Raw genomic sequence first — 57,671 nt, 5'->3', positions numbered from 1 at the left:
GCGGTAGGTCTGACAAAGGTTAACGGTATTGTCCAGCACTTTAACGATTACGGTTTCCAAACTAAGGGAGATTTCGTCACCGGTAAAGATGGTAAGGTTCGATACTTTGATGAGCATTCTGGCAATCTTATCACCAATAGATTTGTCAGCAACGCTAAAGGACAGTGGTTCTATTTTGGTAATGATGGTATTGCTGTGACCGGCAGCCAGACCATCAATGGTCAGTCACTTTACTTCAATGCCAATGGTGTTCAAGTTAAGGGCGATTTTGTTAAAAACAGCTATGGAACACTCCGTTATTATGATGCTGATTCTGGCGACTTGGTTCGCAACCGTTTTGTCATGAATACCGCTGGACAATGGTTCTACTTTAACCGCTACGGTTATGCTGTGACAGGTGCGCAGACCATTAATGGACAACGACTGTACTTTAATAATGATGGCAGTCAGGTTAAAGGTCAGTTTGTTGTAGATTCTTATAGACGCATTCGTTACTACGACCCTAACTCTGGCGAACAGGCTTTTAATAAGTATGTTCGAGCAGCTAATGGCGACTTATATTATTTCGATCAGACGGGCTATGGCCGCTTGGTAAGCAGTTCTTATTATTCTTACGATAGAAATGACCGCAGAACAAGAAATTCTTATCAAACTCAAAGATGGGATGGCCGTGGCAGAACTGCCTATAGGCATCATCGTCGTCATCACTAATTAGTCAATCTAGTGATACTCACTAAAAATAAAGAGCCTGCACACGCAGGCTCTTTATTTTTTAAACTTGAGACGCTTGATAGGCTTGGACAGAGTAGCACCAATCCTCTTATTGCGCCGGCGTGTTTGCATCACTTGCTCTTGAAAACGTCGCTGACTTTCTAATAGAGTCGCCTGATCAATCACATATAGCTTCACAATGGATCCGGGTCTTAATTTACCCGTTTTTGGAACCATATCAACAACCTCATCTGCACGTCGGTCATGATATTTTTTAAGTGGTTTAGCCAAAAGAGGTACAACCTTCAATCCTTGTGATTCTAAATGTTGCTTGGCTGTGAAAAAATCTAATTGGACCAAATTCTGAATCGGAATCAAATCTCGTTTGTTATCATAATGTCTGTCAATTGCTTTATCAATTAGATGAGCAGCATTGGCGGAGACTTTTTCAATAACTTTAACAGCCTCTGCTAAAGACAAAAGACTTCCTAGACCACCCACCATTTTGCTTATTTTTAATTTTTTCGCCATCATTCTTCCCTCTTTATTATTACTTATACTATTATAGCAGAGAGAAAGTGTAATCGTCTTCTAAAACATTTTTGCAACAATAAAATTTCGACAGTCTGTTTAAAATACAGTTTAATTATGTTAAAATGGAATAAGATTATAATAGATTTATAAACTATGGAGGCTTTTAGAAATGGGAAAAAGATTTAGGTATTTACATAAAGAACAGTTCGGTATTAGAAAACTAACTATTGGGATTTGCTCCTGTTTAATAGGCTTGGGTCTCGTCTACTCAAGTCCAGCAACAGTAGAAGCAGAGGCTGTTCAGCCAACACAAGCCACGGAAAGTTTTTTGACAACTGCAGATACCACACTTAGTACGGATGTTGCTGTAGAAACAGTTTCTACAGCAGATGCATCAACTTCTATACCAGCAAGTGACACATCTAATTCTAACAACAATCCTTCTTTATCAGCGCCAATAGCTGCAGTTGTCTCTTCAGATACTAAACCAGCTGCAACGACCAACCAAGACCAACAGGCAGGTGGTCAGGTGACGGCTATATATCTTGATGTTGATGGAAATAGTATTCAAGATGATGTCATTGTCCAACCCGCAGGAACGCCAGTTGGAACACCCTATACAGCTGAAAAGCCTGATCCGCTAAGGAATGATGCAGGCTTGCTCTATAAATTAGTTGGCGTCCCTGAGCATGCATCAGGACTGGTTGATGAATACGATAGCATTATTGCCTTTTTCTACGAGCCGATTTTAGGAGGAGCTGTTAATCTGCGTTATGTAACAGATACCGGCATCGTCTTGCATGAGGAGACTTTACTCCCTGAAAATACTCAGGTTGGAACTGCTTATACCAGTCAACAGGATGACCTAACAGATGCCGATGGTTTCGTATGGACCTATTCACAGCTAGAAGCTTCTTCGGCTCCAGCCAGTGGCAGAGTGACACCAGAAATGCAACAGATTATCTACTTATATACTGCTAAAGCAGGGGAACAAGTGACTGTTAACTATCGGGATGACAAAGGCAATATGGTATTAGAAGACGCCGTTGTCCAACCCGCAGGTGTTCAAGTTGGAACACCTTATAATGCCAGTCAGCTGCAAAGAGATGTCATTGAACGTGACGGCAAAAAATACCAACTTATCACCACACCAAATAACGTAACAGGTTATGTGTCAGCTCAGGAAATAGTTGTAACCTATGTTTATCAGTTGCTTTCTGAGCAAAAGACAGCTGCCAAACAGGCAGATTCCCAAACGATAGAAGAAAACACACCTTCTACAACAGCCCTTCTTGGCTATCAAAAATATCAAGAAGAGTCACTAGCAAATCCGATTTCTAAAGCAAAAACTGCCACCATGTCCGCAGAACGTCTCCCAGAAACCGGAAGCGACTCTTTTGGCTGGCTATCATGTTTAGGATTAGTCTGGATCTCAGGAATCGTTTTCTTTAAGAAAAAAGAAAACTCTTAATTCTAATTTTTCTTTCTAGTTAGCTACGGATTCCCTAATCATTAAAGGTTAGGGATTTTTCTTACAATCTTGTAAGATAGGAAGAAAAAGCTGTAAGGTAGTTGTGTCCTTCTTAACGCTATAATAAAGTCAGAAAAGGAAAGACCTTATTCAGAATTTATTTTTAATAAGGTATAATAAATATTATCCCAAAGGAGATCGTTATGTTTTTAGAAATCAATCATTTGGAGAAAATTTTTAGGACACGTTTTTCAAAAGAAGAGACACGCGCCCTTCAGGATGTTGACTTCAACGTAGAAGAAGGGGAGTTTATTGCCATTATGGGAGAATCTGGATCAGGAAAGACCACTCTTCTAAATATCATTGCGACTCTGGAAAAGCCGACTAAGGGGTCTGTCATTCTCGATCAGCAGGATATTACTAAAATCAAAGAGTCTAAATTAGCAGACTACCGTCTCAAAAATCTAGGTTTTGTCTTCCAAGATTTTAACCTTTTAGACACCTTATCTGTTCGAGACAATATTTTTCTACCTCTGGTTTTGGCCAGAAAAAGCTACAATGAAATGGAATCTCGTCTGCAGCAAATTGCTCCCAAACTGAGAATCCAAGACCTATTGGATAAAAGACCGTTTGAAATATCCGGCGGACAAAAGCAAAGAGTCGCCATTGCTCGAAGCCTCATTACCAGACCAGCTCTAATCTTAGCCGATGAACCAACAGCAGCTTTAGACTATAAGAATTCCGAAGACCTTTTAAATTTATTTGAAGCCATCAACCAAGACGGACAGACTATCCTGATGGTGACCCATTCGGCCAATGCGGCTAGTCATGCCAAACGTGTCCTTTTTATCAAGGACGGGCGTATTTTCCATCAGCTTTATAAGGCCAACAAGTCTAACCAAGAATTTAGCAAGGAAATTTCGCTATCAATGACTGCTCTTTTAGGAGGTGAGTAAGATGTTCTACCTCAAATTAGCCTGGAATAATCTCCGAAATTCAGCCAAGTTCTTTGCCCCCTTTGTCCTATCGACGCTCGTTCTGTTTATCTTGGTTTGTTCAACTTTTCTGATTTCTCTTAGTCCTGTGTCAGACTCTATGCAGCTGGGAAAAATAACGCTGGGACTGGCAATTATTGTTCTGACCATTTTCTCAACCATAATGAGTATCTATTCTTATAATTTCCTTTTAAAACAAAGAAGCCGTGAATTTGGCCTTTATAATGTTTTAGGGATGAATAAAAGCCAGGTATCTCTGATTGCAACCATTGAGCTGTCTATTATCTTTATTATCACAGTGATAATCGGCTCCGTTCTCAGCAGTGTCTTTTCAAATGTCTTATACCTCATTTTTGTTAACCTAATGAATTATGGCAAATTGAGTTTTACGATTATGCCACTGGCCTTTATTTTAACAGGAATCATCTTTGCCGCTATCTTTTTCCTGCTGGAGTTAATTGGCTTAAGAAAGATTGGAGCCACATCTCCCTTGATTCTCTTTAGAAGTCAGGAACAGGCTGAAAAAGAGCCGAAGGGAAATGTCATTTTGGCTTTTGTTGGTATTATCGCTCTGGGCGTTGGTTACTATCTTTCCTTAAGTTCTTCTAAAATCGCTGCTTTAGTTGTCTTATTACGTTTCTTTGTCGCAGTCGTATTCGTTATTATAGGAACTTATCTCTTCTATATTAGCTTCACAACTTGGTACCTCAAAAAACGCCGACAAAACAAAACATACTTTTATCAGCCCAATCATTTTATTACGACTTCCCAAATGATTTTTCGAATGAAGCAAAATGCTGTTGGTCTAGCTAATATCACATTACTGGCAATCATGGCTTTTGTGACGATTGCAACAACAGCTTCGCTGTACAGTGGTTCTAATGAATTAGCCAAGCAAACGTTTCCTAAAAATACACGTATTGACTTTCAAGTGCAAGACCGTTCTCAGGGAGAACAAGCGATTCAGGAAATTACTGAAAACTCTTTGGGTCACCCTAAAACAGATGTCAATTCCTATTTATCTGTTCTGATGCAGCTGAACCTCCCTAAGAGGCAAAAATGGACCATTACGGAACAGGCGATCCAAAATCCTAATCCTACCTCAACTGGTTATAACTATGTCATAACTCAGGAAGACTTTAGAAAACTGGGCAACAAGCTTCAGCATTTGGAGGATAATCAGACTGCCTTGTTCGTGCAAAAGGGAGATAGTAAGGTCACACATATTGATTTTTTTGGAAAAACCTTTGAAAATGTGAAAAACTTTAAGTCCGTCAAGATGCCTGACAGCATCAATACTTACAATTCTTCCGTCCTTATCGTCAGTAATGATGAAGTGATGCGAGAAATGGTTGGTCTTTATCAAAGTGTTAGCAAGAATCAGTTTAAAACGACTTATCTGTATTCGACCTTTGTTAATCTCAATGACAAGGAAAGTGCAGCTTTGAAACAACTAATCAATGATTATAGTGACAAAAATCAGATCTCAGGCTATTATCAAACCAAGAAGAATCTTGAGCAAGAGTTAATGGCTATGAGCGGCGGTTTCCTCTTTACAGGTTTCTTATTAGGAATCAGCTTCTTATTGGGTGCAGCTTTGATTATCTATTACAAGCAGTACTCCGAAGGAAATGAGGATAAGAAATCTTACAAGATTTTACAAGAGGTGGGCATGAGCAAAGCTTCTGTCCGAAAAACCATCAACTCTCAAACAATCTTTGTATTCTTCATGCCTCTTTTGATGGCTGTCCTCCATTTTGTTGTAGCATTAACCATGATTAAACAAATGCTTTTGCTCTTTGGAGTGACCAGCACCAACCTTATCTATACTGTCAGCGGTGTCACCATTATCGGAATTACCCTCATTTACTTCTTTATTTACCGCCTGACTAGCCGAACTTATTATAAAATCATTGAAAGGTAGGAGAAGTGGCGATTTTTCGCCACTTTTTTGATAGAATAAAGCTATGAAAAGTAAGGATAGAATTTATATCGTTGAAGATGATTCAACCATCGTTAAGCTCTTAAAAGGGCATCTCTCCGAAAAGTATACCGTTAAAGGAGTGGATAATTTTAGAGCCATTCTTCAGGAAATACAGGAATTTCAGCCGGATTTAATCCTAATGGACATCACTCTGCCTTATTTTAATGGTTTTTATTGGACGACGGAGATTCGTAAAACAATGACTCAGCCCATCATTTTCATCTCTAGCTCTGATGATGAAATGAATGCTGTCATGGCTATGGATATGGGAGGAGACGACTTTATTAACAAACCCTTTTCTCTGGCTATTTTAGATGCCAAAATCGCTGCCTTTCTGCGACGTGCTAACGCTTTTGCCAAAACGGAACTGATCTTCGAAGAATTTCAGTTAGGCCTTGACGGCCTGCTTCGCAATAAAGAAAGCGGCGAGAATATCCAATTAACGCCAACCGAAACGAAACTTCTGTCCTTGCTGCTGGAAAAAAGAGGAGAAGTAGTCACCAAAGAACAGCTCCTTGATAAACTCTGGGAAGGAGAGGAGTTCATTGAACAAAACACACTTAGTGTTAATATGACACGACTACGTAAAAAAGCAGGAACGATTCATTTTAATCATATTTACACGGTAAGAGGGGTAGGATACGTCATCAAATGATTAAAGCATTTTTCAAAGAGTACGGAGCTTGGTACCTTTTATATGGACTCTTAAGTCTGCTTTTTTTCCTGACTTTTTACCTTTATCGCCTGCCCTTGGTTTATTTCCAAACAAGTTTTATCTTCGTCTCAACCATTTTAATCTTACTTTCTTTAGGCTTGTATTATCGTTTTTACCAAAAAATGACGTCACTCCATTTCTTTTTGGCGGTAACCAATTTGGATAATCTAAACCAACTGGAACAACCTAGCGATAAAGCCTACCAAAAAATCATCGCTGCCTTGATTCAAAAAGAAGCAGAAGCTGCTCTAGTGTATCAGTCTGATCAGGATAAGATACAACAAATGATCAAACTTTGGTCTCATCAGATGAAAATCCCCTTGGCTACCTTATCCCTGATGGAACAGACGAATCAGCTAGAAAAGGAGTCCGTCAGACAGCAAATCCTGCGCTTGGAAAACAATCTTTCACGGCTGATGAATTATATCAAGTTCAATCAAAACCAAAGTGACTTTCGCTTTGAATCCGTTTCAATGAGAGATATTTTGGTTGATTTGGTTAAGAAAAATCAGGTTCTCTATCGACAAAAAGACCTATCCCTGACTATTGAAGGTGACTGGATTCTGAAAAGCGATAAAAAATGGCTGAGCTTCAGCCTAGCACAAATTCTGGACAATGCTATCAAATATAACAAGCCCGGCGGGAAAGTCAGCATCCGTATCCAAGATAAGTCTGTCTGTATTCAAGATACTGGCATAGGCATTCTTGCTGAAGACATTCCCAGAATCTTTGAAGAAGGGTTTACCGGCTATAACGGTCATGAGCACCAAAAAGCAACGGGACTGGGACTTTATATGACCAAACAGATTTTAAATCATCTGGAATTTGACATCAGCATCCAAAGCCAAGTTGATCAGGGAACCAAAGTACTGATTAGAAAACGCTGATTTATTGAACAGCATTTATGTATGCTAGCAAAACACCCTAGAGCTTATCTAGGGCGTTTTTTTGTTCATCATTCACGATATGAGTATAAAGATCCGTTACTTGCGTATTGGCGTGGCCAAGCTGGTGACTGACTAACACCTGGGATTTGGTGGCTTCGTAGAGCCTCGTAGCTAGCGTATGCCTTAATTTATGGGGAGTAACACGAATTTTAAAATGCTCAGAATATTTTGCAACCATCTTTTCAATACTGGAAGCATCGATGCGATTGGGAAGACCTCTATACTCTGTCAGGAAGAAAGCAGTGTCTGTCTTTTCTGCCTTATAACGGCCTTGGCGAATTTTAAGATAGTTTTCCAGATAAGGTTTGGCAAAGGCAGCAACATTGACGGAATCACGCTTGCCACCCTTACGCGTCACCTCGATAACCATCATTCTCAGATTAAGGTCTTTAAGGTCGAGATTAACAGCTTCAGACAAACGAACGCCTGAAGCAAGGAGCAGGGCGATAATGGCTAAATCACGTTCCTTGTTTTTTTGGAAAGAGGACAAAGCACGCTTGGATAGATTGTGCTCATATTCACAATCTACATACTCCAGGAACTCCATGGTTTCATCCCCTAAGAAAAGTTTTTGTTTAATGTTTTCAGCCCGTGCCGCCAAAGTTTCTTTTTTCTTTTTGGTCGAGACTTTTTTCATGACGTTTCGGTAGAAATAAGGTTCCCCATCAGCATTTTCAACCTCCTCGGTCAAATACTTATATAGACTTGACAGAGCTGAAAGCGTCCGATTAATGGTCGTCTGTGAAACGCCTTGACGCTTGGAATGAGAATTAAGGAGGGTCCGTTCACGTAGATAGAGAATAAAGAATTCCATATCTTTTTTGGTCAAATGTTCCAGGACATCGATAGGAATGTCAGCAATTTGATCAACCTGGGCAATATCAGCGTCAATCAGCCATTCAAAAAAACGGCGATATTCTTTCAAATATTCGTACAAAGTTGTAAAACTATAAGGAACTGCCAGTTTAGACTGGTAGTAATCCAAAACATACCAGGGCATGACTTTTTTCAAGTCATCAATTTTTTCAAGTAAAAGTTCACGTCTCATCCATTTTCTCCTAGATTGCTATAATAGAAGTATAGCACACCCTTATATATTTTTCAAGAAAATTATAGTTTTTCGGAAAGATGTATAGACAAAAAGAACAGCTAACGGATTAAGATTAACGGTTAGCTGTTCTTTTCATCGTTTGAGAAAATCATTCTTTTTACCGCAGCAACCCAAAGTCGTCATTCCTATCAATCACCTTTAACCGTTTGTTTTTTAAGCATGCATCTTACTGTCACCTGTTTTTGGACATCCCTTTAGGTTCAAGCCAATGCTGAACAAATCCCAGAATAAGATCAGAGAAAATGGCCATCAGGGCTGTTGGCAGTGAGCCCGCCAAAATAATCGCACCGCCATTAGTGGCATTTGTCCCTCGGACAATAATATCACCTAGGCCACCACCCCCAACAAAGGCTCCTATCGCCGTTATCCCCACAGCAACAACTAGAGCATTTCGGACACCAGCCATGATAACGGAGAGGGATAAAGGGAGTTCAACCATCAATAATTGCTGACTTTCAGTCATTCCCATACCCTTAGCGGCATCCACTAAGTCCTCTCCAACGTTTCTGATTCCTGCATAAGTATTGCCGATAATTGGCAGCAAGGAATAGAGAAAGACTGTTGCGATAACTGTTTTAGTGCCCAGACCCAACCCCAGCATTAAAATAGAAATCATAGCCAAAGAGGGAATGGTTTGCAGGACATTAGCAATCCCCATCACCACACTTTTGAGCTTTCCCCGTCTTGCAATCAGAATTCCGAGAGGTATCCCAACCAGAGCAGCAAGTAAGACTCCATAAACGGAAATCAGAAAATGCCTTAAAAACTGGGATAAAATATAATTGCTGTTATGACTGAGATAATAGAAAAATTGCTGGGCAGTAGTCATATCACTCATTGCTCATCTTCCTCTCTAAAATAATGATTTTCTTTCAAGAATTGCTTGGCCACTACGGAGGGTTCTAATAGGGTATCGTCTACCTGATAATTTAATCGCTGCATGGTTTGCAGGCTGATTTTCCCGTCAAGACGGTGCAAGAGCTTCTTCAATTTGGGATATTTTTTTAAAAGACTGTTGTTAACCACCATTGACGCTTCATAAGGTGGAAAGAACTGTTTATCATCCTCTAACAGTGTCAGATCATAACTTGGAATACGACCATCAGTCGAATAGCCCAAAACAACCTGCATTTTATCGCTGGCAACTGCATCATAGACAAGACCGATTTGCATTGGGTAGATATTTTTAAAGGCAAACCCATAGGTTTTGGTGAAATCACTATAACCATCTCCCTGACGGTTCATCCAAGTGCTGTCAACACCTGCTTTAGCTGTCTGAGCATATTGGCCTAAATCAGATATGGTCTTAATCTTGTTTTGCTCAGCAAAATCAGTTGTTACCATAAAGGCGTAGGTATCTGAGAAACCATAACTTGGAAACCAAGTTTGATCAAAGCGTTCAGAAAACTCTTTCTTAACAATCTCTGCCGCCTTTGTCGGATCTTTGACCGCTTTTAACCCTAAGGTTCCTGTGATATCCGTCCCGGTATAACGGGTAGCTGCAATATCAGCATCTTTTCGCAACAAAGCCTGATGGGCAACACTGGACGAACCAAGATTAGAAATCAAAGTTGTTTTATAGGAGGTCTCATGCTCAATTAGCTCCGCAATCATATTCGCCATGATACTGGATTCCGTGGTATTCATCGAAGCAATCTTGATGGTAGAGAACTGATTACTTTGAAGAAGATTGCAGCCCGACAGCGTCAATAAAGACAAAACTGCAGATAGCATCAGCCAATAAATCTTTTTCTTCATCTCATACCTCCCTCTTCTGCTTAGGCGTGATGTGTTTCTCTAAAAGCCCCAGCAAATAGTCTGATACTAGAGAAAGTAAGATAACCGGAATAGTCCCTCCGATAATCAGCTCAGGCTGAAAAAGACTTAAACCGCTGAAAATCAAATCACCTAACCCTCCAGCGCCAATATAAGAAGCTAAGGTAGCCCAGGCAATCACATAGATGGCAGATAATCTGATACCCGTCATGATTACGGGCATGGCCAGAGGAAGCTCAACTTGAAAAATAGACTGGACAGGCTCCATGCCCATTCCTTTCGCGCTGTCTTTTAAAACAGGATCGACATTGTCCAAACCAATATAGGTATTGCGTAAAATAGGGAGGAGAGAATAAACAAACAAGGCGAGAATAGCCGGAAGTTTGCCGATACCAAAAAATGGAATCATCATGGCCAAAAGAGCCAGACTTGGAATGGTTTGAAGCATGCTGGTCAGTCCAATAACCAGTTTAGCTGTTTTAGGAAATCTTGTTAAGATAATACCTGCTGGAACAGCGACAAGGACACCAAGGATAAGGGCTATCGCAGAGATATAGATTTGTTCCCATGTTTTCAGCAGCAGCTGGCTGCCATACTGTTCTAAAAAAGCGTTCATCACTCTTCCTCCTCAGCTTCTTGAGAACCCCAGATGATATCGTACAGCATATCAACTAAGGAGGAGCGGGTCACAATACCTGTTAAGTGCTTATTTTTATCTACTACTGGAGCATATTTCAGTCCTCTTTTTAGGATCCGTTCGGCAGTATCGCGTAGCAAATCGTCTTCTTTCACATAGAAGCTAACCTTGGTCATGATATCCCTTACCAGAAGGTCTTTTTGATAGCGATGGCTCAAGGCTGATAAGTCAACCAGGCCAATCAAGGTCTTGTCATTTTCCGTCACTAAAAGAGAATCGACCCGTTTTTCTCGCATCAAACCAATCACTTCTGTCAAGGACTTGTCCGGAGTAATGGAGACTGGATTTTTTAACATGATGGATTTAACAGGCGTAACATCCGCTTTGGCATGAATAAGCCTTTCTTCCCCGATCATTTTTTCAACAAAAGGGGTTGCAGGATGACGCAACAAATCCGTTGGCGTACCTTCTTGAACCATGCGTCCCTTATCCATAACGATAATCTTAGTCGCCAACTTCAAGGCCTCATCCATATCATGCGTTACTAGGATAATGGTTTTGCCCATTTTTTCCTGAAGGGATTTGACCAAGTCCTGGATACCTTCGCGCGTGATGGGGTCCAATGCGCCGAAAGGCTCGTCCATTAAGATAACATCCTGATCTGCGGCAAGCGCCCTGATGACCCCGATGCGTTGCTGCTGACCGCCTGATAATTCTGACGGATAGCGGTCAAGAAAGTCTTCTGGCAGCTCCACGAGATGAATCAATTCCTTCGCCTTAGCTCGCTTCTTCTCCTCCGACCATTTTAATAACTTAGGCACAAGAGTAATGTTTTCATAAATCGTCATGTGTGGCATTAGGCCGATATTCTGGATAACATAGCCGATTTTTCGTCTTAGTTTGACAGGATTAAATTGCGCAATGTTTTGCCCCTTAAAGAAAACATCTCCCTTACTGGGTTTTAGCATCCGATTAATCATCCGCATTAAGGTTGTTTTTCCCGATCCACTTGTCCCAATGAAACAGACAAAATCTCCAGGGTTAATCGTTAAATTAATTTTATCCACGGCAGCATTATCGCCATAGATTTTACTCACATTTTTAAACTCAATCATCGGTTGATCTTCCATCTGCCATCTCCTCTTTAAACCAAATAAAACCTCTATCTAACGGATTAAAATAGTCACTTTTATTAATTGTATCACTTTCCTATGTCAAATAGGTTTTAAAAATGCTATTTTATGACGAAAAACCTCTCTTTAAATACATAAAGAGAGGTTCTGAGATAATTGAAAAAAACTAACCCAAACAGAGCGCATAAGCCATTAAAACGCTAATAATGCTAAACAAGGAACCAATGAGGTAGTATTCCGCAAAGGCCTGACTTTTGGAAATCCGATCAAAGCGGGCAATGGATTTGGCTGTGAACACTAGGCCAATGGCAGCATACTGGCCAAAAAGAAGAAAGATGCCCATAATAAGACGCTCCAGCTGTCCAATTAAAGCACCAGCCCCCTCAACAGTCCCTGCCGCTTCTTCTCCGACTGGCTGGTATTTACGAAAGAAAAGTTTAAAAAGAATATTGACAGGCTTACTGATAATCAACAGAAAGAGAAAAACATTGAGAACAGGGTAGGTTGGATAGTCAGACAGAGGGATATCGGTAATGACCATGAGACCTCTATAAGCTCCAAAAAGGCAGAAAATAGCCGTTAAATGCAATACCTGATCTAAGATGAAGATATATTTTTCCCAGCTCTCTCTCACCAAGCCTCTCTTAGTGATCAGGTATTTGATAAAATCGATAAGCACATGGGCTAGCCAAACCTTGAAAAAATAGCCTCTTAGTTCCGAATGCAGAAAACAGGCGGTCAGCAGTAAGGGGAGACCAACCCAAAATAGATGGATAGCCAAGGCTTTGAATTTTTGCTTCTTTTGGTCAGCTAGTTTCTGACTTTGCAAATGAAAATCCCCCAAGAAATGACAGATCAGAGCCAATGTCAAAGGAGCATTGACAGAAAGGTAGAAGGACACCGATTTGAATTGGGTTAAAAAAGACAGATCAGGCATGGTTTTCCTCCTTTCTGACGGCTTCTAAAAATAAGTCGCTCGCCAACGCCTTGTTTCTCAGATAAATTTTAAGTCCGCTGGCTTTTAAACGCTTGTTAAAGGCGCTGGGGCTGATTCCCAGCAAGGCAGCTACTTGTTTATGTTCAAAATCTTCCTGATAAAGCTCATTTTCCAACAAAACTTTTAAAATAGCTATTTGATTAGCTGTCCAACGAGATTTAATAAACTCGCAGGCGGCTGTTAAGGTATTTAGCCGAACGGAAGCCTCTTCATTCTCAAGACAAACTGCAATTTGAGTTGTTCCATAGTCATTTTTACGGTGAACCTCGTTAATCGCTTTCCTGGCATTCCAAAAAACAGGACCATCAGAGCCAATGCTTTGCTGGCGATTGATTTCTGTAATAACTTGCCCGGCACCAATTCCAAAACGGATGGTATGCGGCAAAAATCTCAGACTAATATCATCAATCAATTGGAAAATCCGTCCATCAACTTTCAACAGTGCCTGAAATTCATCACCAGTTGTCACTGTGAAAGGGGAAACGATTATCTCTTGATAGTTTTGATTGATATCTTCCATTAAGCTCAATAGAGCTTCCTGTATTTGTGAGCGATTGACTAACTTTTTAGAGGAAACTAAATCTCCAATAAGTGCTAGATACATAGCGACACCTCCTGTAATTTCCATTATAAAGGAAATTAACTAAAATGTCCATTATAAAGGAAATTTTTAGAAATATCTGTTTTTGGGGAATTTTCTTGGTGTTATCCAAAATAAGTTTACATAATAATTATTATGTAAACTTATTTTTTACTTACGCTTCTTCTTAGCTTTTTTCATTTTTTTAGCCATCCGTTTCATGGACTGTTTCATGGCAAATTCGCCGACTTTCCCCTTCAAACCGCCACCTAACATTTGGCTCATGTCAGCAGGCATCCCAGCTCCGCCACCAAGCGCAGACAAATCTGGCATGCCGCTGCCCTGTCCCATCATCCCTTCTAAAGCGGATGTATCCATATTTTTAGGCATGTTATTAGGGGTGAGCCCCATCTGACGCATCATCTTAGTCATATCGCCAGACATAACGCCCTGCATCATTGATTTCGCTTGATTGAAATCTTTGATGAATTTATTGACCTCAATAAAGGTATTACCTGAACCGGATGCAATACGACGGCGGCGACTCGGTGTCAAAAGTTCTGGATTTTCACGTTCAGCAGGTGTCATGGAAGAGACAATCGCACGTTTACGGGCAACTTCTTTTTCGTCAATCTTAACATTCTTAAGGGCTGGATTATTAGCCATTCCAGGAATCATCTTCAGAATATCTTCCATCGGCCCCATATTCTGAACTTGATCTAACTGGTCGATGAAATCATTGAAATCAAAAGTGTTTTCACGCATTTTCTCAGCTAATTCAGCTGATTTTTGCTCATCATAATCTTGACTGGCCTTCTCTATCAGGGTCAGCAAATCACCCATCCCCAAGATACGTGACGACATTCTATCTGGGTGGAAGGTTTCGATGTCTGTGATCTTCTCACCCGTACCTGTGAATTTAATTGGTTTTCCAGTAATCTGGCGAACCGAAAGGGCTGCTCCTCCACGCGTATCCCCATCAATCTTGGTCAGAACAACGCCAGTAATTTCCAGCTGCTTGTTAAATTCAGCAGCGACATTAGCAGCTTCCTGACCAATCATGCTGTCGACAACCAAGAGAATGTCATGAGGTTGAGCCAGTGCTTTGACATCACGCAACTCCATCATCAATTTTTCATCAATCTGCAGACGACCGGCTGTATCAATCAAAACATAGTCATTACGATTAGCTTTGGCCTGAGCCAAACCCTGACTGACAATTTCAACTGCAGAATGTTCCGTTCCCATCTCAAAAACAGGAACATCAATCTGCTCTCCCAGTGTTTTTAATTGGTCAATAGCTGCAGGACGATAAATATCAGCCGCAATCATCAAAGGACGAGCCTTGTTTTCTTTGACTAATTTATTAGCCAGTTTCCCAGCAAAGGTGGTTTTACCCGCCCCTTGCAGACCTACCATCATGATAATGGTTGGAATTTTAGGAGATTTTTCGATTTCTGCTGTTTCAGATCCTAAAATAGCCGTCAGCTCTTCATTGACAATTTTAACAATTTGCTGTGATGGATCGAGCGTGTCAATGACTTCATGACCGACTGCCCGCTCACGGACGCGCTTGATAAAATCCTTGACAACTGGCAAGGCAACATCTGCTTCCAAGAGAGCCAGACGAATTTCTTTGGTGACTTCCTGAACATCTTTTTCAGATAATTTACGCTTGCCTCGTAAATTTTTAAAGACGCCCTGCAGGCGTTCTGTCAAACTTTCAAATGCCATAATCATTCTTCTCCTATTGTAAATTAATCGTTAGTCTCGATTATCGATATTGCTTAAAATGGAAATTTGCTCTTGCAGATAGGGATCTTTCGGGTATTGTGCTGCTATTGCATCAAAAATCTCACTGCGGACGATGTAATCTGAGTACATGTGCAGCTTCATCTCATAATCTTCGAGTATTTTTTCAGTCCGCTTGATATTATCGTAGACAGCCTGACGACTGACACCAAATTCCTCAGCGATTTCAGCCAAACTGTAATCATCTGCATAGTAGAGTTCAATATAGTTCATCTGTTTATCCGTCAGAAGGGCTGCATAGAATTCAAACAGAGCATTCATGCGATTGGTTTTTTCAATTTCCATAACCATTATTCTACCATATTTACAAAGCTTTTAATAGTCAAAACAAACCAAAAAGCCGTCCCCAAGTGACAGCTTTTTAGACTTACTCGCTCCAAGAATTTACTTTTTTGCTATTTTTATCAACCCATTTCTGGGCGGCTTTTTCTGGTGATGTGCCGTTATTGATGTCTAGCATAACCGACTGCATGTCATCCTGAGTCCAGTTGAAGTTATCGATAATCTTGTAAACTTCTGGCATATCTGATTTCAAGCCCTTACGCGCGATGGAATTGATATTCTCAGACGTTCCAAAATCTTCCTTGGAATCTTTAAGGTATTTCAAATCGTATTTGGCAAAGATCCAATGCGGAGACCAAGCTGTAATGACGATGTCTTCTTTATTCTTAATCGCTTTGCCTAAAGAAGTTGTCATCGCACCCGTGGAAGATGACACTAGCTGCCAGTCCGAAAGATTACTATAATCCTTAAGGGCGTTTTCAGCAGCCTTCATGATCCCTGCACCAGGCTCAATACCTGTTATTTTTTTATCTGCCTGGTTACTTAAGTCATCAATGCTGTCAACTGACATATAAGATGGAACAGCCAGACCTAATTTGACACCTTTGAGATTAGGTCCCAGATTAACCAAGTCTTGTTTGTACTTCTTATATTGGTCAGCGTGTGTATTGGGCAGCCAGGCACTGACTGTCGCATCAGCCTCACCATCAGCTACTGTTTGCCACATAATGGCGTTATCTAGTGGAATCATTTCTACCTTATACCCTTTTTGTTTTAGGACTTGAGCTAAAACATTCGTTGAGGCCACTTCAGAATCCCACTCAACATAGGCTAATTTAACCGTTTTTCCGCCAGCAGCTGACTGATTGTTAAGCAAAAGACGCCCTAGGCCGGCAAAGACAAACAAGGCAACAGCGACTAAACCGATTATTTTATTAACCTTGCCCCCTTTTTGCTGGCTTGTTCCCTGCTTGTTAATGGCTGTTGTAAATCGGTCCATAACAATGGCCAGAATAACCAAAGCCAAACCATTAACAAAACCTGACCCAATATCGGCATGCTGAAGCGCTGATAAAACGCCGCGCCCCAGTCCTGGTGCTCCAATCATAGAACCGGTAACTACCATAGACAGAGCCAACATGATGGTCTGATTAACCCCAGCCATAATGGTATTCTTAGCGAGAGGCAGCTCGACTTTAAAGAGCTTTTGACTTCCGGTACTTCCGAAGGCATCAGATGCCTCGATTAACTCCGTCGGAATTTCGCGAATCGCAAGATTGGTAAACCGAACCGTTGGCGGTAATGCAAAGATAACCGATGCGAAAACACCCGGCACAATTCCGATACCAAAAAAGGCGACCGCAGGAATCAGGTAGACAAAGGCAGGCATGGTCTGCATGAAGTCTAAGATAGGGTTGATTATCTGCTTAACCACATCGTTTTTGGCCATCCAGATTCCCAAGGGAATTCCGATAATGATAGAAATCAGACTAGACACCAGCACCAAGGTGAAGGTGTTCATCAAATCATCCCATAATCCCTGATTATAGATAAAGAGAAGCCCTAGCAAGGTAAAGGTCGGCAAGCCCCACTTCTTTTTCCCTAAAAAGTAGGCCGCAACTGTCACCAGCACAATCAGTAAGAAAGGACTGATGAATAGGAGGGTATCTGTTATACCGTTCATCGCAAAATTTCCAATTGACTGAATAACATTGAATAAAACGGCAAAAGTATCCGTCAGCCAATCGGTGGCTTTTTCAACCAATTCCGCTACAGGTAATTTTCTTTGTAATATAGTTTCCAAAACGTTTTTCTAACCCCTTTCCTGTTCTTCTTCTGCATCATCTCTTGTATTGGCCAAGGCTTCAATGACTCGACCGCGAATAATAACTCCCAGAAGTCTATTATTGTCATCCGTTACAGCAATAGGAGCCGATGAATCGTAAATCAATGGCATGATGTCTGTAATAACGGTATCTTTAGACACCGTCCTGACATCTCGATCAATCACTTCTGACAAAGGCAGCTTTTTCTTACGTGCCTCAATGGCAGCATCTGCGGTCAACGATCCTAGTAGCTGGCGGCGACGGTTGGTTGCCATCAGCATACTGACCTCCTCATTATGCATACGTGTCAGCGCAACCTGAGGACCATCAATTTCAATGGTCGTTGTCAAAGGCTTAATCATGATATTTTGAGCGGTCAATACCTTAGAACGGTCAACATCTTCAACGAATTCACGGACAAAATCATTGGCAGGTTTGGTCAAAATTTCTTCTCCTGTTCCAATCTGCATGATCTGTCCATCCTTCATTAAGGCAATACGATCTCCTATGCGCAGGGCTTCATTGAGGTCATGAGTGATAAAAACGATGGTTTTTTGCACACGATCCTGCAAGTCTAACAGTTCATCCTGCATTTCTTTGCGAATCAGAGGATCTAGAGCTGAGAAGGCTTCATCCATCAGAAGGATTTCAGGATCATTAGCCAAAGCTCTGGCTAAGCCGACCCGCTGCTGCATCCCTCCAGAGAGTTGGCTAGGATACTGGTCTTTAAAGGCGAGTAAGTTAGAATTTTCGAGTGCCTGCTCAGCCAGTTTAAGGCGCTCCTCTTTCGGTACCCCTCTAAGCTCCAGACCAAACTCGGTATTCTCCAGGATAGTCTTATGAGGGAACAAACCAAAATTCTGAAAAACCATATTGACACTGTGGCGGCGGACATGACGAAGCTCCTCAGCATTCATCTTAGAAATATCCTTACCATCCAGATAAATATCACCTGATGAAGGCTCTATCAGGCGGTTTAGCAAACGCACCAAAGTTGATTTACCGCTGCCTGACAGTCCCATTATGACAAATATCTCTCCTTCATTGACATCGAAACTGGCATCATAAACCCCGACAGTAGCTCCTGTTTTCTCTAAAATCTCTGTTTTGGATTTCTGCTGCTTAATCATTTCAAGGGCAACTTTTTGCTTTTTACCAAAAATCTTGGTTAAATGTTTTACTTCAAGCTTTTTCAAAACAAGCCTCTTTCCAATTTATTTTAATAAAGACAAACAAAATGCCTTTTCATCAGTATTCTTATACAGACCACACCATTATAACAATATGTGGTCGGTTTTGTCAAAAATAAAACAGACTAATCTGTCTGCTTAATGTTGTATTTAATCATTTTATGGGCTCTCAAAGAAGTTTTTGACCCTCGAAAAAGCCAACTCATCTCCAATAAAATAAATGGTGTCCCCACTCTGGAGAGTGGCGTATGGTCCTGGAGAAAGCAAGAGCTCTTCTTGATGTTTCAGAGCAATAATGGTTGCCCCTGTCTGATGCCAAAAATTCAATTCTGAGATACTTTTATTGATGTTAGGACTTCTTTGATCTAAGACCAGCTCGAAAGGCTCAAAGGGAAATTTTTTATGCATCAGGGAAGACTGAGAAAGAAATTGATCCAAGAGCTTGGACATTTTTTCCAACTCCTGCTTCTGCCGACTGATGCTCTGATTGAGGTCATTTTTCGTTGATTTCAAAACAGTGGTTGTTTCAAACTGCTCCAAGAACTCTTGCGCCTTTTCCCTGGAGGTGACAACCACACCACTGCCGGGCTTGACCCTGACAATGTCTAGATCATCCAGCACATTGATGGCTTTGCGGGCCGTTTCAGGAGATACATTGAAATTGCTGGCAAGAGTGGAACGCGATTTGATCTTTTCACCGACCTGATATTTCCCATCCGCAATCCGCTGAGCAATTCCGATAGCAACTCTCTGATAGCGAGGATTGCTGATCATTCTTTCTTTTGCTTCCATGCTATCGCCTTTCTTCTAATTATTTTCGAGATAAAATTCAAATCGACCGCCGACGTACTGGCTGCGAACGTACTCAAAAGGAGTTCCGTCATCTAGATAAGAAACTTGGGTCAAGGCTAAAATTGCCTGCCCTTTGGAAATATCCAGATAATCCGCTGTCGCCTGATCGGCAACCTTAGCGGAAATCGTCTGCTGACTTTTTCCAATGGTAAAGCCATTATCCATTAAAGTTTGAAAGAAATGCTCAGTAATATCCTTTTTAGCAAAGGGCTTGATAATACGTTCAGGAACAGCCGCAACCTCAAAAACGACAGGAATGTCATCCGCAAAGCGGACACGTTCCATTCGAATAACATAGGAATTAGGCTGGATATCAAGGTGCTTGACTTCTCGATCATTGGGGTGGACGCGGTGATAGGAAATAAGTTTACTGGAGGGCTTTTTCCCCTGGGATTTGACAATCTCCGTAAAACTCGTCGTTCCACGCATTTTTTCCTGAACACGACTACTAGCGATATAGGTCCCGCTCCCAACACGCCGCTCCAAGATACCCTCTTCAACCAAAAGGGTCACCGCCTGTCGAAGCGTCATCCGACTAACAGCAAAATGATCAGACAAGTCCCGCTCACTAGGCAGACGATCCCCGATTTTCCATAGGCCATCATCAATTTCTTTTTTAATTTGGTCGTGAATACGTATGTAGGCTGGTAGCATGCATTCTCCTAAGCTAAAGGCTTATTTTGCTCTCATCTTATCAAATTTTTGGCAATATTGCAAAAGTTGATTTAAGAGATGCTCAAAGCAGCTTTTGCTAAAAGCTGCTTTCAATTTCCCTAAAATATGCTAAAATAAAAGAGTTAGGTCTTGTCCACAGCAACCTAAAAAGAAAGGGAAACGATGACTGACATAAAAGACATTCAAAAAATTATTGTATTAGACTACGGCAGCCAGTACAATCAGCTGATTACCCGCCGCATCCGTGAATTTGGCGTTTTTTCTGAACTGCACAGCCATAAGATTTCCGCTAAAGATCTGAAAAATCTGAACCCAATAGGGATTATCCTCTCCGGTGGTCCAAACTCTGTTTACGATGAGAACTCTTTTGGGATTGATCCAGAAATTTTCGAGTTAGGCATTCCCATTTTAGGAATTTGTTATGGGATGCAGCTTTTGACCCATCAGTTAGGAGGGAAAGTCCTCCCTGCAGGCGATGCTGGTAATCGTGAATACGGTCAGTCTCTGCTGACACAGACAGGCAAATCCCCTCTTTTTGCCAATACACCTGAGAAACAGATTATCCTCATGAGTCATGGTGATGCCGTTACAGAAATTCCTCAGGGATTCACTAAAATTGGCGACTCCGAAGACTGTCCTTTTGCTGCTATCGAAAACAGTGAAAAGCATTTCTACGGCATTCAGTTTCACCCAGAAGTTCGTCATTCAGAGTATGGAAATGATATTCTGCGCAATTTTGCCCTCAATATCTGCGGTGCTAAAGCCGACTGGTCGATGGGAAATTTCATCGACCTTGAAATCTCTAAAATTCGTCAGACTGTCGGCAATAAAAAAGTTCTCCTAGGTCTTTCCGGCGGTGTTGACTCCTCTGTTGTCGGTGTCCTGTTACAAAAAGCTATCGGTGACCAGCTGACTTGTATTTTCGTTGACCACGGACTGCTTCGCAAAGGAGAAGGCGATCAGGTCATGCAAATGCTGGGAGGTAAATTCGGGCTTAACATTATCCGTGTGGATGCCGCTAAGCGTTTCCTGGATTTATTAGCTGGTGTTTCTGATCCAGAGAAAAAACGCAAGATTATCGGAAATGAATTCGTCTATGTCTTCGATGACGAAGCCAGCAAGCTCAAAGACGTTGATTTTCTGGCTCAAGGCACTCTCTACACTGATGTGATTGAATCTGGTACCGAAACGGCACAAACCATCAAGTCTCATCACAATGTGGGCGGATTACCTGAGGATATGCAGTTTGAATTGATTGAACCGCTCAACACCCTCTTCAAGGACGAAGTCCGTGCTCTTGGTACTGCTCTTGGTATGCCTGATGAAATTGTTTGGCGTCAGCCTTTCCCTGGCCCTGGTCTTGCTATCCGTGTTATGGGCGAAATTACCGATGAAAAATTAGAAACCGTCCGTGAATCCGATGCTATTCTCCGTGAGGAAATCGCTAAAGCCGGCCTAGACCGCGACGTCTGGCAATACTTCACCGTCAATACCGGTGTGCGTTCCGTTGGCGTTATGGGCGACGGTCGTACATACGACTACACTATCGCTATCCGTGCGATCACTTCCATTGATGGTATGACGGCTGACTTTGCCAAGCTCCCATGGGAAGTCCTCCAAAAGATCTCTGTCCGCATCGTCAATGAAGTTGAGCATGTCAACCGCATCGTCTACGACATCACCAGCAAACCACCAGCAACAGTGGAGTGGGAATAGATTTTATTACTTCATAAACCGCATGAGACCAGTTGTTTCAGAGGTTTTCTTTTACCGATAGCACCAATTTAGCACCAATAAAGAAAAACTACCACGATATATGGTAGTTCATTTTAATTTAAATGACATATTTCCCGCATTTCACTTTCTGTTAAATCATGTTCGCAAGGGATATAATTCAAGTCTTCTTTACTCTTTAAATCACTAGAATACAGTATCCAATTTCCAAATCGGAACATTGTTAAATCATTTGGCTTAGCTCCTGTTTCTGCTTTTCCCGACATTAAATAATCATAATCAATAAACACAACTGGATATTCAGACAAAGCGTTCTCTAGTATATCCCACTCTTTTAATAATATTATATTGTCTGATTGAATAGCAATACGAACCACTTTATCTTTTCTTTCATGTGTAAGTGGATGTGTATATTCTCCATATAAATAAACTTTGACGAAGTTCAACGACTTAGCTAAATCAAAAACAATAGACCGAATGTTATCTATATCATTCAACCAATCATCATAATACAAAAAATCTTCATCATCCCATAAATCTTCAATTTTACCTGATTCTATCATGTACTATTCTCCATTTATAAATTTGTGAAAATATTATATCACTGTCAAAATAAAAAATACAGTAAACTTTCGCAGTTCACTGTAACAGCCCACATTTTTAAAAACAGACTTTGCTAGTTTTTAAAAATTTAGGACTATAATTTCAAAGTATGCTGATTACCATTAAACTTACTTTTTCTAACATTGTTGTTGTCTGCCACTACTTGTCCTGTCATACGATTAGCAACTTCTTTCATAGCATTAGGGTGAAGATGAGAGTATGTCCCAAGCGTTGTCTTAATATCAGCATGACCTAGACGATTTTGCATTTCTAAGTCATTCATACCAAGCGAAAGCATAAAACTAGCATGAGAGTGCCTTAAATCATGAATACGAATCGTTTTTATGCCTATAAACTCACTATGTACTTGTAGAACACGTTTCAATGTTGATTTTACAAGTGGAGCGTCTGCCAGAGAAAATACAAATCTGCATTTTCCTATTTAAGCTTGTGCATGTTTCCAGTACTTCAAATGCTCTAAAGTATCGTCATCAAGATACAACAACCTAATACCTGATATAGACTTTGTATCTGTAATGTACCACTCTTTTTGATTTTTATAATACATTGAGCAATCAATCAAACAGCCTTTTCAACATTTCCAGTAAATGGGATAAACTGCCATTCTCAGCCAAAATATAAAAACCTAAGGAGATAAAGACCAAGGGAACAATTATTTTTTCATAGCGCTCAATGATTTCCGAAATCTTGGGCGCCTTTGCCAGATGATAACTGATTTGGCAAAGAAAAAAAGTACCAATCCCAAAGACAAGCAGGACCGCAGCGACTTCTAGAGAGGAAAGGCTTGCAAAATAAGGAATATAAACGCCCAGATTATCTCCACCAGATGCTAAGGTTAGCAAGGTCACAACCAGACTCATCTCCAAGAATTTCTTCCCTGCCACCTTCTCTTCAACGGCTTCCTCCTCAATCTCTTCATCTCTGAAGATAGCTCTGATTCCAATGTAAATAGGAACGACACCCAGCAGCCCAATTAGCCATTCTTCAGGAACCAGAACAATGACAAAACGTACTGCCAAACTAAGACAGACTAGAAGAGCTGTCCCTAAATACTGTCCCAAAAGGATACTCTTTTTCAGATGATCTGAAGACAATGTTCCGAAAAGAATTGTCAACAGAACGATATAGTCAATACTAGTAGAAACAAAGATCACAAGGGACGACAGTAAGATTTGCCACACGTCTTTTTCTCCTTCTCTTTTTATACCTAATCCTCAGAGCAACTGCACAGCTCCCAGTTGTAATGGTTCAGCTAAAATATCAGCAAATTGTCCAGCAAGACTTCTAAATCGGAACGCTTTTTAGAGGTCTCAACGGCTTTCTGAACATCCTTCACATAATCAGTGATGACTCCATCGGCCTGAGAATGGATAAAGGTGTTGATGGACTCTTCGGTATTGACTGTCCAAACGATAGCCTTCTTGCCTGCCGCCTGAACTTCTTCTATCTTTTCTGGGGTTGCTTCGCGCTCTTCCATAATAAGATAATCGCCCTCTAAGTCTTTTAGATTACCAGTTGTAAAATAGTACAGATAGCCTGTTTTCATTTCCGGATAAGCCTTCGTCATATACTGAATAAGCGAGTAGTCCAACGATAAAAGGACCGTCTCCTTCACCATATCACGCGCTTTAATCATTTTAACGACATCATCTACCATCTGCTTATCGGCCGTTTCACCTTTAAGTTCTACCAATAAATTGATTTTCCCTTTAGCCGTATCTAAGGTCTCCTCCAAACTGGCTACAGGCTGAGGCGATTTTCGAGAATCAAAAGCATTTGTTACCCGAAGTTTTTTAATCTCACTATAGGTCATCTCTTGCGCTTTCTTATCGACACCCGTCAGTCTTTTAAATGTTGTATCATGATTGAGAATATAATGATTATCTCTCGTCCTCTGAACATCGATTTCTACACCGGCAACCTTTTCCTGGATCGCACGTTCAAGCCCCTCTATCGTATTTTCCGCTCCTAAATCACCTCCACCTCTATGGGCAATAATCTCGACTTGATGCGACTGCGCAAAAATAGCCTTAAAATGTGGTGCCGTTATTACTGCGAAGCCAGCATTCACTAGAATAATCAATCCAAGAGAGAGTGTGACTAACAACATCTTCCCCCATGTTTGCAGCCGACTGCCGGCCGCATCCTTCCCCTTGCCTAGGCCTCGGTTCCCAAATAGCAGACGGACCTCGATTCCTTCCTCCTTCTGATAGTGATAAAAAAGTCTGGTAATCATTCCTACCATCAGCGGAACACCCAAAAAGAGCAGATAAGCCAGTAACTCTGCAACAATCAAGACGGAAAAAATCAACCATGACTTTTGGGAGAAAACCCCAGAGACAGCAGATCGACTAAGAAGCCATAACAATCCGACTGTAAGAGCTAAAAGCAAAGCTCCAGACGATAAAAACTTGAGAATAGCAAGGAGATAGTCCTTCACAAAGGACTTCCAATGCTTAGCCATCAAGAGCCTTGAAGCTTTAAGCGCTTCTCCTACCCCCTTGTCCATGATAATGATATAGTGCAGCGTAAAGATATAGAGACAACTAAGGATAGTCAGCAGAAAAAGCGTTACCAGGTAAATTGTCAAGTAAAGCGGTGTGTTGAAGATGACTGAGCTGATAAAATTAGGAATGGCTAGATTCTGAAAAGGTGCCAAACTGATTCCTATCCCAAGCAAAGGCAGAACCAAGGCAACATAAAGTGCCAGCAGCAAGCCTCTCGGCGTGAAAAAGTAGCGGACAGATTTAAGGCCTACCACCAACATATCTCTGACCCTGATAGGGGTTCTCCCTTCTTCAAGAAGAGCAGACATGGCGATAAAGGCATTGATGTCTATCCCCAGAATCAGGATAACCACCAAAAGGCCCAAAACCAAAACAGCTACCCCCTGCCAACTCAGCAGAAAAGGCATAAAATCACCGCTGGAAATATTGGTTCTTCCTGTACTGCGAATCAGATAGTTGCTGAGAGCTGAAAAAACTGGAAAAACCAGCAGCCCCATAATCAGCTTAGACACCAGCTGATAGTGAGTATAAAGCCAAATAACCTTTCCTTGCAAGGCCATTCTCTCTTTAAGTTTTTTAAACATCCTTCATTGACTTTCTCATGTTTATTCTAACATTTTTAATAAATGCCTCTCTTATTATAGCAGATAATAGTATCGGCTACTAGGGGGATCAAATAACCAGGGAAAATAGATCATCCATTAGAAAAAGCCTTATCCTGACCTCCCTAAAAAGATACATTTAGACGCATGACCAAAACTGTTTTACATTACTGTTATATAGAAAAAGAGCCTCGGACAAAATAATCCCAAGCTCATCATACGCTTTAGTTTTTTATGGTCAGGCTCAAACTTTCAAATCTCGTCTGCTGTTAATTGTCAAAGCTAGTAGATAGCTGATAACCGTCACTAAAACAGCTACGCCCATGCCGATAAACTCTAAATCAGCATGAGAAAAGATATCAGCAACATTGCTAAAGTAAAAAGGTGTCAGGTACTTGATAAATTCGATATCAGGCACGATACGGCACATAATATCAGCTAAATAAGCTATAATAGCAATCCCCATAGCTAACCCTACCTGTCTGCGTTTATTAAAAGCTGACAGCAGGAAACAGAAACTTGCGATTTCAATTTCCATCAGCAAGGTTAAAGCATGGTAAACAGCAAAATCTTCCATGTCAATCTTGCCATTGACAAAGAAGAAACTCACTACCTCTGCGCCAGTCGTGATAAGATTAAAGAAAAGCAAGAGGACAAGGAGGCTCATGTATTTCCAAACCAAGATATAAGAACGACGACGCGGAAAAGTGTAGAGGAATTCTGCAGTATGCTCTTCCTCTTCTTTGGATAGGATACTGATTCCGATAAGCGCCGCATACATGGCACCACCGATTGTAATAATTCGGGCAACCTCTGTTGCGTAATAGCCGTTAAGGGTGGAAATATTCAGTTTATCCATCCCAAAGGCCTTAGAAAAATCTCCCATCTGAGAAAAAGAGGCAGCAACGTCTTTCATCCCATCCGCCACACTCTCAAACATGAGAACAAGACCTGCCGAACAAACCGCTATGGTCAGGGACCAAATCAAGAGACTTTTTACATTGGCTTTTAATTCATGTCCTAGTAAGATCATGCCTTCTCCTCCTGATAAAAATTCATAAACAAGGATTCCAAAGATGGCTCCTCAATCAAGACATCATCCGGCTGCACTTCTTCTAATTGTTTGAGCAGATCCTTAGTTGAACCGGTATAGTCATAGGTCTTCTGTAGGCCGTCCTTCCAAACCGTCACCTTGCGTAAGAGGGTATGGGTAAGATGTTCAACATTATCAACCGTAACCATCTCACCTTCTTTAATAACGGCCACACGATCACAATAGTTTTTGACTTCCGAGAGATTATGGGAAGATAATAGACAAGTTGCGCCATTGGCACAGGCTTCTTTGATGAGTCCAAAGAAACGCTCCTGCATCAGCGGATCAAGCCCCGAAGTCGGCTCATCTAGGATAATCAATTCCGGCTGGTGTTGCAGGGCACAGATAATCGCCACTTTCTTACGGTTTCCTGTTGACAGATCTTCAATTTTCTTATGAACAGGAACATCCAAGAGTTTAATCAAGCGTTCTGCTTCTTCACGACAGTCCTTTCCTCGCATTTTAGCAGCCAGCTTAATAACATTTTTCACCTTCATAGCAGGATAAAACATCGCTTCCGAAGGCATATAACCAATATGATCCAACTCCTCAACCAAGTCATCATACTCATCTTCAAAAAGTGTAATTTCACCTTTTTGGTAGCCAATCAACCCTAAGAGGCAACGAATTGTCGTGGATTTACCGGCACCATTAGATCCTAAAAAGCCAAAGATTTCGCCTTTTTTAACATCAAAACTCACGTCTTTGACTCCAAAATGCTTGCCGTATTTCTTCTCTAGGTGTCTGATTTGAATGACATATTCATCATACTTCAGTTTTTCAACCATATTTATCTCCTTACTACTTACTGCAGTCCTTCATGATATTCTTCTGCCCTAAGTATAACAGAACTTTTTAGGAAAACAAGGTCAATTGAGTTAAGTTCATGAAAAATGACTTAACCCATTATGACCTTTCCTTATCTTTAATCTAATCCAAACAAAAGACGCAGCTCTGTTTCATGTCCTGGTAAGACTTTATGTGTAGCAAAAAAAGATTCTAGCTCTTCAGGTTTTACCCAGATGTGACCATCTGTTTCTCCTTCTTGGTAGACGATCGAATGCTTAGGGCAATCAGTTCTTGCCAAATACCGATCATAATGGCCATGGTGCTCAGGATTACTGTATTGATAAAGCAAGTCCAAACGATAAAGATCAAGCCCTGTCTCTTCTTTAACTTCCCTAATTGCTGCCTCTTGGGAATTTTCCCCTTTCAAAACAGAGCCGCCAGCGCTCGCTTCATAAAGGTTCGGATTGGACTCCTTATCAGCTGAACGGTGCATAAAGAGCAAAGAGCTGTCTTGATGAATGACCAATACGTCTACCACTAAATGAAAAGCATCCATTGTCGAAAAATTTTCCCTGATAATAAACTTATCAGGAATTAATTTCCTATTCTCATCATAAGCATCCCAAACTTCTGTCATTAATAGCTCCTCCATTCCATTTTAGTGGTTCACTCTAAGTTTACCACTTTTCTGCTAGAGAAAACATTAATTTCCGAATAACTTGTAATTACAAGTTATTCGGAAAACCTTCAACTTCCTTTCTAAAAAACACTTGTAATTACAAGTTTGTAGTGCTATACTTGATTTATGGAACAACAGAGCCTCTCAGAACTCATACGACACATCGCTATTTATCAGGAAGCCTTTATCTATCAAAGAATAAAGGAGAGCGGACTAACCACTGCCCAATCCCATGTGATCCACTTTTTGACTACGCAACCTCATGCACCTCAAAAGGAAATCGCTAGCTACTTAGGAAAGTCTGAAGCCACTACTGCTAACGTCCTGAAGCAACTGGAAAGAAAACAGCTTATTTTACGTTTCTCCCCCAAGCGTGATGAGCGTCTGAAACAGATCCTCCTAACGCCCAAAGGGAAGGATTTGGCTGAAAATGTGACAGAGGCTTTTAATCAACTAGATCATGTCAGCCCTCGCTTATACCGTCCTGAATTGGATAGCAAATTAGCAGAACTCTTGACAGAACTACTGGAGCATTATCAAAAGAGTTAGGATTCAACATCCTAACTCTTTTGATTGATTATTGCCCAAAGAGACTCTTGAAGAAATCAACTATCTGTTGCCAGATTCCTTTCGCTGTCTCTGTTGCTTTTGAAGCGTCAAAATTAAGATTAATATCGCTGAAAGTTGATTTTGCTTTTGATACAATACTATCTTTCAGATCATTTAGGGTAGACTGGAAACCTGAGTTCTTAATCACGTTACTATTAGACAGGTTGAAAGCAAAATTGACAATGATGTTAATCTGGCTGCTTGTCATCGATGATTTTAGGCCGTAATTGTCCAAAGTATCTTCAACAATCTTTTTAACATCATCCTTACTGAGACTGCTTCCTTTTTCGGCAACAGCAGATTTGATATCAGTCATCGCAACATTGAGTTTATCAGCATCATAGCCTTCTTTCCCTTGGTTGGCTGCGTTAATCTCAGAAAGAGCATTCAATTCCTCCTGAGCCAATTCCTTGCTCTCATCCGAAACGGTTGCTCCATTTTCCTCCAAGGAATAATAAATTCCTGCCAAGGCTGATTCTCCGGTAACGGCAATAGGAGCTGCTACTGAGATTTTAGCATGCTCGATTCCTAGGGTAACAGCTGCATTTCGATACATATCCTGTGTGACCTTGGTAATATTATCTGGTGTTACAATCTCAACGGTCAGCGTTTCTTTACTGCCTAATTTTTGAATTCTAACAGAAGAGTACAGCTGCAAGCTGCTATCATCTGCCACATTCATGATGGAAGCATAACTAGAGGTTGTCAGGGTTTTAATACTGGTATCTTTAGCCGAGTCATAGCCCAGAAGGTTCAGGGTCTCTGTCCGCTGACTGTCACTCAAAGAATAGCCTAGGACATAATCCGGCTGAACATAGGATTCATCGATGACATTCTGTACTGAATTGGAACTGCTGGCTTTCGCTGTCGTGACCAACAGCAAAGAAGCTGCTAATAGAGCTCCCCCTGCAAGTATTTTTTTGAATTTCATTTTTAAATTCCTTTCTTAAATAAAACACTTTTTCATCTCCTAGACTTCCATTATATCATAAGGTAAGTTGTTAAAAACACTAAAAACTGTAGACAGTGTTTAAAAGGCTTTGTTATAATCTTACTAACTTAAGGAGCTTGCTATGACCAAACGATTATCTGCTTTTCCTCTTAAAATAATTGCCATTATGGCCATGCTTATCAATCATATTGGGCATACGTTTGAGATTTACCATTATTCCTATCCGACTTTCTTTCTGACCGAGGTGATTGGCAAACTCACTTTTCCCATCATGGCTTATTTATTAGTTCAAGGCTTTCAATACAGCCAAAATCGCATCAAGTATGCCTTGAGATTGGGGCTATTTGGTCTTATCTCTGCCCTTCCCTTTCACTGTCTTTTTATGTATGATCAGCCTTTCTATCTTTTTAATAATATTTTTTTCACGCTGTTTATAGGCTTTGGCCTGCTTTGCTGCTTAGAAAAGTTCCCTGCCCATTTTTTCCCCCTAGTTATCGTTGCCGCTTTATTAACTGTTCATTCAGATTGGAATAGTTTAGGGGTCGTGATAATTGCTTTATTCTATCGAAATCGACAGGAAGAGCGGGGTTATGTTCGGCCTATTCTGATCATCTCTCTTGCCTTTCTAGGCTTAGCCGTCCTAACCTACATTTCGGAGAGGGACCTATACACTTTAATCAGTGATTCCTCCATGATAGGTATGCTGCTTGTCATCCCCTTATTGGATGCTTATAATGGTCATCGAGGCTATTCCCCAACTTGGGTTAAATGGTCCTTCTATATCTTCTACCCGTTGCATCTAAGCCTCTTATGGCTGCTTCGTTTTCTTATTTGGGGATTTTAAAAGCCGCTGAATGCGGCTTTTCTCTTATTCGTGTAATTCCAAAGGAAGATTGTCCGGATCAAAAAAGAAAGCCATCTTTTTACCTGTATAGTCATCATAGCGAAGCTCCTCTACAGGGATTCCCAGATTCATTAGTTCTTTTCGAACAGCTTCAACATCATCCACCTGAAAGGCAAGATGTCGAAGACCACAGGCTTCTCTAGGCCAAGAAACGCGTTCTGGAGGGGCACTGTAACTAGGATCTGAGGTCTTGCTACCAAAGATCTCTAATTCAATACTGCCACACTTGAGATCTAGCTTATAATCCTGACGCTCAGGCCTGTAATTCTCACGAATAACCTCAAAACCCAGCTTATGGACATAAAAATCATAAGATTTATCATAGTCTGAAACAATGAAGGCAATATGGTGAATCTGATCTAATTTCATCTACTTCTCCTTTAAATGTTTAAAAACTCGCTAGAAGCGAGCTTTTAAAGTTGCATCTGATTGTAGGTCTGACGGAAGGCTTTTTTAACTGTCTTTGAAGCCTTGCTGAAACTAACCTCACCTTCGTAAGTACCATGAACAATTGTTCGAGCTGTTGCTTCAGCATCCGTACAGGTAACGAGAGTAATTTCCGTCTTTCCTGGCTCGTCATCAATCACTTCAACATGCTCTGGCTCAACCGTCTGAACTTGGGTGATGACATAAGTGTATATCTTATTTTTATCGGTGAGGTAGATTTTCATCCCTGCTTTAGCCCTCTCCAAAGGCGAAAAGAGCATCTGTGAAGATCCTGTCATCCCAAAAACATGGTGACTGGCCAAGGCATAGTTATTCTCTCCCATGACTTGGTTTTCCTTCATCGTGCCGGCTCCGTAATACAGACCAGCATTGTCCAGTCCCTTGAAAATAGGCAGATTCACTTTTAAATCAGGGATGGCAATTCCACCGATAACAGGTAATTTTTGAGCTGCCATCTGAGCCGCTAAGACTTTTTCGGTACTGATAGATTCGACCTTGTCAAAATCATAGCTCGTTTTGGCTGACTTATTCTTATCAATATCTTTCTTACTGACATTGGAAACTTGATAACGATTTGTATTCCAAGCAATAATGGCATTTCGGATAGGTTTATTAAAGATTAGCGCCAGACCAAGAACAACCAGGAGGAGAAAGAAGCTATTGGCAATCCATCTTCTCTTTTTCACATTTTTTTGACTTCTTTTCATTGCATTCTTACTCATTTTCTTCTGTAATCTCATCTTCTTGGTGATCTTCAGGTTTGACAAGCGCAAAGGTCACGATTTTAGCATTCTGATCCAGACGCATCACACGAACTCCCATAGCTGCACGCCCAGTTTGGGAGATATTGGCAACGTTTGTCCGAATAATAACACCCGTATTCGTAATCACCATAATGTCTTCATCACCAGCTACCGTAACAAGACCTGCCAGAGGACCATTTTTAGCGGTGATATTAGCAGTTTTAATCCCTTTACCGCCCCGTCCTTTTTGCGGATATTCTGAAGCCGGTGTTTGCTTGCCATAGCCTTTTTCGGTGAGAGTCAAGACGTCTTGATGGTCTGTGATGACAGCTGCTCCGATGACCAGGTCATTTTCACGAAGATTCACACCTCTAACGCCTGTCGCGGTACGCCCCATATTACGAACTAAGTCCTCTTTAAAGCGTACTGAATAGCCCAGCTTGGTTCCAATGATGACATCTTCTTGTCCATTTGTCAGAAGCACATTAATCAATTCATCGCCATCTTTGAGGTTAAGGGCACGCAGACCATTTTGTCGAATATTTGCAAATGCTGAGACATCCGTCCGCTTAACGATTCCTTGTTTTGTGGTAAAGAAGAGGTATCTGTCCTTACTATCTTCCTTATTGACATTGATAATCGTCTGGATGGTTTCTCCTTCATCTAAACGCAGTAAGTTGACAATCGGCAGTCCCTTGGCTGTACGGCCGTACTCTGGGACTTCATATCCCTTCAACGAGTAGACCTTTCCTTGGTTAGTGAAGAAAAGCATGCTGTCATGTGTACTTGTTGACACCAACTCACGGACAAAATCGTCATCATTAACACCTGTTCCCTGAACACCACGGCCACCACGTTTTTGTGAACGAAACTCATCCTGAGCCAAGCGTTTGATATAACCCTTATTCGATAAAGTAATCAGAACATCCTCTTCTTCGATTAAATCTTCATCTTCAAGAGAAAGCACCTCTCCGACCATGAGTTCTGTCCGGCGATCATCATTAAACTTGCGCTTAACCTCATCCAGTTCTTCTTTTATAATTGTAATCACACGTTCTGGTTTGGCTAAAATATCAGCCAAATCAGCAATCAAGGCGATTAAATCATCATATTCAGACTGAATTTTGTCCCGTTCCAAGCCAGTCAAACGACGCAAGCGCATATCTAAGATGGCCTGACTTTGACGTTCAGATAGATTAAAACGCTGCATCAATTCTGTCTGAGCGATTGTATCCGTCTCGCTGTTTCGGATGATGGTGATTACCTCATCCAGATGATCCAGAGCAATCAGCAGACCTTCCAAGATGTGAGCGCGACTTTCTGCTTTTTCCTTGTCAAACTGCGTCCGTCGAACAATAACTTCTTTCTGATGGGCGATATAATTGGCTAAGATTTCCTTGAGTGACAGTATCTTAGGGACACCATTTTCAATCGCCAGCATATTAAAGCTAAAGTTGGTCTGAAGGCTGGTCAATTTGAAAAGATTGTTTAAGATGACGGTGGCACTGGCATCACGACGAACTTCAATGACAAAACGAACCCCTTCACGGCTTGACTCGTCACGAACCGCTGTAATCCCTTCAATCCGTTTCTCCTGTGCCAAACGAACGATATGCTCATGCACCTTCGTTTTATTGACCATATAAGGAAACTCAGTAACAACAATACGTTCTCGACCTGATTTGGTCTCCTCGATCTCAGTACGAGCTCTTAGAACAATTGATCCTTTACCTGTCTCATAGGCACGGTGAATACCGCTTCTCCCCATAACAAGCGCACCTGTCGGGAAATCTGGTCCCGGAAGAACCTCCATCAATTCTCTGGTGGAAACCTCCTCATTATCAATGAGCATCTTGACAGCATCAATGGTTTCTCCCAAATTATGTGGCGGGATATTGGTCGCCATCCCCACAGCGATACCGGTTGCTCCGTTAACTAAAAGATTAGGAAAACGCGCAGGCAAGACAAGAGGTTCACGTTCGCTGCCATCGTAGTTATCCGCAAAATCGACCGTATTTTTATTGATGTCACGCAGCATTTCCAGAGCAATTTTACTCATCCGAGCTTCTGTATAACGCTGAGCGGCCGCTCCGTCACCGTCCATAGAACCAAAGTTCCCGTGACCATCAACAAGCATATAGCGATAGGACCACCATTGGGCCATCCTCACCATAGCTTCATAAATTGATGAATCCCCATGAGGGTGATATTTACCCATAACATCCCCAGTAATACGGGCTGATTTTTTATGAGGTTTATCTGGAGTTACCCCCAGTTCGTTCATTCCATATAAGATACGGCGATGAACAGGTTTTAAGCCATCACGTACATCTGGCAGGGCCCTTGCCACAATAACACTCATGGCATAATCGATGAAACTAGTTTTCATCTCGCTTGTCAGATTAACATCAACTAAATGTCTGTCTTGCATTAAAAAATGCCCCTTTTCTAGTTTAAAACTCCCCTATATTATACCATAAAAAGCCAGTTTTTTCAGCACTTTCAGTCTGTTTTCATTGACTTTCCTAATTTCCTAGTGACATCAGAATTAAAAAGTGATAGAATATAGGCGTATAGGGTTTTTCCCAAAAAATATTAAGGAGATGTTTAGACATGACTGCAACTAAACAACATAAAAAAGTCATCCTTGTCGGTGACGGAGCTGTCGGTTCTTCATATGCTTTTGCCCTTGTCACTCAAGGAATTGCGCAAGAACTTGGTATTATTGAGATTCCTCAATTATTTGAAAAAGCTGTCGGTGATGCTGAAGACCTCAGCCACGCACTTGCTTTTACATCACCCAAAAAAATCTACGCTGCTAAGTACGAAGACTGCGCTGATGCCGATCTTGTTGTCATCACAGCTGGTGCTCCTCAAAAACCAGGTGAAACTCGCCTTGATCTTGTTGGTAAAAACCTTGCAATCAATAAATCAATTGTCACACAGGTTGTTGAGTCTGGTTTCAATGGTATTTTTCTTGTTGCAGCCAATCCAGTTGATATCCTGACCTATTCAACATGGAAGTTCTCTGGATTCCCTAAAGAACGTGTCATCGGTTCAGGTACTTCCCTTGACTCTGCTCGATTCCGTCAAGCTTTAGCTGATAAGATTGGTATCGATGCCCGTTCTGTCCATGCCTACATTATGGGTGAACATGGTGACTCTGAATTTGCTGTTTGGTCACATGCCAACGTTGCAGGTGTCAAACTTGAGCAATGGCTTCAGGATAATCGCGATGTTGATGAGCAAGGCCTTGTTGATCTCTTCGTTTCTGTCCGTGATGCTGCTTACTCTATTATCAACAAGAAAGGTGCTACTTTCTACGGTATCGCCGTTGCGCTTGCCCGCATCACCAAAGCCATTCTGGATGATGAAAATGCTGTTCTTCCACTTTCTGTTTTCCAGGAAGGCCAATACCAAGGCGTTGAAGGCGTGTTTATCGGTCAGCCTGCCATCGTTGGCGCTCACGGAATTGTCCGTCCAGTAAACATTCCTTTAAACGATGCAGAACTTCAAAAAATGCAAGCTTCTGCAGATCAGCTTAAGGATATTATTAACGAAGCTTGGCAAAACCCAGAGTTTCAAGAAGCATCTAAAAATTAAAATAAGCAAAACAACACCCACTCCTATTGAGGAGTGGGTGTTTTCTATAAACTAATGACTACTCTTCAGTGACTTGCTATAGAGTTATTAGAATCATCGTTATTTTGCAGCGATGGCTGCTTTAGCAATATAACTTAGCGGTTGGTTGAAATGCGGTAAGAAGAAGAGATCAAGCAAAGCAAGACGATCAATGGTGATATGTTCTTGAATTGCCAATGAGAACATGTGGATAGCCATTGAAATATCACCCAACGATGCCATTTGAGCTCCAAGAACTTCCCGTGAATCTTTATCATAAACAATTTTCAGAGTAACATCATAGTTACCATGCTCCATAAAGGCAGCTTTTTGCTGATCCGTAATCTCTGCTGTTACAGGATTGAAACCAAAGCGTTTTGCTTTTTCTTCAGTCAGACCAGTTGATACCATGTTCAACCCAAAGATGGAGATTCCGTTAGAACCCTGAACACCCAGTGACTCGATGTCATGACCCGCTGCATTATGACCCGCAACCATTCCAGAGCGCAAAGCATTAGACGCCAGAGCGATATAATTGGTATCATTGATGGCATTGTCATAAACCGTTGCACAATCACCAACAGCATACACATCAGGAAGACTGGTCTCTTGTTTTTTATTGACTAGGAAGGCACCATTACGGAAAGTTTCCAGCTTACCTGCTCCGAGGCTGGTATTAGGACGGAAACCAACAGCCAACACAACCATGTCAACATCACGGCTCGTTTTATCTGTGACGATGCGTTCAACCTTGCCATCACCTTCGATTGCTTTGACCGTTTCACCAAAAGCAAGTTCAATACCATTGTCTGCCATTTGCTTGCTCATCATGTCTGAAAGATCACGATCATAATAGCCAGCAAGACAGGTATCGACCACGTCAATCAAGACAACTTCCCGACCGTTCCGTTTGAAGGCTTCTGCCAGCTCAACACCGATATAACCAGCCCCTACGACAGCCACTTTCTTGATGTCTTCATTTTGATCTTCTAATTTATCAATAACCTGCTGAGCATTTTGGAAAAGCTTAACAAATTGAAGATTTTTGAGAGTTGCTTCAAATTCAAGACTACCTTCTTTAATAGCTGCCCCTTCAATCGGAGGTAAAATAGGCTGTGAACCAGTTGCTAAAATGAGTTTGTCGTAAGACTCTGTACGCTCTTGTCCATCAACTAAGGCCGTAACTGTTTTCGCATCATAGTCAATTGATTGAACAGGTGCATTCATGTAGACTTTAGCACCTTTTGATTCAAGAAGCTCTTTGTTAGCATAGAAAAGACCATCACCGTTTGAAATCTGGTGTCCAATCCAAAGGGCCATCCCACATCCTAAGAAAGAAATATTAGAGTTTTGGTCAAATACCACGACTTCATTTTCCGAACCATAGTTATCAAGAATGGTATTGATACTTGATGTTCCTGCATGGTTTGCACCAACAACAACGATTTTACTCATAAGAAAATCCTCTTTTCACAATATAATCATATTTTTACCTATCTAGTATATCACAGGAATAAAACGCTTCCAAGGAATTTGCTCATTGCTGCACAAGAAAGTCTAAAAGCGTTAGAATGCCTGTCAAAATAAAAATAAGCAGCTCTTAAGCCGCTTATTTTATTCAATAATCTGAAAATATCTCTCGATGATTATTTTGACTTAATATAGTTGACCCCGTCTGCTTTTGGTGCAACAGACTGTCCAAAGAAAGCAGCCAATACCACTATGGTTAGGACGTAAGGTGCAATCTGGAGATAAACGGTCGGAATTTTTGACAAGACAGGGAGCTGATTGCCAATAACGGCCAAACTCTGAGACAAACCAAAGAAAAGACTAGATAACATGGCACCAATTGGATTCCATTTACCAAAAATCATAGCGGCTAGAGCAATGAAGCCTGGTCCCAAAATTGTGCTGGCCGCAAAGTTAACTGAGATTGACTGAGCATAGACAGCTCCGCCAATACCACCAAGGAAACCTGAAATCATCACACCAAAATATTTCATCAGATAAACATTGATCCCCAGTGTATCAGCTGCTTGAGGATGTTCACCAACAGATCTTAAACGCAGACCAAATCTTGTCTTATTTAAAATAAACCAAGCCACAAATGAGAACAATACCGCAAGATAGGCAATAGAGCTTGTTCCACTGAAGAAAATTGGGCCAATAATCGGAATATCTGCTAAAATCGGAAAATCAAATTTACCAAAAGACTGCTGGATATTATCTGTCTGACCTTTACCGTATATAGCTTTACAGAGAAAGACAGCTAAGGCAGGTGCCAGAAGATTAAGTACTGTCCCTGATACAATATGATCTGCACGAAAATTGATTGTCGCTAAAGCATGAATCAGTGAGAAAATCAAACCGACCACACCCCCTGCGATAATAGCAACCCAAGGTGTTGACTTGCCAAAAACATCTGCAAATTCTAGGTTAAAGACAATACCTGCAAAAGCCCCCATAACCATGATTCCTTCAAGGCCGACATTGACAACCCCTGAACGCTCTGAGAAAACACCGCCAATACTCGTAAAGATCAGAGGGGCAGCGTAAACTAACATGGAAGAGACTAAAAGCGCGAAAATACTTTCTAAACTCATTTTGCAGCACCTCCTTTCGCTTCTTTTCTTGGCTTAATATAACGGTCAATAACATAATGACTTCCGACAAAGAAGATGATAAGTGCCGTTACCACCTTGATGAGTTCAGGTGGGATAGTTGCAGCATTCATACCAGGCGCCCCTACACTTAAGACACCAAAGAGGAAAGCTGCAAACAGAATACCTATCGGTGAATTTGTGGCTAACAGGCTGACAGCCATCCCGTCAAACCCAATAGCCAGAGAACTTGTCTGGACATAAACATTTTCAAAAGTTCCCAGCCCCTCAACAACTCCTCCTAAACCTGCTAGTGCTCCTGACAGAATCATAGAAAGAACAATTGTTCGTTTGGCAGACATACCGGCGTATTCACTGGCATTAGGGTTTAAACCAACCGCTCGAATTTCAAATCCAAGAGTTGTTTTATTGAGCAGGTACCAAACAAGAAGAATCGCCACAAGAGCAATGAAGAAACCGATGTTCATCCGTGAATTATCGGTTAGGGCTTTAAGCCACTCCGCCTGATAAGAGGCATTTGAACTCACATAGATACTGGAATCTGATGTCCTCATGATTGATTTAGAGAAAACATTTTGAATAATATTATTACCTACGTACAATACGATATAGTTCATCATAATGGTAACAATGACTTCACTTGTTCCCAAATAGGCACGCAAAAGACCTGGAATGGCCCCAACCAAACCTCCTGCTATTGCTGCGATAAGGATGGTCGAAGCAATCATCAGCGGGCGAGGCATCTCGGGATGAGACAAAGCAAACCATCCTGCCGCAATCCAACCGGCATAAGCCTGACCTGGTAATCCGATATTGAAAAATCCAGCACGACTGGCTATGGAAAAACCTAAGGCGATTAAGATAAGGGGGCTCATAGCGCGGAAAATTTCGCCAATATTCTTAACACTCCCAAATGCTGTTTGGAAAAGGCCTTCGTAGCCCCAAATAGGGTCATAGCCAAAGAGGAGCATAATGAGCGCTCCAAGAAGCAGCCCCAATACCACTGAAATCAGAGGAACTGCTATTTGTTGGGTTTTCTTAGACATGAACTCCCTCCTTCTCAATAGATCCACCAGCCATTAAAACACCTAACTCTTGCTTGTTGGTTTCTTCAGGCTGGACAATCCCCTGAATCTGACCGTCATGAATAACAGCAATTCGATCAGACAGGTTTAAAATCTCATCCAGTTCAAAGCTGACGACCAAAACAGCCTTGCCCTTATCACGCTCCTCAATCAGGCGCTTATGAATATATTCAATAGCTCCCACATCGAGTCCCCGTGTCGGCTGACTGACAATCAATAAATCAGGATTACGATTAACTTCACGCGCAATAATTGCTTTTTGCTGATTTCCTCCTGACAGGCCTTTGGCAGGAATTAATTCACTCGCTCCACGGACGTCAAATTCTGCCATTAACTGACGGCCATATTCATTGATTTTATTATAATCTAGAATGCCATGGCTACTTAAGGGAGCCTTATAGTAGGTCTGCAAAGCGATATTCTCAGCTACTGTCATCTCTAAAATCAAACCATCCCGATGGCGGTCCTCAGGCACATGGGCAACACTAAGCTCTGTAATTTTTCGAGATGATAGCTTGGTAACATCCTGGCCTTTAATGCTGATGGTACCAGATTTAACCTTTCGCAGGCCCGTTATAGCCTGAATCAGTTCACTCTGACCATTTCCATCAATTCCGGCAATACCGACGATTTCACCGCCTCTCACTTCAAGAGACAGACGCTTTACTGCCGGAACGCCGCGGTTTTCATCAACCACTAAATCTTGAATTGAAAGGATGGTTTCTTTAGGAATAGAAGGTTCTTTTTCTGTTGTAAAGGAAACCGAACGCCCCACCATCATTTCTGCCAGCTCTTTGGAGGTAGCTCCCGCCACATTAACCGTTTCAATACTCTTTCCTCGGCGAATGACCGTCACGCGGTCGGCAACAGCTCGAATTTCATCCAATTTGTGGGTGATTAAGATGATAGATTTACCCTCTTTAACTAAGTTTTTCATGATTGACATGAGTTCTTTAATTTCTGAAGGCGTTAAAACTGCTGTCGGTTCATCAAAAATCAAAATATCTGCACCGCGGTAAAGGGTTTTTAAGATTTCAACACGCTGCTGTGCCCCAACTGAAATATCAGCTACCTTCGCATTTGGTTCGACAGACAGACCGTATTTTTCTGAAAGTTTTTTGATCTCCTGACTGGCTTTTTTAAGGTCAAGGATGCCCTTGTTAAGGGTTTCATTCCCCAGAATAATATTTTCAGTAACAGTAAAAGCCTCCACCAGCATGAAGTGTTGGTGAACCATTCCAATTCCTAATTGACTAGACTTGGAAGGAGAATCAATGGTAACAGTCTGTCCATTGATGGCAATCTCTCCGCTTGTTGGCTCTAAAAGACCCGCCAGCATATTCATCAGAGTGGACTTACCTGCACCATTTTCACCTAGCAGGGCATGAATCTCCCCCTTGCGAAGATTGAGATTGATGTGATCATTAGCCACAAAATCACCAAATTTTTTAGTGATTTCTCTCATTTCAATGACATGTTGTGCCATAGTTAACTTCCTTTCAGAAAATTTTATATTTCAGCAAAACCTACTTTTTAAGCAGGCTCTGCTGAGATATAAAATCTCAGTTGAAAAAAAGCGACCGACCTAGGTCGCTTTCCTTCTTAGTTTGCAGGAACGGTGATGTCCCCAGCAATAATTTTGTCTTTGGCATCTTTAACAGCTTTCTTGGCATCGCTAGAAAGATTCGTTTCAGCAATTTCAACACCGCCGTCTTTTAGACCAAAGGTCGTTGTTTTTCCTCCAGGGAATTTACCATCTTTAGTCTCATTGGCGATTTCTTTAAGGGCTGAACCAACTTCTTTGATCGTTGAAGCAAGTACAAAGTTTGAAGATTTACCATCTTTGGAAGTATATTTACCTTCTTCTTTTTGATCACGGTCAACACCGATAACCCAAACTTTTTCGCTTTCTTTTTTCTTCTCATTTCTTGCTTTAGCTTCACTGAAGACGCCAGCACCAGTTCCTCCTGCTGCTTGGTAGACAACATCCGCACCGCCAGCATATTGTGCTGCAGCAATGGTCTTACCTTTAGCGGCATCACCAAATGAACCTGCGTAGTCCACTTGAATTTGAATAGAATCATCTACGGATTTAACACCAGCTTCAAACCCTTTTTCAAAACGAGTGATAACGTCAGATTTTACACCACCGACAAAACCAACTTTTTTCGTTTTAGTTGTTTTAGCGGCTGCCACTCCAGCAAGATAAGCAGCTTCGTTATCAGCAAAGGTGACACTAGCAACATTGTCTTTTCCTTCAATCACATCGTCAATAATAACGAAATTGGTGTCAGCATTGTTGCCTGCTGTTTTCTCAATAGCATCATGAAGGGCATAACCGATACCAAAAACCAGTTTGTAACCACTTGAGATAGCTGTATCAAGGTTGTTGGTGTAATCTGATTCACTGCTTGATTGGAAGTAATCGTAGCCATTACCTTTGCTGAGGTTATTCTCTTTACCCCACGCCTGAAGGCCTTCCCAAGCTGACTGGTTAAATGATTTATCATCAACACCACCAACGTCCGTCACCATCGCAACCTTCAAATCCGTTTTAGCTTTACCGTCTGTGCGCGACGCACGATTTCCACAAGCAGCAAGCCCAAGAAGAGCGACCGAAGCTAAACCTAAACCAACAATTTTCTTGTTCATAAAAATGAACCCTCCTAAAAAAATATGATAGTGCAACAAGTGTTGCGAACAACCCAATTAAGTCAAGTGACCTAATATCCAACATGAATTACTCCAATTCTTTAAAGGAGTAGGGAAGTAAATCTTCGACCGTCATCTCGACCGTCCGACCATCTTTTGCAATCAAAGTCACTTTTGCAGATGGCTCAAAAAATTCTGTCATCACCTGCCGGCAAGCACCGCAAGGCGAAATAGGATTGGCTGTTTCACCATAGATAGCTATCTCTTCCAAATCCAGATGACCTTCAGAGACGGCCTTGAAAATCGCTGTTCGCTCACCGCAGTTGGTCAGACCAAAACTGGCATTTTCAATATTACATCCCTGAAAAATCTGCCCAGACTTTGTCAGCAGGGCTGCCCCGATAGGAAAATGAGAATAAGGAACATAAGCCTTTTTGCTTGCTTCAATAGCTAAAGAAACGAGATCCGCAGACATGAACTCACCCTCCAAAACTTATCTAATAATCGGTTTCAACAAGGAGACCTTTAATAATGGCTATTCCTGCAGAGGTTCCGATTCGGCTTGCGCCAGCTTCAATGAAAGCTTGGGCATCCGCCAAAGAGCGAGCACCGCCAGCAGCTTTCACTCCCATATCTGGACCAACCGTCTGACGCATCAAACGAACATCTTCGACTGTTGCACCGCCCGTTGAAAAACCAGTGGAGGTTTTCACAAAATCAGCTCCAGCCGCTTTAGCGGCCAGACAAGCTTTAACTTTTTCGTCATCTGTCAAAAGACAGGCCTCGATAATGACCTTCACCAACTTATCACCGCTGGCTTCGACAACTGCCTTAACGTCTTCTTCCACATAAGCGAAATCTCCGTCTTTTGCACGGCCAATATTGATAACCATATCAACTTCATCCGCGCCATTTTCAACGGCATTTTTTGTTTCAAAGGCTTTGACAGCGCTTGTATTAGCCCCTAAAGGAAAGCCAATAACTGTACAAACCTTGACATCCGAATCTTTTAGAGCATCAGCAGCATAGCTGACCCAAGTTGGATTGAGACAGACACTGGCAAAGTGATATTTTTTAGCTTCTGCTAAGATGGTGTCTATCTGCGATTGAGTGCTGTCCGCTTTTAAAAGGGTATGGTCAATATATTGATTAAGTTCCAAAATGTTTTTTCCTCCCTATCGAATAATCTTTAATATCTCATTTTGTCTCATTTGTTCCTTACTTATTTTAACATTTTTTTTGAAATCTGTAATCATCTTTTCTGATAAAATTTGGTTGGAATAGACTTGCGCCACAAGCTCTCCGGCTGCAATAGAGTCACCGACTTTTTTAGCAAAAACAATCCCTGTTTCATAATCTAAAGCATCTGTCTTGACAGCTCTTCCTGCACCTAGCCGCATCGCAAAAAGACCAAACTCCAAAGCTGGCAGTTCTGCAATATAACCAGAAGTTTCTGCGTAAATGTCCGTCACAAATTGAGCTGAGGAAGGGCGATAAATATCCTCTATGTCACCGCCTTGGTAAGCAACCATTTCTTCAAATTTCTGAAGTGCTTGACCATTAACCAAGTGTTCATGAATCTCTTTAATACTCTTCTCAACATCTGCTAATTCAAGCATTATCTGAGCAAGCTCGCAAATAAAGTCCGTGATATCTTGACGGCCCTGCCCCTGCATAATCTGAACAGCTTCCAGAACCTCCAGACGGTTTCCGATAGCCTGACCTAGAGGCTGGCTCATATTAGTCATAACAGCTATGGTCTGACGATCCACTTCTCTTCCCAAAGCAACCATAGTCCGTGACAATTTCTCAGCATCATCCAAAGTTTTCATAAAGGCACCGTCGCCAACTGTAACATCCAGTAAAATACGATCCGCCCCAGCAGCAATTTTCTTGCTCATGACTGAACTAGCAATAAGCGGAATGATGTCAACGGTAGCTGTAACATCACGTAAGGCGTAAAGGAGTTTATCTGCCTTTACCAAATTGTCTGACTGACCAATCACTGAAAGACCAATTTCCTGAACCTGTTTGATAAAATCAGCCTGACGGCGTTCAATCTGATACCCCTTAATAGACTCTAGCTTATCTAAGGTTCCTCCGGTATGTCCCAACCCTCGGCCACTCATTTTTGCAACAGGTACACCAAAACTCGCAACCAGCGGAACTAGGATAAGAGTCACCTTATCCCCGACGCCGCCTGTGGAGTGTTTATCTGTCTTGATACCTTGGATAGGGGACAAATCAATCTGATCACCTGATGCTACCATAGCCATCGTCAGATCGTGGGTTTCTTGGGTAGACATCCCCTTAAAATAGATGGCCATGGCCAAGGCAGACATTTGGTAATCCGGTACCGTTCCCTTAGCATAGCCTTCGATCAACCAGTTAATTTCCTGAGTTGATAATGTTAAACCATCACGTTTCTTTTGGATTAAATCAACTGCTCTCATTTTTTTCACTTCTAAGGACATAATAGCCCTTGTCTTTCTTTAAAGTTTCCACATTGCCAAAGATGGCTTCCATCTTCTTTTTGGCGCTGGGAGCGCCTTGTTTTTTTTGAATCACAATTGTTAAATCACCACCTGCCTTTAAGTAACGCGGTGCTTCTTCAATAATTCGGTGAACAATGTCCTTACCGGCACGGATAGGGGGATTGCTAATGATGTGGTCAAAGCGAACCTCTACCTGATCATAAAGATAGGACTGCAAAACAGTAACCTCTGTTTGATTTTTGACAGCATTTTGCCTTGCCAAATCTAGCGCCCTCTCATTGATGTCAACCAAAAGGGCCTCCACCTTCTGAACTTTGGCTAGGGCAATGCCAAGCGGTCCGTAACCACAGCCAAGATCTAATAGACTGTCCCCCGCCTGAAAGTCTAGGCTGTCTAAAAGGACCTGACTTCCGTAATCAATTCTATTTTTGCTAAAAACGCCGGAATCTGTTGCAAAGCGAAAAAACTCCCCTAAAAGGGTGGCTCTAATTTCTTTGAAATCGTGCTGACTCTCTGGATTCTCAGCGTAATACATTGTCTTTTTCGCGTGTTCTTGTCTCATGTCAATTCTAATTTTAGCATAAAATGAAAATGTTTTCAATTTTGTTATCTTCTTGTGTTATAATAGTCAAATAACAGGAGAATACTATGTCAAATGAGTTTATTAATTTTGAAAAATTATCGCGCCAAACTTGGCAGAATTTGCATCGTAAGTCACAGCCGCCTCTAACTGAAGCGGAATTAGAATCTATCAAAAGTCTTAATGATCGTATCAATATCCAAGATGTGACCGATATCTATCTGCCTTTAATCAGTTTGATTCAGATTTATAAAAACGCTCAGGAAAATCTTTCTTTTTCCAAAAGTATTTTTTTGCAGAAATACATCAGCAAACGTCCTTTTATTATCGGTGTTTCTGGAAGTGTCGCGGTTGGCAAATCAACGACCAGCAGGCTCTTACAGCTTCTGCTCGCCAGAACATTTAGAAGGTCGTCTGTCGCCATGGTGACAACAGATGGCTTTCTATACCCTAACGCTGTCTTACAAGAGAGAGAACTCTTAAATCGTAAGGGCTTCCCTGAATCTTATGATATGGAGCGCTTGCTCAATTTTTTAGATACAGTTAAAAGCGGCCAAAGCGCTCAAATTCCAGTTTACTCGCACGAAATTTATGACATCGTTCCCGATCAGCAACAGACAATTGCTGCGCCAGATTTCCTGATCGTGGAAGGTATCAACGTCTTCCAGAGTCCTCAGAATGACCGTCTTTACATGAGCGATTACTTTGATTTTTCAATCTACATCGATGCCGATGTTCAGCTTATTGAGACCTGGTATCTGGAACGCTTCGAGGCCCTGCTGGATCTGGCAAAAGATGATCCTGCTAACTATTACCATCAATTTACGACTAAATCAAAAGATGAGATTCGAACCTTTGCCAAACACGTTTGGCGAAACATTAATCTAGTTAACCTTGAAAAATACATCGAGCCGACACGGAATCGTGCCGAACTCATTCTGCACAAAGCAGCTAATCACAAAATCGATGAAATTTACCTGAAAAAGTAAGAAAGGCTTGTCAAAGCTGGATAATTTCTATATAATGATATAGTTAGTAAATATGGAGGTGAAAACATTGGCAAATATTAAATCAGCTATTAAACGCGCTGAACTTAACGTAAAACAAAACACAAAAAATTCAGCTCAAAAATCAGCTATGCGTTCTGCAATCAAAGCTTTTGAAGCAAACCCAACTGAAGAACTTTTCCGTGCTGCTTCTTCTAGTATTGACAAAGCAGAAACAAAAGGTTTGATTCATAAAAACAAAGCAAGCCGCGATAAAGCACGTCTTGCTGCAAAATTAGCAAACTAATTTGAAACCTCATGTCATGAGGTTTTTCTTTTTCGAGCTCTGACGCTAAATGAGTACTCGAGGTGCTAAGGGCTACTAAAAAAATGCACTTGACAGTTCTGTCAAGTGCATTTTAAGTTATTTGGTCAGCGGAAGGCGAACTTCAAAGATTGAGCCTTTAGGCTGATTATCCTTAACACTGATGCTTCCTTTTAAACTATCTACAATCTGCTTGGCTAAGGAAAGCCCTAAACCAAAGCCACCTTTTTGCCGTGTTCTGGCTTTATCAACTCGATAAAAGCGATCAAAAATTTTAGACTTGTCTGTATCAGAGATCCCTTGGCCATTGTCAGCAACCTTGACCAGAAGCTGTTTATCACTGGCCTCTACCATCATGCTGATATCACCATTACTGTCACTGTACTTAATGGCGTTATCAAAGAGGATGGTCATTAGTTGTTTGAGCAACGTTTTATCCATTCTAATGGGTTTAGTCAGCTGGTTTTCATAATAGAAATTCTTTTGGTTTTCCTCGGCAATCATCTGATAATTTTGAAAGATTTCCTTAAAGAACTGAGGCTTTATTTCTACTATTTCAGGCTTGATACCGTCATCTCTTCGAGCTAGATTAAGTAGATTAGTGGTTAAAATACGCATATTCCGGACTTCATCTAAGCTGGAAGCAATGTTTTCGCTATTGTCCAAAATAGTAGTATCTGGCTGCCTAAACAAGCTTTCCAGACGGTTTTGTAAAACAGCCAAAGGCGTCCTTAGCTCATGACTGGCATTCTCAACAAATGCCTTTTGTTTTTCATAGCTTTCTAAGATAGGTTTACGGCTCCATTTCGCCAAGTAAACACTGGCTCCGACAGATAAGAGCCAGAAAACAGCCATGACACTGACAATGATTTTGACATAACGATCATTGGCATCCTCCAACTGCGTTGTATTGACGACGACCGTTGCATACTTCGCATCTGTATAGAGACTGCTGTCTACCTTGACTGTTATGGTTCGGTAGACTTCCTCCTGACCTGAAAAATTCTTTGCCCGCTGTTCCGAGATCTTCTTAAGATTGTTAGTATTTAACGAAAGATTCTGCAGCCCGGAAAAAGAATCGACACTGTTTAGCGCATTACCATCTTTATCGTAAACAATAAGGTGTGTGTTGGCAACCATTTGCCCCTTAGGCTTAATATCTGATGGCGGCTCCGACGATGTCTCTCCAGTTAAAGAATTGAGCACCGATCGAGATAGGGTGATATTGACGTATTCTTCAATGTTGTCTACTGTTTTGGTGAGACTATTATCAACCGATGAATAAATGCCAAAACGCATGACTTGTAAAATAATCACCGTCATGACTAAAAAGATACCAGAGAAGACGGCAAAAAAATGGATAAAATAAGAGGTGTTCTCGCTCTTTGATTTTCTTCTAAGCTTATCAAACATTTTTTAAGATATACCCTACACTTCTTAAGGTCTGCAAGTTTCTGCCAAAATCAGTATCTTTAAGCTTTTTACGAACCTTGGAAACATAAACTTCAACAACTGAAATAGTCGTATCGCTGTCAAAGCCCCAAATACGGTCGAAAATCTGAGACTTTGGCAAGATAACATTCTGATTCTGCAGAAAATATACCAATAAATCAAATTCCTTCCCCAGCAATTCAACTTCTTGCTGGTCAATATTGACGGTATTGGTTGCCAAATCAACAGTCAGATTCCCGTAAGTCAAAGTATTTTCGTTAAATTTTCCTGAACGTTTCAGCAAGGCCTGAATACGCATTTTTAATTCTTCTAGATAAAAGGGTTTGGTTAGGTAGTCATCTGCTCCTAGCTCAAAACCATGCCCCTTATCATCTAGGCTTTCCTTAGCGGTCATAATCAGAACAGGCGTCGTGATTCCTTTTTCACGGAGTTCTTTAAGTAGCTGGAAACCATTTTTTTCAGGCAGCATCAGATCCAGCAAGATTAAGTCATAGACATTACTCTCAGCTTCGTAAAGCCCTTCGTCACCATCGAATACTTGCATCACATCGGCAAAGTCATCTAGAAAGTCAAAAACAGAATTTGACAGGTTTAAATCATCTTCCACTAATAAGATTTTTATCATTTCTCTACTCCTTTTGCTTTCTATTATATCATGACTTAAGCCATAAGACTAAGCATTTGATGAATTTGAGCTGCTGTCACTGCTGCTATCTGAACTATTGCTGCTATTTGAGTTACTGTCCGAGTTTGACGAACTATCTCCTGGGGAACCTTCCGGCGGTGTCCCTGTCGGAGGCGTTCCTCCTCGTCCATTAGCCGGTAGATTGCTTGGTGTTTTCTGTGTTAGTTTTGCGGTCGCAAAACCACCGGTAAAACTGAGTCCCAATCCCAAGACAATAATCAGACTAAGCCAAATTTTTGACTTCAAAAGTTTCTTCATGAGACATCCTTTCTTGTTAATTGATTGTCGCTGCAACAAAGGCAATCAGGCTGGTTAGGCCTGTCTTTGCTGCAAAAGATAGAAAAATGGGGTTAGCAAGTAGTTTTCTCATCTGTTAGACCTCCTTCTTCTAAGCTAGTCTCAAGTATAAAAAAGTTGCCTTAAAAGAGCCTTAATTAAATAGGACTTAAAATGATTGTTTTACTTGACTTGTTTTTTAAAAAAATATATAATCTAGTTATAAAAACTAGATGAAAAGGAGTTTGAAACTGTAATGCCTCATAACTATCCCAAATGGGCTGAGTTGCCCGAATTGGAACTCTACTTAGACCAAGTTCTACTTTACGTTAATCAGGTCTGTGGCTCCGCTGCTTCATCCAGAGACAAGGGGCTGACTCCCTCAATGGTTAATAATTATGTTAAACACGGCCATGTTGAAAAGCCTGCTAAAAAGAAATATAGCCGTACCCAAGTTGCCAGATTAATTGCTATCACCTGTTTAAAGAATGTCTTTTCAATTCAGGAAATCAGCTATATACTGGAAAAATTAAAAGAAGACAGGGACTCTCAAACCCTGTATGATTATTTTGTTTCCTGTATGAACAATGAGGAGGCTTCAGATACCCCAAGTGTCATCTCCTCGGCCTGCCAAACCCTTAAACTCTATCATCATACGCATCAACTTGTTCAAGAATTGGAGGATCATTCACAATGAATCAAAGCTTCAAACTCAGTAAACAACTATCATTCGGAGAAGAGCTAGCTAACAGCATCACTCATGCCGTAGGGTCTGCCCTCATGTTAATTCTTTTGCCTATCTCTGCCATCTATAGCTATCAAGCCTACGGTGTCAAAGCATCCGTAGGGGTTTCAATCTTTGTAATTAGCCTCTTTCTTATGTTTCTTTCCTCGACAATTTATCATGCCATGTCTTACAATTCACCGCAAAAGTATGTTTTGCGCATTATTGACCATAGCATGATTTATATAGCTATTGCCGGTTCTTATACGCCAGTTGCTTTGTCTCTGGTCGGCGGCTGGTTAGGATACCTCATCATTGTCCTACAATGGGGGACAACGATTTTTGGAATCCTCTATAAAATCTTTGCCAAGAAAATTAACGACAAGTTCAGTCTCTTTCTTTATCTCCTCATGGGTTGGCTCGTTATTTTTATCTTTCCGACCATTATCACTAAAACCGGTCCAGCCTTTTGGCTACTTATGTTAGCGGGAGGTCTCTCCTATACCATTGGTGCCGTTTTTTACGCCAAGAAAAGACCCTATTTTCATATGATTTGGCATCTCTTTATTCTCCTTGCTTCCGCATTGCAGTATATTGCTATTGTATATTATATGCTCTAATAAGAATCAAAAAAGGCTAGTTTCTCTAGCCTTTTTTGATTCTTATTTTTCCACAATAGCCGCTTCTACAGCCGCCTTATTGCGATTAATTAGCTGAATTTTGGCTCCAATCTCCTTAATCCCCATTGAAATATTACGGCTAAGCGCCATATCATCAAGCTGAGGTTCAAAGAATGCCTTGTATTCGTCTAGACGGATTTGTGTTTTAAAGATGTTGGCTGGGATAACTACAAAAGCATCAAAACTCATATCGCCGCCCAGTGTTTTCTTAATCCATTGCCAATTTTCTCTTGCCCAAGTCCAAACTGTTTCCTGCGCAAAAGGTTTACGAAGCAAGACCGCATACCAAAGCGACAAATCTTGAGGTTTTACAATATCCTTATCTCTCAAAGCCTCAACCAGACGCTCCAGTGTTTGCACCTGCTTGGTGTGAGAAAGCGCTGCTGCAAGTTCTCTTCTAAAAGTGCCATCATTCGTCTTAACATAAGCATCCAAGTAAAGTGAGACTAATTCCTGACTCTCTACTCTCTTCAATTCATTGATGAGGACAAAGGAGCGAATAGCTGCAGGGATCCCCTCGATATTGTCTTTATTTGCCGCAAAAATCTGCTGTGATTTTTCTGCCACGTCGTCATCATCAGCGTAGGTCATGTTGGATAGCGTCAGCTGCCGAACCATTTCGTCCTCATCACTTTCCTCAGCCCTTTTCTCAAAACCTAAACGTTTATAATTTTGCTGATTGACTGCTTGAACCAACGTTTTAAACCGTTTCTCAGCAAAACTATCTTCATCAAGGAAACGCTCTAGGCCATTGATGAGCTGACTGGCTGCCGACACTACTAGATAAGAGCTTTCAGAAGCTAGTTTTGTCAAAAGAGGAACCAACTGATCATAAGAAATCTCTCCGCTTTCTGCCAAAAGACGACGCTCCTGAATAATTTGCAACTTCGATGTGGTATCCAAGGTATCAAAATTATCTAGAATAGTCTCTAGTAGTTCTCCCTGATAGTCACTAAGATAGTGGGCCGTATTAGCTGTGTTTAAACGGAGCGGTCCATTTTCTTGATTCTGTTCGGCCAGCCGTTTGAAATCTTTAATAATGACTGTTTCTTCCGTGAGCGTATCAGGCAGACCGGTCCAATTACTGTTGAGAGGTATTTGCCAAAGCCTTCCTTTTTCCTGATGCTCACCGATAAAGAATTGTTTTTGACTGATTATCAGACTGTCACCGTCCAAATCAAGAGTAACTAGTGGATACCCCGGCTGTTCCAGCCAAGAATCCATAAAGCTCGCTACATCACGCCCTGAGGCAGCTGACAAAGCATTCCATAAATCACGTCCTATAGTGTTACCATATTGATGTTTTTCAAAATAAGCCTTTAGACCAGCTGAGAAAGCTTCATCACCCAGCCATCTGCGAAGCATGTGCATGAGACGGCTCCCCTTAGCATAAACAATCGCTGCGTCAAACAGCGTATTGATTTCATCAGGGTGATTAACCGCAACATGGACGGACTGGACACCGTCTGTTGCATCACGTTTTAGCGCTGCTGGCACACCGGTGGTCTGAAAATCTTCAAAGATCTTCCAACTAGGTTCGACAGCATCAACGGCAACATATTCCATCATATTGGCAAAACTTTCATTAAGCCAAAGGTCATCCCACCATTTCATGGTAACAAGATTTCCAAACCATTGATGTGCCAACTCATGAGCAACGACCAAGGCGACCTGCTGACGACTAGAAACGGTTGAATTCTGGTCTACCAACAGATAAACTTCACGATAAGTCACCAAGCCCCAATTTTCCATGGCACCTGCTGAAAAGTCAGGTAAGGCTACATGGTAAGACTGAGGAAGTGGATAAGGAACCTTGAAATAGTCTTCGTAGAAGTCAATCACCCGAGTAGCCATATCAAGTGCAAAATCAACAGCACTCTCAGGCTGAGCCACGGTAGCAAAGACACCGACCTCTGTACCATTTTTGCTTTTAGCTGTTTTTCCTCGCAGCTCACCTAAAGCAAAGGCTAAGAGGTAGGAAGACATTCTCGGTGTTGTGTCAAATGTCCAAACACCGGAATCCTCCCGTCTGTCCACATTGATTTCCGGCATATTTGAAAGAACCAGTTCTCCTTGGGCCTGATCAAACTTGATGGCCAAATCAAAGGTCGCCTTAGCTTCTGGTTCATCAATACACGGAAAGGCTTCCCGTGCAAAATGACTTTCAAACTGTGTTGAAATAATTTCTTTTTTCTGGCCGTTTAAGGTGTAGTAAGACGGGTATATGCCCGTCATATTATCTGTTATTTTCCCTGAAAACTCTAAGACAAGAGTCATGCTGCCTGTCTCAGGAAGTTCAATACGAACAGACTCACTGTCTTGATCCAAGTCATAGGAAAGATCTTGATTATCCAATAATACTGAATGAATTACCAAGTCTTTTTGGTGAAGAGCAATTTGATGATCAAGAGCTTCACCGCTAATTGCGACATTTCCAAAGAAAGCTTTCTCGCTACGATTGATATCTAGGAAGATATTGTAATTTTCAGGAATAAACTTTTCAAAAAAATGTTCTACCGTTTTCATGAATCTCCTTCATATCTCATTGTTTGTTTCAGCTTATAGTTCAATAATTTTTCCAGTTTTCAGATAAACAACCCATTCACAAAGGTTTTTCGCATAGTCCCCAATCCGCTCTAAATAAAGCAGAACTTGGAAATATTCTTTTCCAGAAAAGATTGCATCAGGTGTTTTACGGATTTCTTCCACCGCCAATGCCTGAATTTCACGGAAATAATTATCAATAACCTCATCGTTGGCCGCTACTTCATAGGCTTTTGAATCATCACTCGTGATGTAAACATTGAGTGCTTCTTCCACCATTTGTTTAACGGCATGCCCCATCTTAGTGATTTCTTCTTCAACAACAGGGATACGTTCTTCACCTTTCATACGAATCGTTGCTCGAGCAACCGAAGTGGCGTGGTCTCCCATACGCTCCACATCGCTGCTCGCCTTCAAAACTGTAATGACGGTCCGTAAATCCTGAGAAACAGGCTGCTGAAGCGCAATAATCTCAAGAGATTTTTTCTCAAGCTTTGTTTCGTATTCATTGATGACTTCATCGTCTTCAATCACTTCTTTAGCCAAATCACGGTCATGGCTGACGAAGGCACGAACGGTCTTGTTAATTTGTGCGAGGACTTCTGTCCCCATTGCATAAAATTGATTATGTAATTTATCTAATTCTTCTTCGAATTGTGTTCTTAACATGAGGTCACTTCCTTAACATATATTTTTATTACGACTATCCAAACTTACCAGTGATATAATCTTCTGTTTCCTTATGCTTAGGATTCAGGAACATTTCCTTGGTTTTCCCATATTCAATCAGATCGCCTCCTAAAAAGAAACCTGTTCTATCTGAAATACGAGAAGCCTGCTGCATCGAACGCGTCACAATGAGCAAGGTATATTGGTCTTTCAGACCATAAAGTGTCTCTTCGATTTTACCTGCTGAAATCGGATCCAGAGCCGATGTTGGCTCATCTAATAAGATAATATTGGGACTAGTCGCCAAGACACGGGCGACACAGATACGCTGCTGCTGACCGCCGGAGAGACCTAGGGCCGAGTCGTGGAGACGATCTTTGACTTCTTCCCAGATGGAAGCGCCTTTGAGAGACGATTCCACCGTTTCGTCTAGGATTTTCTTGTCCTTGATCCCCTTGAGACGCAAACCATAGACAACATTTTCATAGATAGACATTGGAAAGGGATTGGGCTGCTGGAAAACCATACCAATCTCTTTTCTCAAATCAACCGTATCTGTTCGAGGACTGTATATGTTATGACCATTGTAGACAATGGTTCCTGTTAGGGTGGCATCAGGATTCAAATCATTCATCCGATTGATGGAACGCAGAAGGGTTGACTTACCTGAACCAGACGGTCCAATGAGCGCGGTGATTTCATTTGGATAAAAATCCATTGAGATACTGTTAAGTGCTTTTTTCTTCCCAAAATAAAGAGATAGATCTTTTACACTTAAAATCGGTTCTGTCATTCTTCAACTCCTATCCAAATCTTCCTGAGACATAATCGCTGGTTGACTGCAATTGTGCATTTTGGAAAATCTTTTTCGTCTTATCGTATTCAATCAAATCGCCCAAGTAGAAGAAAGCTGTATAATCACTAGCCCGCGCCGCCTGCTGCATGTTGTGTGTGACGATAATAATCGTGTAGTTCTTCTTCAGTTCTAGCATGGTTTCTTCCAGCTGCATTGTTGCAATGGGGTCAAGTGCAGAAGCCGGTTCGTCCATAAGCAGAATATCTGGTTTGACAGAAATCGCTCGGGCGATACAAAGCCGCTGCTGCTGTCCTCCAGACAGGGTAAAGGCTGACTTATGCAGGTCATCTTTAACCTGATCCCATAGGGCTGCCTGCCGCAAGGAGGTTTCTACAATTTCATCTAAGGTCTTTTTATCTTTGACCCCTGCTCTCTCATGCGCAAAGGTAATGTTGTCATAGATTGACTTTGCAAATGGATTGGGGCGCTGAAATACCATCCCAATATGCTTACGCATTTCATAGACATTGATATTGGGAGCGTTAACGTCAATCCCTTCATATAGGATTTCTCCTGTGACTTTTGCAATATCGATGGTATCATTCATACGGTTCAAGCTGCGAAGAAAGGTAGACTTCCCGCATCCCGACGGACCAATTAAAGCCGTAATTTTATTTTTTTCAAACTGCATATCAATGCCTTTGATGGCCTCGTTTTCACCGTAATAAACGTGCAAATCTTTGGTTGTCAAGGCTAATTCTTCATTTGGAAAGGTAATGATATGTCTTTCATTCCAGTTATAATCTGACAATATAGTTCTCCTCTAAGCTGAAGTCAATTTCTCATGAAGTTTCTTACCAATATAGCGAGCTGATAAGTTAAAAATCAAAATAAAGATCAGTAAGACTGCCGCACTTCCAGCAGACACTTGTGTTCCGTCAGGAATCGTTCCTTCACTGTTAACTTTCCAGATATGAACAGCCAAAGTCTCTGCTTGGCGGAAAATAGAAATCGGACTAGTAACACTAAGAATATTCCAGTTAGACCAATCCAATGGCGGAGCAGACTGTCCTGCGGTGTAGATAAGAGCAGCTGCTTCCCCAAAAATACGGCCAGAAGCCAGCACGATACCCGTTACAATTCCTGGAAGAGCTTCTGGGATAACCACATGAACAACTGTTTCCCACCGTGAGATTCCCAGTGCCAGACCAGCTTCCCTCTGTGTATGATGTACAGTATTCAGGCTGTCTTCAACATTACGGGTCATCATGGGCAAATTAAAGACGGTCAAGGCCAATGCCCCTGAGATAATGGAGAAGCCATACTGAAACTGAACAACAAAGATTAAGTAACCAAAAAGCCCCACGACAACAGATGGCAAAGAGGACAAAATTTCAATACAGGTTCTAATGAAGTTAGTTAAAGGACCTGCCTTAGCATACTCAGCAAGGTAAATCCCTGCTCCCATCGAAAGCGGAATCGAAATAATCAGCGTAATAATCAGCAGAAAAAAGGAATTATAAAGCTGAATCCCAATACCACCGCCTGCTTGATAGGACGAAGAGCGTCCAGTCAGGAAAGACCAATTCACATGAGGCAAGCCACGAACGAGGATAAAAAGGATCAATGATGCAAGAATAGTAACAATAATTGCAGCAATGGTATAGAGAATCCAGGTGGCAAGTTTATTGATTTTTTTAGCGTGCATAGTTTTTCTTACCCTCTCTTGTGATTAATTTAATAATGGTATTAAAGGCTAAGCTCATGATTAACAGAACCAATGCTAGGGACCAAAGAACATTATTCTGAACGGTTCCCATAACGGTATTTCCAATTCCCATGGTTAAAACCGAAGTTAACGTTGCCGCAGGTGTTGTTAATGAAGTTGGGATAACAGCAGAGTTACCTACTACCATCTGGATAGCCAAGGCTTCACCAAAGGCACGGGCCATTCCAAAGACAATGGCTGTAAAAATCCCTGGACGGGCAGCGTTTAAAATCACACGCCAAATGGTTTGCCAACGAGTAGCCCCCATAGCTAAACTAGCTTCTTTATAGTGACGAGGGACTGCCTTCAAGCTATCAACAGTCATAAAGGTCACTGTTGGCAAAATCATAACAAAGAGGACAAAAACACCAGATAAAATCCCGAATCCTGTTCCCCCAAAAATAGAACGAACGAAAGGAACGACCACTTGCAGACCAATAAATCCATAAACAACCGAAGGAATCCCTACTAAAAGCTCAATCGCAGGCTGCATAATGCGAGCCCCTTTTTTAGGAGATATCTCGGTCATAAAGACTGCTGCACCGATAGCAAAAGGGGTCGCAATCAAGGCAGATAAAATGGTGACAATGAAAGAGCCTAAAATCATTGGGAGGGCTCCTAAGTAAGGATTGCCATCGGGTCCTTTAACACTTGGCTGCCATTCTGTTCCAAAGAGAAACTTCAAAGGATTGATTTTATCAACAAAAAAGGTTGACAATCCTTTTTGGGCAACAAAAATCAAAATCATAGCCACAATAAAGACAATCAGACCCAGACAAAGAAAGGTCAGCGTCTTACCAAATTTCTCTAATCTTGAATTTTTTGAAGGGGTTACTAATTTTTTAGCAAGTTCTTGATTTTTCACAATATCTCCTTATTTAGCTGTCACAGTACCATCTGGCTGCTTCACAACTTTCATATCATTGATTGAAATATAACCCATACTGTCAACCACACCATTTTGAACCGTATCGCTCATCATATATTCCAAAAATTGTTTGGTTAGGCCGGTTGGTTTGCCTTTTGTATACATATGTTCATAAGCCCAAATCGGCCAGTCATTAGTGGCAACATTTTTTGCAGTAGGTGCAAAACCATTGAGGCTGATGGTTTTAACTGAATTGTCCATGTAAGCAAAAGCGAGATAAGAAATAGCTCCCGGTGTTTGAGAAACAATTGACTTAACCATACCGTTTGAGTCCTGCTCTTGACTTTGCTTGGCAGTTTTCCCATCCATAATGACTCCGTCAAAGGTCGCACGAGAACCAGAACTGGCCGCTCGATTGATAATGGAAATGGCTAAGTCCTGGCCACCAACCTGCTTCCAATTGGTGTATTCCCCTGTAAAGATTTTCTGAAGTTGCTCAGTCGTCAGATTGGAAACCTTGACTTTTTTATTAACCACAACAGCCAGACCTGCGACAGCAACTTTGTGATCCACGAGAGCCGAGGCGTCAATTCCATCTTTTTCTTCCGCAAATACATCACTATTGCCAATCTGAACTGCTCCAGATTGCACCTGAGAAAGTCCTGTTCCAGAACCTCCTCCCTGAACATTGATTGATTTGCCCATATTCTCATGACCAAACTCATCAGCTGCTGCTTCTACCAAGGGCTGGAGGGCGGTGGAACCAACAGATGTTATGGACTCTCCTTTATCAATCCAACTAGCACATGCCGATAGGCTCAGTCCCATAAGGGCCGTTAATGCCGTCAATACAACTTTTGAACTCTTTTTCAATTGATGTCTTTCCTTTCAGACTGGAACAAATTTAGAAATCTCTACTATAATAGTTTCAAA

The 57,671-nt window shown here is 41.4% G+C and carries 57 protein-coding genes and 1 pseudogene (1 of these 58 only partly in view); 14 read left to right on the top strand and 44 right to left on the bottom strand.

Translation table 11 applies throughout. The features are described from left to right. On the top strand, positions 1–711 hold the 3' end of the coding sequence (locus A3GY_RS0102325) for a glycoside hydrolase family 70 protein (protein ID WP_018029790.1). It extends 3,468 nt beyond the left edge of the window; only the last 711 of its 4,179 coding nucleotides appear in the window; its start codon lies off the left edge, out of view; it ends in the stop codon at positions 709–711. Positions 712–765: 54 nt separating this feature from the next. On the opposite strand, the gene A3GY_RS0102320 is transcribed toward A3GY_RS0102325, so the two are convergent. Then, the gene (locus A3GY_RS0102320) at positions 766–1,245 is read right to left on the bottom strand and encodes a PASTA domain-containing protein (RefSeq protein WP_018029789.1); all 480 of its coding nucleotides are present in this window, start codon (positions 1,243–1,245) and stop codon (positions 766–768) included. A gap of 169 nt (positions 1,246–1,414) precedes the next feature. Between A3GY_RS0102320 and A3GY_RS0102315 the strand changes: the two genes are divergently transcribed. From A3GY_RS0102315 to A3GY_RS0102295, 5 genes are all read left to right on the top strand, one after another. Further along, complete coding sequence (locus A3GY_RS0102315) at positions 1,415–2,716, top strand: MucBP domain-containing protein (protein WP_018029788.1); 1,302 nt, start codon at positions 1,415–1,417, stop codon at positions 2,714–2,716. Between the two features lie 203 nt (positions 2,717–2,919). Continuing rightward, positions 2,920–3,672 (top strand): ABC transporter ATP-binding protein, encoded by a 753-nt coding sequence (locus tag A3GY_RS0102310; protein WP_018029787.1) that lies wholly within the window; start codon positions 2,920–2,922, stop codon positions 3,670–3,672. Position 3,673: 1 nt separating this feature from the next. Then, positions 3,674–5,635, top strand: coding sequence for an ABC transporter permease (locus A3GY_RS0102305; RefSeq protein ID WP_018029786.1), 1,962 nt, complete (start codon positions 3,674–3,676; stop codon positions 5,633–5,635). Positions 5,636–5,678: 43 nt separating this feature from the next. Continuing rightward, entirely contained in the window at positions 5,679–6,350 is a 672-nt protein-coding gene (locus A3GY_RS0102300; RefSeq protein WP_018029785.1) for a DNA-binding response regulator, read from the top strand. Further along, complete coding sequence (locus A3GY_RS0102295) at positions 6,347–7,297, top strand: sensor histidine kinase (protein ID WP_018029784.1); 951 nt, start codon at positions 6,347–6,349, stop codon at positions 7,295–7,297. Before A3GY_RS0102300 ends, A3GY_RS0102295 begins: the two co-directional genes overlap by 4 nt. 37 nt (positions 7,298–7,334) lie before the next feature. Here A3GY_RS0102295 and xerS read toward each other — a convergent pair whose 3' ends face one another. The 13 genes from xerS to A3GY_RS0102230 form a co-directional block, all read right to left on the bottom strand. After that, positions 7,335–8,405 (bottom strand): tyrosine recombinase XerS, encoded by a 1,071-nt coding sequence (gene xerS / locus A3GY_RS0102290; protein WP_018029783.1) that lies wholly within the window; start codon positions 8,403–8,405, stop codon positions 7,335–7,337. Positions 8,406–8,640: 235 nt separating this feature from the next. Further along, the gene (locus A3GY_RS0102285) at positions 8,641–9,306 is read right to left on the bottom strand and encodes an ABC transporter permease (protein ID WP_018029782.1); all 666 of its coding nucleotides are present in this window, start codon (positions 9,304–9,306) and stop codon (positions 8,641–8,643) included. Further along, positions 9,303–10,226 carry an osmoprotectant ABC transporter substrate-binding protein gene (locus A3GY_RS0102280; RefSeq protein ID WP_018029781.1) on the bottom strand — a complete coding sequence of 308 codons (924 nt, stop codon included), beginning with the start codon at positions 10,224–10,226 and terminating at the stop codon, positions 9,303–9,305. Before A3GY_RS0102280 ends, A3GY_RS0102285 begins: the two co-directional genes overlap by 4 nt. A gap of 1 nt (position 10,227) precedes the next feature. Continuing rightward, positions 10,228–10,860, bottom strand: coding sequence for an ABC transporter permease (locus A3GY_RS0102275; protein ID WP_018029780.1), 633 nt, complete (start codon positions 10,858–10,860; stop codon positions 10,228–10,230). After that, positions 10,860–12,011, bottom strand: a complete 1,152-nt coding sequence (locus A3GY_RS0102270; RefSeq protein ID WP_018029779.1) for a betaine/proline/choline family ABC transporter ATP-binding protein — start codon at positions 12,009–12,011, stop codon at positions 10,860–10,862. The genes A3GY_RS0102275 and A3GY_RS0102270 overlap by 1 nt, the downstream gene beginning before the upstream one ends. A gap of 169 nt (positions 12,012–12,180) precedes the next feature. Next, positions 12,181–12,951, bottom strand: a complete 771-nt coding sequence (locus A3GY_RS0102265) for a DUF3307 domain-containing protein (protein ID WP_018029778.1) — start codon at positions 12,949–12,951, stop codon at positions 12,181–12,183. After that, the gene (locus A3GY_RS0102260; RefSeq protein ID WP_018029777.1) at positions 12,944–13,615 is read right to left on the bottom strand and encodes a SatD family protein; all 672 of its coding nucleotides are present in this window, start codon (positions 13,613–13,615) and stop codon (positions 12,944–12,946) included. Before A3GY_RS0102260 ends, A3GY_RS0102265 begins: the two co-directional genes overlap by 8 nt. A gap of 147 nt (positions 13,616–13,762) precedes the next feature. After that, positions 13,763–15,325 carry a signal recognition particle protein gene (gene ffh, locus A3GY_RS0102255; RefSeq protein WP_026161884.1) on the bottom strand — a complete coding sequence of 521 codons (1,563 nt, stop codon included), beginning with the start codon at positions 15,323–15,325 and terminating at the stop codon, positions 13,763–13,765. A 30-nt stretch (positions 15,326–15,355) separates the two neighbouring features. After that, complete coding sequence (locus A3GY_RS0102250; protein ID WP_026161883.1) at positions 15,356–15,688, bottom strand: putative DNA-binding protein; 333 nt, start codon at positions 15,686–15,688, stop codon at positions 15,356–15,358. A gap of 82 nt (positions 15,689–15,770) precedes the next feature. Next, positions 15,771–17,489: an ABC transporter permease/substrate binding protein gene (locus A3GY_RS0102245; protein ID WP_018029774.1), complete on the bottom strand. Its 1,719-nt coding sequence runs from the start codon at positions 17,487–17,489 to the stop codon at positions 15,771–15,773. A 9-nt stretch (positions 17,490–17,498) separates the two neighbouring features. Then, a complete protein-coding gene (locus A3GY_RS0102240; RefSeq protein ID WP_018029773.1) occupies positions 17,499–18,707 on the bottom strand; it encodes a quaternary amine ABC transporter ATP-binding protein in 1,209 nt (402 codons plus the stop codon). Positions 18,708–18,860: 153 nt separating this feature from the next. Continuing rightward, positions 18,861–19,493 carry a GntR family transcriptional regulator gene (locus A3GY_RS0102235; protein ID WP_018029772.1) on the bottom strand — a complete coding sequence of 211 codons (633 nt, stop codon included), beginning with the start codon at positions 19,491–19,493 and terminating at the stop codon, positions 18,861–18,863. Between the two features lie 15 nt (positions 19,494–19,508). Next, positions 19,509–20,207: a GntR family transcriptional regulator gene (locus A3GY_RS0102230; protein WP_018029771.1), complete on the bottom strand. Its 699-nt coding sequence runs from the start codon at positions 20,205–20,207 to the stop codon at positions 19,509–19,511. Positions 20,208–20,390: 183 nt separating this feature from the next. Here A3GY_RS0102230 and guaA point away from each other — a divergent pair, with 183 nt between their 5' ends. Beyond that, on the top strand, positions 20,391–21,944 hold the full coding sequence (gene guaA, locus A3GY_RS0102225) for a glutamine-hydrolyzing GMP synthase (protein WP_018029770.1): 1,554 nt from the start codon (positions 20,391–20,393) through the stop codon (positions 21,942–21,944). A gap of 113 nt (positions 21,945–22,057) precedes the next feature. Here the strand turns inward: guaA and A3GY_RS0102220 are convergent, their stop codons facing one another. The 7 genes and pseudogenes from A3GY_RS0102220 to A3GY_RS0102190 form a co-directional block, all read right to left on the bottom strand. Continuing rightward, the gene (locus A3GY_RS0102220; RefSeq protein ID WP_018029769.1) at positions 22,058–22,525 is read right to left on the bottom strand and encodes a hypothetical protein; all 468 of its coding nucleotides are present in this window, start codon (positions 22,523–22,525) and stop codon (positions 22,058–22,060) included. A gap of 134 nt (positions 22,526–22,659) precedes the next feature. Then, positions 22,660–23,148 (bottom strand): annotated as a pseudogene (locus A3GY_RS10440) (site-specific integrase); the annotation flags it as partial. Then, positions 23,141–23,767, bottom strand: coding sequence for a CadD family cadmium resistance transporter (locus A3GY_RS0102210; RefSeq protein ID WP_018029767.1), 627 nt, complete (start codon positions 23,765–23,767; stop codon positions 23,141–23,143). The gene A3GY_RS0102210 and the pseudogene A3GY_RS10440, both read right to left, overlap by 8 nt. A gap of 71 nt (positions 23,768–23,838) precedes the next feature. Then, the gene (locus A3GY_RS0102205) at positions 23,839–25,677 is read right to left on the bottom strand and encodes a glycerophosphodiester phosphodiesterase family protein (RefSeq protein ID WP_018029766.1); all 1,839 of its coding nucleotides are present in this window, start codon (positions 25,675–25,677) and stop codon (positions 23,839–23,841) included. A gap of 262 nt (positions 25,678–25,939) precedes the next feature. Next, positions 25,940–26,728 (bottom strand): ABC transporter permease subunit, encoded by a 789-nt coding sequence (locus A3GY_RS0102200; RefSeq protein WP_018029765.1) that lies wholly within the window; start codon positions 26,726–26,728, stop codon positions 25,940–25,942. Next, complete coding sequence (locus A3GY_RS0102195) at positions 26,725–27,576, bottom strand: ABC transporter ATP-binding protein (protein WP_018029764.1); 852 nt, start codon at positions 27,574–27,576, stop codon at positions 26,725–26,727. Before A3GY_RS0102195 ends, A3GY_RS0102200 begins: the two co-directional genes overlap by 4 nt. Before the next feature lie 137 nt (positions 27,577–27,713). After that, on the bottom strand, positions 27,714–28,214 hold the full coding sequence (locus tag A3GY_RS0102190) for an NUDIX hydrolase (protein ID WP_018029763.1): 501 nt from the start codon (positions 28,212–28,214) through the stop codon (positions 27,714–27,716). A gap of 168 nt (positions 28,215–28,382) precedes the next feature. Between A3GY_RS0102190 and A3GY_RS09590 the strand changes: the two genes are divergently transcribed. Beyond that, positions 28,383–28,805 carry a MarR family winged helix-turn-helix transcriptional regulator gene (locus A3GY_RS09590; RefSeq protein WP_081601029.1) on the top strand — a complete coding sequence of 141 codons (423 nt, stop codon included), beginning with the start codon at positions 28,383–28,385 and terminating at the stop codon, positions 28,803–28,805. A gap of 28 nt (positions 28,806–28,833) precedes the next feature. Here A3GY_RS09590 and A3GY_RS0102180 read toward each other — a convergent pair whose 3' ends face one another. After that, positions 28,834–29,796: a DUF1002 domain-containing protein gene (locus tag A3GY_RS0102180; protein WP_018029761.1), complete on the bottom strand. Its 963-nt coding sequence runs from the start codon at positions 29,794–29,796 to the stop codon at positions 28,834–28,836. Positions 29,797–29,938: 142 nt separating this feature from the next. Between A3GY_RS0102180 and A3GY_RS0102175 the strand changes: the two genes are divergently transcribed. Then, positions 29,939–30,661, top strand: a complete 723-nt coding sequence (locus A3GY_RS0102175; protein ID WP_018029760.1) for a TraX family protein — start codon at positions 29,939–29,941, stop codon at positions 30,659–30,661. Positions 30,662–30,685: 24 nt separating this feature from the next. On the opposite strand, the gene gloA2 is transcribed toward A3GY_RS0102175, so the two are convergent. The 3 genes from gloA2 to gyrA are packed head-to-tail and all read right to left on the bottom strand — an operon-like array spanning position 30,686 to position 34,342. Beyond that, positions 30,686–31,090: an SMU1112c/YaeR family gloxylase I-like metalloprotein gene (gene gloA2 / locus A3GY_RS0102170; RefSeq protein ID WP_018029759.1), complete on the bottom strand. Its 405-nt coding sequence runs from the start codon at positions 31,088–31,090 to the stop codon at positions 30,686–30,688. Positions 31,091–31,134: 44 nt separating this feature from the next. Further along, the gene (locus A3GY_RS0102165; protein ID WP_026161881.1) at positions 31,135–31,875 is read right to left on the bottom strand and encodes a class A sortase; all 741 of its coding nucleotides are present in this window, start codon (positions 31,873–31,875) and stop codon (positions 31,135–31,137) included. Between the two features lie 7 nt (positions 31,876–31,882). Continuing rightward, positions 31,883–34,342, bottom strand: coding sequence for a DNA gyrase subunit A (gene gyrA, locus A3GY_RS0102160; protein WP_018029757.1), 2,460 nt, complete (start codon positions 34,340–34,342; stop codon positions 31,883–31,885). A gap of 182 nt (positions 34,343–34,524) precedes the next feature. Between gyrA and A3GY_RS0102155 the strand changes: the two genes are divergently transcribed. Further along, positions 34,525–35,514, top strand: coding sequence for an L-lactate dehydrogenase (locus A3GY_RS0102155; RefSeq protein WP_018029756.1), 990 nt, complete (start codon positions 34,525–34,527; stop codon positions 35,512–35,514). A gap of 99 nt (positions 35,515–35,613) precedes the next feature. Here A3GY_RS0102155 and nox read toward each other — a convergent pair whose 3' ends face one another. From nox to A3GY_RS0102110, 9 genes are all read right to left on the bottom strand, one after another. Next, a complete protein-coding gene (nox, locus tag A3GY_RS0102150; RefSeq protein ID WP_018029755.1) occupies positions 35,614–36,987 on the bottom strand; it encodes a H2O-forming NADH oxidase in 1,374 nt (457 codons plus the stop codon). Positions 36,988–37,178: 191 nt separating this feature from the next. Then, positions 37,179–38,135 carry an ABC transporter permease gene (locus A3GY_RS0102145; RefSeq protein WP_018029754.1) on the bottom strand — a complete coding sequence of 319 codons (957 nt, stop codon included), beginning with the start codon at positions 38,133–38,135 and terminating at the stop codon, positions 37,179–37,181. Beyond that, a complete protein-coding gene (locus A3GY_RS0102140; RefSeq protein WP_018029753.1) occupies positions 38,132–39,199 on the bottom strand; it encodes an ABC transporter permease in 1,068 nt (355 codons plus the stop codon). Before A3GY_RS0102140 ends, A3GY_RS0102145 begins: the two co-directional genes overlap by 4 nt. Next, positions 39,192–40,724 carry an ABC transporter ATP-binding protein gene (locus A3GY_RS0102135; RefSeq protein ID WP_018029752.1) on the bottom strand — a complete coding sequence of 511 codons (1,533 nt, stop codon included), beginning with the start codon at positions 40,722–40,724 and terminating at the stop codon, positions 39,192–39,194. The genes A3GY_RS0102140 and A3GY_RS0102135 overlap by 8 nt, the downstream gene beginning before the upstream one ends. Before the next feature lie 116 nt (positions 40,725–40,840). Next, a complete protein-coding gene (locus A3GY_RS0102130; protein WP_018029751.1) occupies positions 40,841–41,890 on the bottom strand; it encodes a BMP family lipoprotein in 1,050 nt (349 codons plus the stop codon). A gap of 88 nt (positions 41,891–41,978) precedes the next feature. Next, positions 41,979–42,365, bottom strand: a complete 387-nt coding sequence (locus A3GY_RS0102125; protein WP_018029750.1) for a cytidine deaminase — start codon at positions 42,363–42,365, stop codon at positions 41,979–41,981. Between the two features lie 22 nt (positions 42,366–42,387). Then, the gene (gene deoC / locus A3GY_RS0102120) at positions 42,388–43,050 is read right to left on the bottom strand and encodes a deoxyribose-phosphate aldolase (protein WP_018029749.1); all 663 of its coding nucleotides are present in this window, start codon (positions 43,048–43,050) and stop codon (positions 42,388–42,390) included. A 15-nt stretch (positions 43,051–43,065) separates the two neighbouring features. Next, positions 43,066–44,343: a pyrimidine-nucleoside phosphorylase gene (locus tag A3GY_RS0102115; RefSeq protein ID WP_018029748.1), complete on the bottom strand. Its 1,278-nt coding sequence runs from the start codon at positions 44,341–44,343 to the stop codon at positions 43,066–43,068. Continuing rightward, positions 44,330–44,920, bottom strand: a complete 591-nt coding sequence (locus A3GY_RS0102110) for a class I SAM-dependent methyltransferase (RefSeq protein WP_018029747.1) — start codon at positions 44,918–44,920, stop codon at positions 44,330–44,332. The genes A3GY_RS0102115 and A3GY_RS0102110 overlap by 14 nt, the downstream gene beginning before the upstream one ends. 113 nt (positions 44,921–45,033) lie before the next feature. On the opposite strand from A3GY_RS0102110, the gene coaA reads away from it, so the two are divergent. Both coaA and rpsT read left to right on the top strand, forming a co-directional pair. Continuing rightward, a complete protein-coding gene (gene coaA / locus A3GY_RS0102105) occupies positions 45,034–45,954 on the top strand; it encodes a type I pantothenate kinase (RefSeq protein WP_018029746.1) in 921 nt (306 codons plus the stop codon). Between the two features lie 52 nt (positions 45,955–46,006). Next, on the top strand, positions 46,007–46,258 hold the full coding sequence (gene rpsT, locus A3GY_RS0102100; RefSeq protein ID WP_026161880.1) for a 30S ribosomal protein S20: 252 nt from the start codon (positions 46,007–46,009) through the stop codon (positions 46,256–46,258). 117 nt (positions 46,259–46,375) lie between these two features. Here rpsT and A3GY_RS0102095 read toward each other — a convergent pair whose 3' ends face one another. From A3GY_RS0102095 to A3GY_RS0102085, 3 genes are read right to left on the bottom strand one after another with little or no spacing between them, the layout of a single operon-like run. Next, positions 46,376–47,689 (bottom strand): sensor histidine kinase, encoded by a 1,314-nt coding sequence (locus A3GY_RS0102095; RefSeq protein WP_018029744.1) that lies wholly within the window; start codon positions 47,687–47,689, stop codon positions 46,376–46,378. Next, the gene (locus A3GY_RS0102090) at positions 47,682–48,353 is read right to left on the bottom strand and encodes a response regulator transcription factor (RefSeq protein ID WP_018029743.1); all 672 of its coding nucleotides are present in this window, start codon (positions 48,351–48,353) and stop codon (positions 47,682–47,684) included. Before A3GY_RS0102090 ends, A3GY_RS0102095 begins: the two co-directional genes overlap by 8 nt. A 48-nt stretch (positions 48,354–48,401) precedes the next feature. Continuing rightward, on the bottom strand, positions 48,402–48,671 hold the full coding sequence (locus tag A3GY_RS0102085) for a hypothetical protein (RefSeq protein ID WP_018029742.1): 270 nt from the start codon (positions 48,669–48,671) through the stop codon (positions 48,402–48,404). 274 nt (positions 48,672–48,945) lie between these two features. On the opposite strand from A3GY_RS0102085, the gene A3GY_RS0102075 reads away from it, so the two are divergent. Both A3GY_RS0102075 and trhA read left to right on the top strand, forming a co-directional pair. Then, entirely contained in the window at positions 48,946–49,386 is a 441-nt protein-coding gene (locus A3GY_RS0102075) for a DUF1836 domain-containing protein (protein ID WP_018029740.1), read from the top strand. Then, on the top strand, positions 49,383–50,033 hold the full coding sequence (trhA, locus tag A3GY_RS0102070; RefSeq protein WP_018029739.1) for a PAQR family membrane homeostasis protein TrhA: 651 nt from the start codon (positions 49,383–49,385) through the stop codon (positions 50,031–50,033). Before A3GY_RS0102075 ends, trhA begins: the two co-directional genes overlap by 4 nt. 42 nt (positions 50,034–50,075) lie before the next feature. On the opposite strand, the gene A3GY_RS0102065 is transcribed toward trhA, so the two are convergent. From A3GY_RS0102065 to A3GY_RS0102035, 7 genes are read right to left on the bottom strand one after another with little or no spacing between them, the layout of a single operon-like run. Continuing rightward, positions 50,076–52,619 (bottom strand): M1 family metallopeptidase, encoded by a 2,544-nt coding sequence (locus A3GY_RS0102065; protein ID WP_018029738.1) that lies wholly within the window; start codon positions 52,617–52,619, stop codon positions 50,076–50,078. Positions 52,620–52,652: 33 nt separating this feature from the next. After that, positions 52,653–53,306 carry a phosphate signaling complex protein PhoU gene (phoU, locus tag A3GY_RS0102060; protein WP_018029737.1) on the bottom strand — a complete coding sequence of 218 codons (654 nt, stop codon included), beginning with the start codon at positions 53,304–53,306 and terminating at the stop codon, positions 52,653–52,655. A 34-nt stretch (positions 53,307–53,340) separates the two neighbouring features. After that, positions 53,341–54,099, bottom strand: a complete 759-nt coding sequence (pstB, locus tag A3GY_RS0102055; protein ID WP_018029736.1) for a phosphate ABC transporter ATP-binding protein PstB — start codon at positions 54,097–54,099, stop codon at positions 53,341–53,343. A 10-nt stretch (positions 54,100–54,109) separates the two neighbouring features. Then, positions 54,110–54,913 (bottom strand): phosphate ABC transporter ATP-binding protein PstB, encoded by an 804-nt coding sequence (gene pstB, locus A3GY_RS0102050; protein WP_018029735.1) that lies wholly within the window; start codon positions 54,911–54,913, stop codon positions 54,110–54,112. A gap of 12 nt (positions 54,914–54,925) precedes the next feature. Then, the gene (gene pstA / locus A3GY_RS0102045) at positions 54,926–55,810 is read right to left on the bottom strand and encodes a phosphate ABC transporter permease PstA (protein WP_018029734.1); all 885 of its coding nucleotides are present in this window, start codon (positions 55,808–55,810) and stop codon (positions 54,926–54,928) included. Next, on the bottom strand, positions 55,800–56,735 hold the full coding sequence (gene pstC / locus A3GY_RS0102040; RefSeq protein ID WP_018029733.1) for a phosphate ABC transporter permease subunit PstC: 936 nt from the start codon (positions 56,733–56,735) through the stop codon (positions 55,800–55,802). Before pstC ends, pstA begins: the two co-directional genes overlap by 11 nt. A 9-nt stretch (positions 56,736–56,744) precedes the next feature. Then, positions 56,745–57,611 (bottom strand): phosphate ABC transporter substrate-binding protein PstS family protein, encoded by an 867-nt coding sequence (locus A3GY_RS0102035; protein ID WP_018029732.1) that lies wholly within the window; start codon positions 57,609–57,611, stop codon positions 56,745–56,747. Positions 57,612–57,671 lie beyond the last annotated feature (60 nt).

It is taken from the genome of Streptococcus ferus DSM 20646, assembly GCF_000372425.1.
Taxonomy (GTDB): Bacteria; Bacillota; Bacilli; order Lactobacillales; family Streptococcaceae; genus Streptococcus; species Streptococcus ferus.
Note: the sequence above shows the minus strand (reverse complement) of the source record. Positions and strands in the feature narration are given on the sequence as shown.

Coding starts and splice junctions, on each gene's coding strand:
- A3GY_RS0102145 (WP_018029754.1), bottom strand. CDS start 38,135: ATGAGTTTAGAAAGTATTTTCGCGCTTTTAGTCTCTTCCATGTTAGTT.
- A3GY_RS0102155 (WP_018029756.1), top strand. CDS start 34,525: ATGACTGCAACTAAACAACATAAAAAAGTCATCCTTGTCGGTGACGGA.
- A3GY_RS0102295 (WP_018029784.1), top strand. CDS start 6,347: ATGATTAAAGCATTTTTCAAAGAGTACGGAGCTTGGTACCTTTTATAT.
- trhA (WP_018029739.1), top strand. CDS start 49,383: ATGAATCAAAGCTTCAAACTCAGTAAACAACTATCATTCGGAGAAGAG.
- A3GY_RS0102090 (WP_018029743.1), bottom strand. CDS start 48,353: ATGATAAAAATCTTATTAGTGGAAGATGATTTAAACCTGTCAAATTCT.
- A3GY_RS09590 (WP_081601029.1), top strand. CDS start 28,383: ATGGAACAACAGAGCCTCTCAGAACTCATACGACACATCGCTATTTAT.
- A3GY_RS0102130 (WP_018029751.1), bottom strand. CDS start 41,890: ATGAACAAGAAAATTGTTGGTTTAGGTTTAGCTTCGGTCGCTCTTCTT.
- A3GY_RS0102250 (WP_026161883.1), bottom strand. CDS start 15,688: ATGGAAATTGAAAAAACCAATCGCATGAATGCTCTGTTTGAATTCTAT.
- A3GY_RS0102265 (WP_018029778.1), bottom strand. CDS start 12,951: ATGCCTGATCTGTCTTTTTTAACCCAATTCAAATCGGTGTCCTTCTAC.
- A3GY_RS0102260 (WP_018029777.1), bottom strand. CDS start 13,615: ATGTATCTAGCACTTATTGGAGATTTAGTTTCCTCTAAAAAGTTAGTC.
- xerS (WP_018029783.1), bottom strand. CDS start 8,405: ATGAGACGTGAACTTTTACTTGAAAAAATTGATGACTTGAAAAAAGTC.
- A3GY_RS0102305 (WP_018029786.1), top strand. CDS start 3,674: ATGTTCTACCTCAAATTAGCCTGGAATAATCTCCGAAATTCAGCCAAG.
- A3GY_RS0102270 (WP_018029779.1), bottom strand. CDS start 12,011: ATGGAAGATCAACCGATGATTGAGTTTAAAAATGTGAGTAAAATCTAT.
- A3GY_RS0102230 (WP_018029771.1), bottom strand. CDS start 20,207: ATGCTACCAGCCTACATACGTATTCACGACCAAATTAAAAAAGAAATT.
- A3GY_RS0102235 (WP_018029772.1), bottom strand. CDS start 19,493: ATGGAAGCAAAAGAAAGAATGATCAGCAATCCTCGCTATCAGAGAGTT.
- phoU (WP_018029737.1), bottom strand. CDS start 53,306: ATGTTAAGAACACAATTCGAAGAAGAATTAGATAAATTACATAATCAA.
- A3GY_RS0102065 (WP_018029738.1), bottom strand. CDS start 52,619: ATGAAAACGGTAGAACATTTTTTTGAAAAGTTTATTCCTGAAAATTAC.
- nox (WP_018029755.1), bottom strand. CDS start 36,987: ATGAGTAAAATCGTTGTTGTTGGTGCAAACCATGCAGGAACATCAAGT.
- coaA (WP_018029746.1), top strand. CDS start 45,034: ATGTCAAATGAGTTTATTAATTTTGAAAAATTATCGCGCCAAACTTGG.
- A3GY_RS0102280 (WP_018029781.1), bottom strand. CDS start 10,226: ATGAAGAAAAAGATTTATTGGCTGATGCTATCTGCAGTTTTGTCTTTA.
- A3GY_RS0102125 (WP_018029750.1), bottom strand. CDS start 42,365: ATGTCTGCGGATCTCGTTTCTTTAGCTATTGAAGCAAGCAAAAAGGCT.
- A3GY_RS0102095 (WP_018029744.1), bottom strand. CDS start 47,689: ATGTTTGATAAGCTTAGAAGAAAATCAAAGAGCGAGAACACCTCTTAT.
- A3GY_RS0102190 (WP_018029763.1), bottom strand. CDS start 28,214: ATGACAGAAGTTTGGGATGCTTATGATGAGAATAGGAAATTAATTCCT.
- A3GY_RS0102180 (WP_018029761.1), bottom strand. CDS start 29,796: ATGAAATTCAAAAAAATACTTGCAGGGGGAGCTCTATTAGCAGCTTCT.
- pstA (WP_018029734.1), bottom strand. CDS start 55,810: ATGCACGCTAAAAAAATCAATAAACTTGCCACCTGGATTCTCTATACC.
- A3GY_RS0102085 (WP_018029742.1), bottom strand. CDS start 48,671: ATGAAGAAACTTTTGAAGTCAAAAATTTGGCTTAGTCTGATTATTGTC.
- A3GY_RS0102285 (WP_018029782.1), bottom strand. CDS start 9,306: ATGAGTGATATGACTACTGCCCAGCAATTTTTCTATTATCTCAGTCAT.
- A3GY_RS0102275 (WP_018029780.1), bottom strand. CDS start 10,860: ATGAACGCTTTTTTAGAACAGTATGGCAGCCAGCTGCTGCTGAAAACA.
- A3GY_RS0102320 (WP_018029789.1), bottom strand. CDS start 1,245: ATGATGGCGAAAAAATTAAAAATAAGCAAAATGGTGGGTGGTCTAGGA.
- A3GY_RS0102175 (WP_018029760.1), top strand. CDS start 29,939: ATGACCAAACGATTATCTGCTTTTCCTCTTAAAATAATTGCCATTATG.
- A3GY_RS0102315 (WP_018029788.1), top strand. CDS start 1,415: ATGGGAAAAAGATTTAGGTATTTACATAAAGAACAGTTCGGTATTAGA.
- A3GY_RS0102110 (WP_018029747.1), bottom strand. CDS start 44,920: ATGTATTACGCTGAGAATCCAGAGAGTCAGCACGATTTCAAAGAAATT.
- A3GY_RS0102115 (WP_018029748.1), bottom strand. CDS start 44,343: ATGAGAGCAGTTGATTTAATCCAAAAGAAACGTGATGGTTTAACATTA.
- rpsT (WP_026161880.1), top strand. CDS start 46,007: ATGGAGGTGAAAACATTGGCAAATATTAAATCAGCTATTAAACGCGCT.
- pstB (WP_018029736.1), bottom strand. CDS start 54,099: ATGACAGAACCGATTTTAAGTGTAAAAGATCTATCTCTTTATTTTGGG.
- A3GY_RS0102075 (WP_018029740.1), top strand. CDS start 48,946: ATGCCTCATAACTATCCCAAATGGGCTGAGTTGCCCGAATTGGAACTC.
- A3GY_RS0102135 (WP_018029752.1), bottom strand. CDS start 40,724: ATGGCACAACATGTCATTGAAATGAGAGAAATCACTAAAAAATTTGGT.
- A3GY_RS0102165 (WP_026161881.1), bottom strand. CDS start 31,875: ATGAAAAGAAGTCAAAAAAATGTGAAAAAGAGAAGATGGATTGCCAAT.
- guaA (WP_018029770.1), top strand. CDS start 20,391: ATGACTGACATAAAAGACATTCAAAAAATTATTGTATTAGACTACGGC.
- ffh (WP_026161884.1), bottom strand. CDS start 15,325: ATGGCATTTGAAAGTTTGACAGAACGCCTGCAGGGCGTCTTTAAAAAT.
- gyrA (WP_018029757.1), bottom strand. CDS start 34,342: ATGCAAGACAGACATTTAGTTGATGTTAATCTGACAAGCGAGATGAAA.
- A3GY_RS0102310 (WP_018029787.1), top strand. CDS start 2,920: ATGTTTTTAGAAATCAATCATTTGGAGAAAATTTTTAGGACACGTTTT.
- A3GY_RS0102300 (WP_018029785.1), top strand. CDS start 5,679: ATGAAAAGTAAGGATAGAATTTATATCGTTGAAGATGATTCAACCATC.
- A3GY_RS0102205 (WP_018029766.1), bottom strand. CDS start 25,677: ATGTTTAAAAAACTTAAAGAGAGAATGGCCTTGCAAGGAAAGGTTATT.
- A3GY_RS0102140 (WP_018029753.1), bottom strand. CDS start 39,199: ATGTCTAAGAAAACCCAACAAATAGCAGTTCCTCTGATTTCAGTGGTA.
- A3GY_RS0102220 (WP_018029769.1), bottom strand. CDS start 22,525: ATGATAGAATCAGGTAAAATTGAAGATTTATGGGATGATGAAGATTTT.
- A3GY_RS0102195 (WP_018029764.1), bottom strand. CDS start 27,576: ATGGTTGAAAAACTGAAGTATGATGAATATGTCATTCAAATCAGACAC.
- gloA2 (WP_018029759.1), bottom strand. CDS start 31,090: ATGAAATTAGATCAGATTCACCATATTGCCTTCATTGTTTCAGACTAT.
- A3GY_RS0102200 (WP_018029765.1), bottom strand. CDS start 26,728: ATGATCTTACTAGGACATGAATTAAAAGCCAATGTAAAAAGTCTCTTG.